This is a genomic window from Serratia sp. K1WW1 (assembly GCF_055790865.1).
In genome coordinates this window covers 57,672-115,342 of record NZ_CM147697.1, presented here as the reverse complement: position 1 = coordinate 115,342, position 57,671 = coordinate 57,672, and the positions used below count along the sequence as shown (strand labels likewise).

The window sequence follows — 57,671 nt, the reverse complement described above, 5'->3', positions numbered from 1 at the left end:
TTTGCCTACAACCCGCGCCAACGAGATGGACATCCTGCCAGTGGGTTAACCCTGGATGTCTTGACCGGTGGTGAAGACTGGATCCTACGCCCGGTTGATGCCGGGCTTATCCCCTATACCGCCCTCAAAGACGGTGCCGTTGATCTGGGCGATATCGCCCTGATGAACGACTACCTCGATCTCAAAGCAGATAACGCGGCGCGGATTGATAAATGGAGAAACGATCATGAATCCTGATCCGATGCAGGGTTTGTTAATCGGCTTTGATGAAACGACGAGCACCCGCGTGACACAAAGGCTGGAAGATATGACCCAGCAAGTCAGGCAGTTGGAAACGGTCATGAATGCTTATGATATGCATGATCTTTTCCTCAACCCTGACTTTGCTGTGGATCAGACGGGGGCAACCAGCCTGATCCAAACGGTGCAAGACATCACGGATAAAGCCGTGAAAATGGGGGCTGCGGTACAAACCATAGCCCTTGAGGTGGTAGCTTTCACGGTCAAAATAGCCAGCAATCTGGATCAACTCTATTTCGCCGCCCAACGTACCGGCGGCAAGGTAGAGGGGATTGAGGGCATCAGTTATGCCGCCTCACAGGTTGGCGCATCCGCGCCAGCCGCACAGGATTCACTGGCAAATTTCACGCGTTTTTTGCAGCACTCACCCGATGCGGAAGGCTATCTGCAACGCCTCGGGGTACAAACGCGTGATGCGCAACAGCTCCCACTCAGCCCGGAAAATGTGTTCATCAGGTTAGCCAATCGTCTGAGTCAGATGCCCGTGGACAGCGCCAATCAGCATGCTCAGGCAACCGGTATCAATGAAGATACTATGCTGGCCATGCGTAATGGTTTGGGGCAATACAGTACCAGGTACAACGAGATGGCAAAAGCCATCGGCTATAACGCCGAGCACTCCGCACACCAAGCCAACCAGTTTATGACCGCCATACGCGATTTGACCACGCAGTTCGGCATGGTGCAAAACAAAATCGGTGGCGAACTTGCCGGCGGTCTGGCTTTGGAAGTTGAGCAATTCCGGCGCGACATTATTGATAACTGGCCAACGATTGAAAAAATCGTTGATAGGGTAACCAAAGTCATACTGTGGCTAGCCCACAACATCAGGATCCTGGTAAAGCATGCCATTAATGGCATTAGCACGCTGATAGATTGGTGGGAAAAGCTGGATGACGGCACCCAAAAAATACTTACCGGTGCTGGTGCACTGCTGGTGGCCTGGCGGCTGTTGAACGTCGCGTTTATGACCACGCCTTTGGGGATGATCCTGGCACTCGCTGCTGGATTGCTGGTGCTGGTACAGGATTTCCAAGCTTGGCAAAAAGGTAGCGAAAGCCTGATTGATTGGGGAAGATGGGAACCCCAAATTAATTACGCCAAGAAGGGCCTGAAAGAGATCGGCGAGAGTTTTATCCCCGTAGCGGATAATGCCGGTGAATTGATGAAGGCGGTAGGCGATCTGGTCGTAAAACTTGGTGAGATGGCAGGGATCGACCTGAGTAAAATTTCGCTAAGATCGATTTCTGACGGGATTATTGAAAGCATCAAAACGGCAAACGCGCTGCTTGCAGCCTTACTACACTCGCTCACGTTACTGGTAAAAGGGGATTTTGAGGGAGCCTTCAAGTCGCTGAAAGATATTGCGTTCAGGGAAGATAATCCTTTTAATTTCACGTCTAGCGGAAAAATGGGTAAGTTTCTTGATAAGGAAATTTTTGACAAATTGTCCTTACCCTCTTGGCTCTCACCGGAATCACTAAAAGAAAAATTTAATTGGGTTGGGGAAAATATAACCCCTTACAATAACGGCCTGATGTATGGCGCTGCGAGGTGGAATACCGGCCCTGCTGTTAATCAAAATACGTATATCACCGTTAACGGTTCCAGCAGCCCGCAGGAAACGGCTTTTGTCATCGCCGATCGGCAGGTTGATGTCAATGCCCGGCTGACGCATCAAATGCAAAGGGAGATAAGCTAATGGATATGCTATCGGTTCTATTTTCGCAGCAAAAACGGCGCATTGGTACCATCGTGCCAAGCGTCGTCATTTCTGAACGTCACTCCGATGTGCTGGAAATCACCGAGCATCCCGTGGAACAAGGGGCGCCGATTAACGATCACGCCTTTAAACGGCCGGCTGAAATCACCATGGCACTGGGCTTTGCCGGTGGCGGATCGCTGCTGGACCTGGCAGACACCACCAGAATGTTTGATATGAACACTGGGCTATCGATGGGGACCTCCCCACGTGACATCTATCAGCAACTGCTCGAGCTGCAAAATAACCGCCTACCTTTCGATGTAACAACCGGCAAGCGGCACTATAAAAATATGCTGCTGCGCTCTCTTGATGTCACCACGGATAATCACAGCGAAAACGTGCTGATGTGCGTATTAACCCTGCGGGAAGTGATTATCTCACAAACGTACGCCATTGCGGTTGCCCACAAAGAGAATATGGCGGCAGGGGTTAGCACGTCCCCAGTACACAACACGGGGATGAAAGCACCTATTCCGGCAAATAAAGCCTTGGTTCGCGATGCCATCAATAAAAATCAGGGTGCGTTACAAAGGGGAGCCAGATGAATATACAGGAAATTCCGCTCACCCCGATCAACCAGCAATTTAGCATCTCGCTGGGTGGGCAACTAGTGAATATGCGAATTAACTGGCGTGATGACGCCGGGTGGATATTGACCTTGATAGGTAGCACCGGGGAAACGCTGGCTAATGGTATCCCCTTGGTTCCAGAAGTTGATCTGCTGGAGCAGTATGCGCACCTGGGCATTAACGGTTCCTTGTGGGTGGTTAACGACATCGCCGCAGGCGAATACCCGACAAAAACCGATCTTGGCATCACTAGCCATTTATATTTTGTGCAGGGGGAACCATGAGACAAAACTGGATACGCCACTTCGAGCTACAGTTGCTGAATAATAATGGCGTGGGCGTTAATCTGTCTGACTTCAAGGTTACCTTCAAGATTGAATGGCATGATATCAATCAGCCCCGCATCGCGACCTATATTAAGATCTATAACCTATCGTCGGATACCACCAACAATATTATCGGCCAGGAGTATTCGAAGATCCGCATTATCGCAGGCTATAGCGGCATTGCACCGGAGGTTGACGCAAGCCAGGTGGGGGTTATTCGGCCAGTGGACCCAACGCAGAGCGGGCAGCGGGACGGACAAAACTTCGGGATGATATTCAGCGGTGACATTCGTTTTGCCATTACCGGCAGGGATAACCCGACAGATACCTTCGTGCTAATCCAGGCGATCGATGGGCATAACGCCTTTATCAACTCAACCATCAGCCTAACGCTGGCCGCAGGCTACACGCTGGAGGATGAGTACAATATTCTGGTAAACAATCTCGCCCCGTTCGGCATTGTGTCCGGCTTCAGGCCCGTTTTTCCTCTGTCACGCTCGCCACGTGGCCGGGTATTCTACGGCATGACGCGGGACTACCTGGATAATATTGCCTACCAGTGCAAGGCAAGCTGGCAGTTTGTCGATGGCCGCCTGGATATGGTGCCGAAAGATCAGGCTGTCCATCCGGCCATTGTGCTTAATAGCCAAAATGGCCTGATAGGCATGCCGCAGCAGACCATGGGGACAGGAGTAAACGTGCGTTGCTTGATTAACCCGAATATCCGGCTTAACGGGTTAATTCAGCTCGATCAGGCCTCGATCTATCGCATCGAACTGCCTGAAGATGCGATCCGAGCCGCCAAGAACAAGATCGGCTCCGTCGAAACGAACGGTATTATTACCACAGAGATCCCAACCACAAACTCAGACTCAAACTCGGAAAATCGCCCCGCCAGCCTTGCCACCGATGGGGTCTATATAGTACGGTCTATCACCATAACAGGGGATACGCGCGGCCAGGCTTGGTATATGGATATGATGTGTCAGGCGCGTGGAGCGGTAGATCTACTGGATAACGCAGCAAAAAATAGGACGGCTTAAATGTTGAAGGTGGCGGCGCCTCTTGCTTTACTTTTTATTTCCTCTTCGTGCCTAGCTGATACTCAGTGTGGACCATTTTTGATCACTCCGGGGCCTGACGATGGTTGGTTTCGTGTGAATAATGCAAAACCAGAATCTCAGAAAGTTACCTTTCTGAAAGCAAAAGAAGATTATGACAACATCAAAATAGCGTGGAGCATGGCAACCACTGAGCCAGGGCTATGGATTGGTATGGAATATATAAAACGTGATGGTAAGGCAATTCTGAACACTCAGCAGGTCCGCGCCAGCATGGACGTCCCTCGGGTATTTGCAACATACGACTGCATACGAATTAAAGACTAGAAGTGTAAGGCGCGTGGCTCGACGGATTCACTAAATAACAGCGCGCGTGATAGATACGCACCGGATTGATGATGAATAAGATAATTTCCGTATTTTTATGCCTGTGGTTGCTCACCTCGCATTTTGTTTCAGCGGCAGTCACCAAGTGCGGGGACTTCACGCTTATTCCTGATAATGACGGGTGGATGCGTATCAATGGAGCCAAACCCGAAAGCCAGAAAATCACTTTCCTGAAGCAGAAAGAAGATTATAGGAATATCAAGATTGAATGGAGCATGGCAACCAATCAGCCAGGGCTATGGATTGGTATGGAATATATAAAACGTGATGGTAAGGCAATTCTGAATACTCAGCAGCTCCGCGCCAGCATGGATGCCCCAAAGATTTTTGGAACATACGACTGCGTAAGAATTAAAGATTCAGCGAGATAACCCGTTTGGTTTAACTCTCGACGCTTAAAAAATAATGCTGACCCGGCCATTGTGCCGGGTTTTTTTATGGAAATTTGTGATGACAATATCCACTGAATCAATGACCGGTCAGCTTTCTGAAACGCTCAGAGCTGCCACTAACGGGCTATCTGCCCAACTGCGCGTCTGCCTCCCCGGCATCATACAATCCTTTAATCCTCAAGACGTTACCTGCGTCGTGCAGTTGGCGATCAATGGGCAGGACGGCGATAGCTCCATTATGTTGCCGCTGATACCCGACCTACCGGTGGTTTTCCCCCGTGGCGGCGGCGTCACGCTCACTTTCCCCATTGCAGCTGGCGATGATTGCATGGTGGTGTTCTGCGATCGCCGCATCGATTTCTGGTGGCAGAACGGCGGCGTCCAAGAGGCTGTAGCCACACGCCAGCACGATCTCTCCGATGCTTTTGTGATCGTTGGCCCGCAGTCCCAGGCGCAGAAAATCAGCGATATCAGCACTACGGCGGCTCAGCTGCGCAGTGATGATGGCAAGACGGTGATCGGCATCAACCCCACCAGCGGGGCCATCTCAGGGACCGCGCCAGGGGGATTCGATCTTAACGGTTTAAAAATCCTGCCGGATGGCCGCCTGCAACTGGTAGGGGGCGTCATAGTCGATAGCCACGTACACGGTGGTGTCGAATCCGGCGGCAACAGCACCAAGGGGCCACAATGAGATACCGACGCGAAGATTCAGACGGCGATTACGTTTTTGGCAGTGGGGATAACCATTTCCTCACCAATTCTGCCGAAGCGATCGCGCAAGCGGTAAAAACCCGCTTTGAGCTGTGGCAAGGGGAATGGTTTCTCGATGACCGCGAGGGAACCCCCTACAAGCAGGAGATACTCGGCAAACATCAATCTCCCATCTATCAGCTGGCGATACGCGAGCGCATCCTCACGACGCAGGGAGTCACCGAGATCGAAACCCTCGAGATCCAATTCGATACCGGCTCACGCCGGATCGCCTTTACCGCCACCATCAACACACTCTACGGAAAAATCACCGTTAACAGCGAGGCATAATGCTAAATCTCAATACGCTTGGGCTGGCGGCCACCATTGATGCCAGCGGGATCGGTGCGCCCGATTATCAAACCATCCTCAGTACGCTGACAGGGTATTTCCGCCAGATATACGGCGAGGATGCCTATTTAGAACCAGACAGCAAAGACGGGCAGATGCTGAGTATTTTCGCCCTGGCTATGCATGACGCCAATAATTCGGCGATTGCGGTGTATAACAGCTTTAGCCCGGCAACGGCGCAGGGACGAGCGCTGGAATCCAACGTCAAGATTAACGGCATCAAGAAAAGTGCAGCATCCCGCTCTACCGTTGATGTGCGCGTTACCGGTCAGGTGGGCACCATCATCGCCAATGGTATCGTACGCGACAGTTCGGGGAATAGTTGGAGCCTGCCACCCACGGTGGTTATCGGGCTTAATGGTGAGGTAATCGCCACGGCCACCAGCCGGGTCGATGGCGCAATTATTGCCCTGCCTGGGGAAGTGAACGCTATCGGCACACCTACCCGCGGCTGGCAATCGGTCACCAACCCGGCGGCTGCCACCCCGGGCCGGGCAGTCGAAACAGACGCAGACTTGCGCATCAGGCAATCCCAGTCGGTCGCACTCCCCTCACGTACCGTGCTGGATGGTATCTTGGGCGCCATTACTTCTCTGCCTGGCGTGAAACGCGCACGGCCTTACGAGAATGATAGCAACCAGCCCGATGAACACGGCATTCCTGGGCATTCGATAGCTATCGTTGTCGATGGTGGCGATGCAAAAGCGATCGCCAGCACGATAGCCCTGAAAAAAACGCCAGGTGCCGGGACTTATGGCACCACGTCGATCGCGGTCAAAGACAAAAACGGCATGACGCAGAACGTCAACTTTTTCCGTAAAGCCGATGTGGCGGTTTATGCACAGGTCGAATTAAAACCGCTGATGGGTTACACCTCTGATATTGGCGAAGAGATTAAGGCTGCGATTGCCGATTATATTAACAATATCGATATCGGCGAACCGGTCAGAATACATCGGCTGTATCTACCAGCTAACTTGAATGGGGCTGAAAACCGTGCAACCTTTGACCTGGTGGGGTTAACCATCGGTACCTCGCCTGGGGCCTTATCGGGCGATAACGTAGATGTCGCCTTTAACGCAGCAGCTATTAGCCATAATGACAATATCATCATCAAGGTGACGATATGAGTGAGACTAAATATCAGCGTCTCATTACCTCCTATCACAAAAGCAAACCCCGGTTTTATGATCATATCAGCCTGATAACCCATCCGCTAATTAACCTCCAACGCGTGACCAATGGCCTGCTTGGAGATTTTGATCTTGATGCGGCCGTGGGTAACCAGCTTGACGTGCTGGGGCTGTGGATCGGCATCAACCGGGAGGTTGTTACACCGAGGGTGGGCAACGGTATTGAGTCAACAGAAGGCTCACTACGTTTGGATGATCAGACCTACCGCACCGTGCTACGAGCAAAAATACAGGCCAATCACTGGGACGGAACCCTGGAAACCCTTGATGCGATTTATCAAAGCATCTTTAGCGATGGGCAAGTGAAGGTTCTGGCCATTGATAACTTTGATATGACCATGACCATCTATTTCTTTGGTGGTGATATCTCTCCGGTACTGAGAGCGGTGATCAAGTCCGGCTATCTGGATGTGAAACCCGAAGGAGTAGGCGTCAAATATGTCATTGCTGACGCGCCTTTATTTGGTTTCGATTTGAACAATGAATTTACTTCCGGCTTCGATTCTGGAGCATGGGGAATATTGCTAGGGGCGTAAAATGGCTAAGAATGAAATATTGTCTTTCGGGGCAGCAGCAGGCGCAAACGTATTAACACCGAAAGATTACGAGACGCTGTCCTCGCGTTTAACGGGCTTTTCGGCGGGGATTGCGGAATCAAAACAGCTGAATACGGTATGGCGACAATCCTCGATTATCGCCAACCTGATGGCACAGTTTATTGCGGACAAAAGCGGTAAGGATGTACTGGATAACGGCGATATGGTCACGCTACGCGCTAACCTGGAAGCCGCGCTGAAAGCGTTTATTACCGCTAATATCGACAAAAACGAGTTCTTACTCAAAGCCAATAACCTGTCAGATATCGTGGATAAAGCGGTTGGCCGCGCCAATCTGGAGCTTGCCGGTATAAAAATCACGGGCAGTACCGCGGGCTCGAATGTGGGTGTCGGTACCCCCGTCGCCTCAGGTAAAGCCTCTACCGCAATAGGTGAGAGAAGCTCAGCCAGCGCAGAGAACGCAACGGCGGTAGGCAGTGGGGCCAGTGCCTCAGCAACCAACAGTACTGCGATTGGTTATGGCTCAACCACCACCAGAACCAATGAGGTCTCATTTGGGGCAGCCGATAAAAAACGCGTTCTGGCAAACGTTGCCCCAGGTACCCAAGACAGTGATGTGGTGATCCTGGGGCAGCTTGCGCAACTGATGGCAAAAATCTGCCCGCATTCCGTCGGCGATGTGATCTTCAGAGCGACAGCAACCAGCCCGCAGACGGATTACCCTGGCACCACCTGGGTGAAGTTACCTGCCGATGTCATGATCCGTACCGCGAACATGGCCGCATCCAATATTCTGCAAACCGGCGGACGAGACAGTGTGACCCTCTCTATCAATGAGATGCCAGCACATAGCCACGATCTGCAGGCATACCCATCAAATACCGCGCTCGATGGGGGTACCTCAAACCGTCGCAGTGTAGACGTTGGTAACTCACAGCTTGATAGCCAAGTGATTAAATCGGCCGGTGGCGGTCAGGCATTTTCTATTCTGAACAGCCATATCACCGTGGTCGGTTGGCGGCGTACGGCTTAAGCAGGAAACCCATAACAATCCCACTATTTTGGCATACAGCACCGCCAGCCTATCGCTGCGTCATAAACCCCCGTTGCCAGTTGCAACAGATGGAGAATTTGTAAATGTCTGAAGGTATCAAGATATCTGATTTAGAGCGCGCCAATGCGCTGACGGGCAATGAACTGCTGGTTCTTTGCCAGAAAAATAACCAGGGAGAGTGGGAGTCCAAAAATCTCGCGCTGGAAAGCGTCAGGGATATTATCCCCGCAGGTATGCCTGGCGAGCCAGGCAAACAGGGCACCACAGGGGCAAAAGGAGAACCTGGCCCCATAGGACCAAAGGGCGAACCAGGCCCTGCGGGAGAGGATGGTGAAGGTGCGATTACCGATGTTGAGCCGACAACCAATCTCAATACGTTAATCATCGGGGGGGGTTATCGGTTACCCGGTGGTGGCAGCGCCCAGGCATCGTATAACTTAAATTACCCGTTCGGTGTCGAGCCTGGTTCAGAAACCATGATGTACGTCTCATCTACCAGTGCCTTCGGGGGATCGTACATCACACAGGTTTTTTACGGTACGCAGTTTGCTTCAAACCCTGGGCCTTATGTTAGAACCAGAGCGTCTAACGGAGCATGGGCCGCCTGGAGCCGGGTTATTGATGAAGGCACGTTTAAAAAGCAAAGCGTACAGCAACTCAATATGTCGCAGAACAACCTGCAGGTACATAAACCTGTCGGTACCGTCAGTTCTGCGTGGTATTACCAAACCCCCGACGATACGACGAGCACCCCAAATCCGAAAACCACGCCAAGCAGTAATGAAGGGGTGATGTTAAACCTTACCAATCCCTTTGCGAGACCCACGCAAGGTGTCTTCAGCGGCATAGCTTTGGCGGTAGATTCAAACGGCAGGGCATTTACCAACGTTGATCGGCAGAATATTGGCACAGCCGAAGCCCCTGCCGATTTGAACTGGCGTGAACTGATATCCGTACCGATCAAAAATCTGGTGGAAATTCCGGACGCCACCGCCACAACTCAGGTTGAAACACTGAACAAGATCTTGGCAGTGATGCGGACTGCTGGAATGATAAAAAAATAGCCTTGATTGGCCGGGGAAAACCCCGGCCTGACTTTACTTCCCGGCCAGATTAGCGCCTACATCATTCCCCAGGGAACAGGAACGGGTTGATACTGCTGCGCGCAAAGCCTTCCTCTTCCATCTTGGCATCGAGGATAAGCGAAGCCAGATCGTCGGCCACCGCCTCGACCTTCGGGTCCTTCTCCTGATAGAGGATCTTCAGGTAGGTGCCGCAGTCGCCACAGCTTTCCGCTTTCACCGCGGCCTGCTCACTTTCCAGTGACCAGTAGTTGAGATCGCCGGTTTGCTCGCAGTTGCTGCATTTCACCCGCACCACGTGCCATTCGCTCTCGCACAGGTTGCAGTGCAGATAGCGCAGGCCGTTCACGGTACCAAGATGCACCACGCTGGAAACCGGGATACTGCCGCACACCGGGCAGAACTGGCGATGCTCGCCGTACTCGGCCCGGGCCTTGCCAGGGATCTGGCTGGCCATCTGCGCCCAGTACAACGACAGCGCGGCCCAAAGGAACGGGGCTTTGTCGCTGCCTACTTTGGCAAACTCGCCTTTCAGCAGGGCGCTGGCCAGCAGCTCCAACTCATGGGACGAGGATTTCTCCAGGTTATCCAACACCGCCAGCACGTGTTCCGGTGCCTGCGGGCGCAGTTCTGCGATCAGCGATGCCAGCAGCTTGTGCCAGTGTTCGCTGCGTGGATAGACGCTGATGTCCAACGGCGGTTTGCCGCTGGCGGCGCTCTGGGTCAGCGTTTCGCCGAGATCCAGCTCCAGCGGATTATCGTGGCAGGCGTTGTTCTGCGCCTGCGCAATGCTGGCAGCAAAATTGAGGTAATCACCCAGCGGATGGTCTGCGGCCAGTTGCTGCAGACGTTCGGCTCGGCGGGTATAAAGGCTCTTCAAGTTGGCGAAAAGTAACGGCGGAATAGTTTCCGCCGTTGAAGACTTTTCACGCTGTGCCCCTAACTGCTCTTTAGGAACGATGCGGATACTCATCTGGGTTTGTCTTCCTGTTGTTTCTCGCGGACCTCACGGTACCAGCGCGGGTGATGCTTCTTGGCCCAGGCAGCCGGCACCCAACCTTCCACCATCGCGGTAATGGTGCCTTTTACCCACAACGCGGCGTAAATGTGCACCATAATCACGATGATCAACCCCACCGCTGCCAACGAATGCACCACCAACGCGATGCGGATCAGCGGAATGGAGAAGGAGGGGGCAAAGTATGGCCGCCAGATAACGATACCACTGGCCAGCAACAGCACCAGACTGATAATCGCCGCCCAGAATACGCACTTCTGACCGAAATTATAACGCCCAGTGTCACCCACTTCCTCATTCATGGCGATTTTGTGGATATTTTTCGCCCAGACGATATCTTCCCGGTTGATCAGGTTGTGCTTCCAGTAGCGCAGGAACATCAGCAGGAACGCGACGAACATCAACACCCCGGTGAAGGGGTGAAGGATGCGTGCCAGCTGTGGCGTACCAAAGATATTCATCAGCCAGTTAAAGGACGGGAACAGGAATCCCAGCCCGCTGATGGCGGCAAAAATAAAGCAGAACGCCACAATCCAGTGGTTAATCCGCTCCGGCGCGCTGTAGCGCTGAATTGGCTTTTCCTTCCTCATTTGCGCGTCTCCTCATCATGATGCTCGTCCTTCGGATCCTGCTCTTCCTCTTCTTCAACGCGGTTTGGCCCCACGCCAACGTAGTGGAAGATACTGGCCGCGAAGGTGGCAGCAAACCCGATGGCAGCCAACGGTTTCCAGACCCCTTTCCAGAAGGTCACCGCCGGGCTGATGGTCGGGTTATCCGGTAAACCGTGATACAGCTGCGGTTTATCGGCGTGATGCAGTACGTACATCACGTGAGTGCCGCCCACGCCAGCCGGATCGTACAGACCGGCATTCTGGTAGCCACGGGTTTTCAGTTCATCGACACGTTCCGCCGCGACGTTTTTCATCGCTTCTTTGGTGCCGAAGTGGATCGCCCCAGTCGGACAGGTTTTCACACAGGCCGGTTCCTGGCCCACGCCAACGCGGTCGACGCACAGGGTACATTTGTACACCCGGTTGTCTTCCGCATTCATGCGTGGCACGTCGAACGGGCAACCAGCGATGCAGTAGCCGCAGCCGATGCAGTGTTCGGACTGGAAATCGACGATGCCGTTAGCGTACTGGATGATGGCCCCTTCCGATGGGCACGCCTTCAGGCAGCCCGGATCGGCACAGTGCATGCAGCCATCCTTGCGGATCAGCCACTCCAGCTTGCCGTGCTCCTCAACTTCCGAGAAGCGCATCACCGTCCACGATTTGGCGGTCAGATCGGCGGGGTTATCGTAAACCCCGACGTTGTGCCCCACTTCATCGCGAATATCGTTCCATTCAGAACAGGCTACCTGGCAGGCTTTGCAGCCGATACAGGTAGTGACATCGATCAGCTTGGCCACTTCTTCCTGGTGATCGCGCGCGCGCGGTGCCGGGGTGAAGCCATTGGTGGCGGATTTACGAATGATGTCTTGAGATTGCATTGCCATAATTCGTCTCCGTTACACCTTTTCCACGTTAACCAGGAACGCCTTGAACTCTGGCGTTTGCGTATTGGCGTCGCCGACAAACGGCGTCAGCGTGTTGGCGATAAAGCCTTTCTTCGCCACCCCTTCGTAACCCCAGTGGATCGGGATGCCGATGGTGTCCACGTCCTGGCCATTCACCTGCAGAGTCCGAATACGTTTGGTCACCACCGCCTTGGCCTTGATATAGCCACGGTTGGAGCTGACTTTGACCGTATCGCCCTGCTTGATGCCTTTCTTCTCGGCCAGCTTCTCGCCAATTTCGATGAACTGCTCTGGCTGAGTGATGGCGTTGATCAACGCATGTTTGGTCCAGTAGTGGAAATGTTCGGTCAGACGATAGGTAGTACCGACATATGGGAACTTGTCGGATTTTCCCATCGCGGCCAGATCGTCTTTGAACACGCGCGCCGCCGGGTTGGACACCACGTTCGGGTGCAACGGGTTGGTGCCGAGCGGTGTTTCAAACGGCTCGTAGTGTTCAGGGAACGGCCCTTCCGCCATTTTATCGATGGCAAACAGGCGGCCCATGCCTTCCGGCTGCATGATAAACGGCCCGACGTCGCTGCCCGGTGCAGCGGCGCTGTAGTCCGGGATATCAACCCCGCCCCACTTGGCACCATCCCACTCCAGCAACTGGCGTTTGGCATCCCACGGTTTACCCGCTGGATCCGCAGACGCACGGTTATACAGGATGCGGCGGTTCAACGGCCATGCCCAGGCCCAGCCCAGCGTGTTGCCAAGGCCAGAAGGATCGGCGTTATCACGGCGCGCCATCTGGTTACCCGCGGGCGTCCAACTGCCTGCGAAGATCCAGCAGCCACTTGCCGTGGTGCCGTCATCACGCAGGTGCGCGAAGGTACTGAGCAGTTCGCCTTTCTTCGCCAACACTTTACCGTCTGGATCGAGAACATCCGCCAGCGCCCGGCCGTTGCTCTCCATCGCCACTTCTTCTGGCTTCGGATTTTCCGGAGTCAGGTAATCCCAGGACATGTTCAGCAACTGCTCAGGGACCGCACCGCCGTCACGGGTGTACATTTCGCGCAGGCGCATCAGCAGCCCCGCCAGAATTTCACCGTCGTTCAGCGCTTCCCCTGGGGCATCGGCCCCTTTCCAGTGCCATTGCAGCCAGCGGCCAGAGTTAACGATCGAGCCGTTCTCTTCGGCAAAGCAGGTGGACGGCAAGCGGAACACTTCAGTCTGGATTTTCGATGGGTCAACGTCGTTAAACTCATCGTGGTTCTGCCAGAAGTTGGAAGTTTCGGTGTTCAGCGGATCGATGGTCACCAGGAACTTCAGTTTGGCCAGTGAGGCCACCACTTTGTTCTTGTTCGGGAACGACGCAACCGGGTTAAAGCCCTGGCAGATATAGCCATTCACTTTCCCCTGCGACATCATCTCGAAATACTGCAGCACGTCGTAGCCTTTGTCCCACTTCGGCAACCAGTCAAAGCCCCAGCTGTTATCTTTCTGCGCTTTGTCGCCGTAGAAGCTCTTCATCATGCTGACGAAGAATTTCGGGTAGTTGCTCCAGTAGTTGACCTGGCCCGGTAGCAGCGCCTTCGGCGTGTTGGCTTTCAGGTAGGTCTCCAGATCGGCCTGCTTTTCGGAAGGCAGCGTCATGTAGCCCGGCAGGCTTTGTGACAGCAGACCCAAATCGGTCAGACCCTGAATATTGGAGTGACCACGCAGGGCGTTCACGCCACCACCTGCCATGCCCATATTGCCAAGCAGCAGTTGGATCATCGCCATAGTGCGGATGTTCTGCGCACCGACCGAGTGCTGTGTCCAGCCCAGGGCGTAGAGGAACGAGGCCGTCTTGTCGTTGGCGCTGGTTTCAGCGATATATTCGCACACCTTGATGAAGTCTTCGGTTGGCGTGCCGCAGATGTTGGTTACCACCTCTGGCGTATAACGGCTGATGTGTTTTTTCAGCAGGTTCCACACGCAGTTCGGATCCTGCAGCGTAGTATCACGCTTGGCGAAGCCGTTCTCGTCGAGCTGGTAGTTCCAGGTGGTTTTATCGTATTTGCGATTTTCCGCGTCGTAGCCGCTGAACAGGCCATCATCAAAGGCGAAGTCTTCCCGCACCAGCAGGCTGGCGTTGGTGTAGGCGTCCACGTATTCGCGGTTAATCTTGTTATTGGTGATCAGGTACAGCAAGACGCCCGACAGGAAAGCAATGTCGGTACCTGAACGGATAGGCGTGTAGAAATCCGCCACGGATGCAGTACGGGTAAAGCGCGGATCGATGACGATCAGCTTGGCTTTATTATGAATTTTGGCTTCCATCGCCCAGCGGAATCCCACTGGATGCGCTTCTGCCGCATTACCACCCATGACAATAATTAAGTCGGCGTTCTTGATATCAACCCAGTGGTTGGTCATCGCACCGCGACCAAATGTTGGAGCAAGACTTGCTACCGTTGGTCCGTGTCAGACACGCGCCTGGTTATCTACGGCAAGCATGCCGAGAGCGCGACTAAATTTTTGGGTCAGCATACCGGTTTCGTTGCTGGAGGCCGAAGCACACAGCATCCCGGTGGAGAGCCAACGGTTTACCGTTACGCCAGCGGCGTTGGTGGCTTCGAAGTTGGCATCGCGGTCTTCTTTCATCAGTTTGGCGATACGGGTGAAGGCGTCGTCCCAGCTGATGCGTTGCCACTTGTCTGAGCCTGGAGCGCGATATTCAGGGTATTGAAGACGACTTTCGCTGTGGATGAAATCCACCAGACCTGCACCTTTCGGGCAAAGTGCACCACGGTTTACCGGGTGGTCTGGATCCCCTTCGATATGGAAGATGCTCTCTTTGGCGTTTTTGGCGCCATCACCAAGGCTGTACATCAACAGCCCACAGCCGACGGAACAATACGTGCAGGTATTACGGGTTTCACGGGCGCGCAGCAACTTGTACTGCCGGGTTTCCGCCAATGCCACCGCCGGGCTAAAGCCCAGTGCAGCTACCGTGGTTCCTGCCATACCGCCAGCGCAGATCTTAAAGAACTGCCTTCTGCTGACCTGCATGGGGGGTCTCCTTTCTCTCTCGTGTTGTCACATTGTTTCAAATGACGCTTTCCCCCTCAAAGCGGGAAGCGCTAAAATCACTATTCTTATGTGGGTATTGGCCAAATAGGCCGCAACGGCGCCGCAATAATACCATAGCAGGCGTAGGGTTGTTACAAACAGGTGCCAGGAAAGTGAACAAAATTAACCAAGAGCAGCCCACAAATGTGAACGCGCTCACGGGCCTGATCCAGGCTCCGGTGTACCAGCGCGGGCAACTGACCACCACAGAGCAAGATTGGCTCGCCGAAGAGGTGCCGGTCGCGCTGGTGTATAACGGCATTTCTCACGTGGTGATGATGTGTACGCCAAAGGATCTGGAGGCGTTCGCCCTCGGTTTTTCCCTCTCGGAAGGGATTATCGACTCGCCACGGGATATCTTCAGTATAGAGGTTAATCCCAGCTGCAACGGCATGGAGGTGCAAATCGAGCTTTCCAGCCGCCGCTTTGCCGGGCTGAAGGAGCGCCGCCGGGCGATGGCGGGCCGCACAGGCTGCGGCGTTTGTGGCATTGAACAGTTGGCGGATATCTTCCGGCCGGTCACACCGCTGCCCTTTACCCAAACCTTCTCATTGGCCAATCTCGATCGCGCCCTTGACCAGCTACGTCAGGTGCAGAACGTCGGCCAGTTGACGGGTTGTACCCACGCCGCAGGTTGGATCTCACCGCAGGGTGAACTACTGGGCGGCTGCGAAGACGTTGGCCGCCATGTGGCATTGGACAAAATGATCGGCATACGCGCCAAACAGGGCTGGCAGCAAGGGGCGATCCTGGTTTCCAGCCGGGCCAGCTACGAGATGGTGCAAAAATCCGCCATGTGCGGCGCCGAGATCCTGTTTGTGGTGTCAGCGGCCACCTCGCTGGCGGTGGAAATCGCCGAGCGCAGCAACCTGACATTGGTGGGTTTTAGCAAGCCAGGCCGGGCAACGGTGTTTACTCATCCGCAGCGTATTACCGATTAACCCTAAACCACACAGTTTGTAGGGCATTGATAATCATTTTCAATATCATTTAATTAATTATAATGCATCATACTGCTTACGCGGTGCTCACATTTTGCGCCGCCCTACACTACTGGAGATGATGATCATGAGTTATTCACTGCCATCCCTGCCTTACGCATACGACGCACTAGAACCGCATTTCGACAAGCAGACGATGGAAATCCATCACACCAAACACCACCAGACCTATGTCAACAACGCCAACACCGTGCTGGAAGCTTACCCTGAGCTGGCTTCGCTGAGCGTAGAAGAGCTGATCCAGGATCTGGATAAAGTCCCTGCAGACAAGCGTACCTTTATGCGCAACAACGCAGGCGGCCACGCTAACCACAGCCTGTTCTGGAAAGGCCTGAAAACCGGCACCACGCTGGGTGGCGATCTGAAAGCTGCTATCGAGCGCGATTTCGGCAGCGTAGAGAAATTCCAGGAAGAGTTCGAGAAAGCCGCCGCCACCCGTTTCGGTTCTGGCTGGGCTTGGCTGGTGCTGAAAGGCGACAAGCTGGCCGTGGTGTCTACCGCTAACCAGGACAGCCCGCTGATGGGCGAAGCTGTCTCCGGCGCTTCAGGCTTGCCAATCGTTGGCCTGGACGTGTGGGAACACGCTTACTACCTGAAATTCCAGAACCGTCGCCCTGACTACATCAAGGCCTTCTGGAACGTGGTGAACTGGGACGAAGCGGCCAAACGCTTCGCCGAAGCCAAGAAATAATTTGGCTTATCTCCGATGATGCCCGCTGATGCCCGCTGATGCGGGCATTTTTTTGCCCATTTCCCGCTAAAGTTTAACCGCTTCTTGCCGATGCTTTGTTCAATTGTCTAACGCCTAAAGAGGGATAAATCATGGCGGCATTGAAAGCTTTGGCAGGAAAGATCGTTCATCTCACCGTGGGTAAAAAGCTCGGACTCGGATTCTCTCTGATGTTAATACTGGCGATCGTTATCGCTGGCACCGGGATAACCTACCTCAATCTTATCGAATCACGCAGCGACCGCATCGATTTCAGCTATCAGTTAACGGGCGAAATCAGTCAGGCTAAATACACCCGTGCCATGTTTAGCCAAAATTACAATACCGACTACCTTGAACGTAACCGCAAACATATCGAGAACGCGTTGCAGCTGGCCAGCCACGCGCAAAACCTGAATTGGGATGTGCAAAGCCGCAAGGATCTGGAGCTCTTGGTGGTGTTGCTGGGTAACTATGAGCAACAACAGAAAATGTTTGCCAAAGCCGTGGTGGATAAAGACGCGGTACGAGCCAGCTGGAATATGTCCGAAGTTCAGGACAGCCTGAGCCAGGTTGAACGTCAGTTGGGGGCTACCGATCTGCAACTGGCGTTTATCCAGTTGAACCAGAAGCTGACCCAGATCCGCTACTATGCCCGTGGCCTGGTGCTGCAACCCAATCGCGACTCCGAAATCCCATTACTCAGCGCTATCGACGACGCCCGCAGCGCCGCCAACACGCTCAGCCAACGCCTGAACGAGTCACAGCGCCCGTTGCTCCAACCTCTGTTGACCGTGCTTGACGAGTATAAAGGCCATATCGCGGCCTACCTGCCCGCCGTTGAGAATGAGATCAAGATCAGTAAACAGCTCGGCGGCTACGCTGACGAGATCGGTACACTGGTTAACAATTTCATGAAGGATGAGTTGACGCAGACCCATAACAATATCAATACCGCACAGTGGCAGATGGGGATCACCACGGCGATCGCCATTCTTGCCGGCCTGCTGATATCATGGCGTATCACACTGCAGATCACTCGCCCACTCCACAGCACCCTGGAACTGGCAGAACGCATTGCCAAGGGTGATCTACGCCAGGCACAAACCAGCACTCGCCGTGATGAACTGGGCCAGTTGCTTAACGCCGTCGCCGCCATGAGCCAGAACCTGCGCGATATGATTGAGAAAATCCAGATGGGGGTCAGCCAGGTCTCCACCGCCGCCGGGGAAATCGCTGCAGGCAATACCGATCTCTCTTCACGTACCGAACAGCAGGCCGCCGCGGTGGAAGAAACCGCCGCCAGCATGGAACAGCTCACCGCCACGGTGAAGCAGAATGCCGACAACGCCCATCACGCCAACCAGCTGGCGACCGATGCCTCACAAACCGCACAGCAGGGCGGCAAACTGGTTAACAACGTCGTCAGCACCATGCGGGATATTTCCAACAGTTCGCAGCGGATCGCCGAAATTACCACCCTGATCAACGGCATTGCCTTCCAGACCAACATCCTGGCCCTGAACGCCGCCGTAGAGGCCGCCCGGGCGGGTGAGCAAGGGCGTGGTTTCTCGGTTGTCGCCAGCGAAGTCCGTAATCTGGCCCAGCGCAGCGCCCAAGCGGCGAAAGAAATCGAAGGGTTGATTACCGAGTCGGTCAACCGGGTACAGAGCGGTACCGCACTGGTGGAAGACACCGGCAACACCATGGAGCAAATCGTCCGTTCGGTCACCCACGTGCGCGATATCATGGCTGAAATAGCCGCCGCCTCCGATGAACAGACCAGAGGCATCGCACAGATTGGTCAGGCCATCGTGGAAATGGATCACACCACGCAGCAAAACGCCGCGCTGGTGGAAGAGTCTGCCGCCGCTGCCGATTCGCTGGAAGAGCAGGCTGAGATGCTGCTGCAAAGCGTCTCGGTATTCCGTTTGGCGGACAAGGCTGCACCAGTGGAAACCAAAACCACTCAGCTCAAATCACCATCAATGGTTAAACCGAGCACCAGCGCCGAGGACAACTGGACGACCTTCTAATCCCTCTGCCCGCCCGGTGATTTCCGGGCGGGTTATTCTGTTCCTCCCCCTCGACTCAGGCTATGCTAGACGGCATTAACGAGCGTGAATGGAGGCTTGCATGCACCACCCAGACGTCTATCTCGGTTCGATTCAACCTTATGAAGGTGGCCGCCCCAGCGCTATCGCCAAACGCCTGGTGGAGGGTACGCTGAAGCTTACCCCCTTGGGTCTGGCAGGCGACGAGCAGGCAGAAAAAAGCTACCACGGCGGGCCTGACCGCGCCCTTTGCCACTACCCGCGCGAGCATTACGACCACTGGCGTGAACAGTTCCCCGCTCAGGCAGAACAGTTCTGCGCACCCGCCTTTGGTGAGAATATTTCGACCCTCGGCCTGACCGAGCATAACGTGTTTATGGGGGATATTTTCCGCTGGGGAGAAGCGCTGATCCAGGTAACCCAACCGCGCTCTCCGTGTTTCAAACTCAATTACCATTTCGCTATCGACGATATTTCGGTGCTGATGCAGCAAACCGGCCGCTGCGGCTGGCTGTACCGCGTGGTGTCGGCCGGATCGGTCAGTGGCGACCAACCGCTGGAACTGGTAACCCGCAATAGCGACGTTTCCGTCGCACAAGCGATCGGCATCGCCTGGCACATGCCGTTCGATGAAGAGCAATACCGTCGTTTACTGTCGGTCGCGGGGCTGTCGGCCAGCTGGAGCAAAACCATGCTGACGCGCATCACCAGCGGCAAAATCGAAGACCTCAACCGCCGTCTGCTTGGCCGTTAACCGGCGCCAGACAGAAGACATCCATCGAGCTGGATTAGGGAGTTGCGTTATGGCTACATCACCTCATTCCATTCATCACGCGGCTGCGGCTGGCTATCAGGCCAATGCGGATCGCTACGTTTTAGGTCGCCCGGATTATCCGGCGGAGATCGCCGATTGGCTGCGTGAGGTACTCGAGCTACAGCCCGGTAAGACCGTCATCGATCTGGGTGCAGGCACCGGCAAGTTCACTCCGCGCCTGCTGGAGACCGGTGCCAACGTCATCGCCGTTGAACCGGTGGCGCAGATGCTGGAAAAGCTGGCGGCGGCATTCCCTCAGGTGAAAACGCTGGCAGGTACCGCCGAATCACTCCCGCTGCCGGATGAGTCGGTGGATGCCGTGGTGTGTGCGCAATCCTTTCACTGGTTTGCCACACGTCAGGCGCTGGCGGAAATTCAGCGCGTGCTGAAACCCGGCGGCAAGCTTGGCCTGGTGTGGAATATGCGCGATGCGCGGGTTGGCTGGGTACGCAAACTCAATCAGATAGTCGATCGCCACGAAGGGGATGCGCCGCGTTTTTATACTGGTGAATGGCGCAGGCTGTTCCCTTACCCGGGTTTTGCCCAGCTACAGGAGCAGGTGTTTATGCTGGGGCATAGCGGAGCGCCGGAAGATGTGATTTATAACCGTGTGCGATCTACCAGCTTTATCGCCGCGTTGCCACAACAGCAGCAGGAACAGGTGATCGAACAGATCCGCCAACTGGTGGCAGAGGAAGAGGAGCTGCGGGGGAAAGAAACGCTAACGGTGCCTTACCAGACCTGCGCGTTCTTTACCACCAAGGCATGAGCATGCCCCTCACCCTAACCCTCTCCCACAGGGAGAGGGGACCGATCGAGTTAGGCTGAAAGTATCGCGACTCTTCATCAGCACCAGCTGATTCACCTTGGTTGAGGGGGCGATCACGGTTGCTGAGATCACCACCCTTCTCTCAACAGAGCAGGGACCGATCGAGTGCGTTTTAAACTGTAGTGACTCACCTTGGCTCAGGGACGATCAAATTTGCTGAGGCTATCTTCTTTCTCCCAAAAGAGCAGGGGCTATCAGCTCCCTCTCCCTGTGGGAGAGGGTTGGGGTGAGGGGTAATCAGAACGGTTTTTTGGCGTAACCGGTAACCACTTTCAGGCCCATCTCGCGGCCAAGTGCGGTCATTGGGTGCACCACGATCAGCCCACGGGCGCTTTTCTTCAGCGTGCCCATATCCGCCTGCTCTTTCTTGGTGATCTCACGGCTGAACGGCAGTTGGCTCAACTTTTGCGCTTCCGCACTCAGTTTTTCCACGCGCACGTTTTTCAGGCGCTCGATCTCGGTCTTCAGCTTCTCTTTTTCTTTGAGATGTTGCGCAATCAGGTCGGTGTTACCCTGCTGGATCACCACGGTGTCTTTGTGGTTCAGTGCGTCCAGCAAATCGCTCAGGCGCTTAATCTCGGCTTTTTCTTTCTCTTTCATCGTCTCTGGCCTGTTTTGTTCTATGGCGTAAAAAATATTTCGCTAGTGTAGCAAAATGCACGGCAGGTTACTCCTCACCTTGCGCAATTCCCGCAGGCAGGCCACTCATCTCGCAGGCTTTTGCCCCCACCCGCGCCAGCGCCTGGGTATAACGGGCGTTAAATGGATAGCAGCAGGAAAGCCGCAGCCCGTTATGATAACGCCCACTAGGAGAATATAGCGTACCGGGCGTCAGGCAGATCTGCTCATCCAGCAACTGATGGAACAGCGCCACCGTGTCCACCCCTGCTGGGAACTCCACCCAGAACACAAACCCACCGGCAGGCTGAGTAGCTCTTGTCCCGCGCGGGAAATGGCGGGCAATCAGCGCCCTGGCCTCTTCCACCTGCGCCGCATAGCGTTTGCGCAAATTGCGCAGATGATGATCGTACCCCCCCGCCTCCAGGAACATGGCCAGCGTCTCTGACAGCAAATGCGACTCCGACATCGAAGATACCGCCTTCAGCTTGCGCAGCGCCTCACTAAAACGCCCGCCGACCACCCAGCCGATGCGGAAGTCCGGTGCCAGCGTTTTAGTGAAGCTGGAGCAAAACAGCACCCAGCCGTCGCTATCGAACGCCTTCACCGCTGGACTGAGCGCGCTGCCAAATTGCAGCTCGGCATACAGCCCATCTTCGATCAGTGGCACTTGATGATCGTTCATCAAGCGTGCCAGCCGTTTTTTCGACGCCAGCGGCATAGTGCAACCCAGTGGATTCTGTATCGTCGGCATGGCGATGACCGCATTTAGCCGTTTCTCCTGCAGCAGCAATTCCAGCGCATCCAGCGACAGGCCATGCTGCGGGTCGGTGGGGATTTCCAACGCTTTCAGCCCCAGGCTGGCAAGCAGCGGTAACAGGTAAAAATAGGTCGGCGACTCCAACCCCACGCAGTCGCCCGGCTTGGTGGTCACCCTGAGCGCCAGCTGCAAGGCTTCCATACAACCATGCGTCAACGTGATGTCACTCGGCTCCAGCAACATGCCCAACGTCATCGAACGCCGGGCGATCTGCTGGCGCAACCGCAGGCTGCCCGGCGGCAAGGCGTATTGGCCAATCAGATTAGGCTGGCGGCGTAACTGTGATGACAACATCCGCCCTAGCTTGCCACCGGGATAAAAATCCACGGTTTGCGGACAGGCGAGCGACAAATTGGTGAAGGCCGGGTTCTGTTGGGCGGCGAAAACCGTATCGATCAGGGCCAGCACATCATCCGCCGGTTGTTCTACCCGATTACTGGGTGCCGACGCCGTTTTCAACGCAGGCAAGGTCGCCCGCACGTAAAACCCAGACTGTGGCCGCGCCTCTATCAGACCCCGGTCTTCCAACTGGCGATAGGCTGCCACCACGGTATTGATGCTGACGCTGTGGCTCTGCGCGCAACGGCGCACCGAAGGCAGGCGGCTACCGGGCGGTAAAGTGCCACGGTGGATAGCGGCCGCCAATGTCTCCGCCAGTTGCAGGTAGCGGGTTTCGGGGATCTCATCAAGCAGGGTCACAATTTCTCTCCAGGCAATGGGTACAGTTTAAAATTAGCGAAACTGTAACCATGACAATAGCTGATTTCTGGTTCTGTCACCATCGCCACACAGCCCTTATGCTGGTGATCACTCCCAATCATGTATGGAAAACTTATGCTGGACTCTGCTTTTATCAGTTACGTGACCGTGATGTCGATTACTCCTGGCCCCAATAACCTGCTGCTGGCCTCGTCCGGCGTCAATTTCGGCCTGCGGCGTACCCTGCCGATGGTGTTTGGTATCAGCCTGGGCTGCGCAACACAGTTAGCCCTCACCACGCTATTACTGGCGCTGATCCTGAACTGGGCCGATGCCATCCGCTTTCCGCTGGCGGTGATGGGTTGTGCGTACCTGCTGTGGCTATCGTGGAAACTGTATAAGGCGGCATCACCGGATGCTAAACAGCAGGCGCGGCCAATGCACTTTATCGGCGGAGCCTTGTTCCAGGCGGTGAATCCGAAAGCCTGGCTGATGGCCATCAACGTGGCGATCCTGTTCACACCTCATGAGGGGGCGACGCTGCATCAGACGCTGTTAACCATCGCAGGCTTCACCGCGGTGAATATCCCCTGCATCTTGATTTGGGCGTTGATGGGCGATCGGCTGCGCCACGCTCTGCGTGTGACCTGGAAACTGCGGTTATTTAACGGCGTGATGGCGGGCTTAATGGCAGCAACCGCGTTATGGCTGCTGTTTGACGAGTGGCGGACGCTGATGGCTTAAGGCTTTTGAGCACCGAGCGGGGAGAGCCGGGAGGGTTGCTTGGCGCCGATTTCCGCCAACAGCTCGGTAATCGACAGCACCATGGTGGAACGCACCATCTGCTGGTAACGCTGGTGTTGCATGGCGATCAGCGATTCATCCGCCTCGCCGGGCTGTAGAAAAGTGGGGACCGGCGGCAAAGCGCTGACGCAATGGAGCTCGCCGAAGGGGCCGAGTATCTCATCATCAATAAAGCGATATTCCGAACCGTCGTGGTTCAGCTCTTCACGCATCGCCATCAGCAGTTCGGCATCTTCGTATTCGTGGCGGGAAATCACCCCCAGCCCGTACATCAGCTTCAGACGAACCGAAAGTTCACCAAGCGGCCCGGCACCGGACAACAGAGGTTCGACGGCATATTTCACCGCATAGTCATCTTTACGAAAAACCTGCACCACCAGGACGTTAAGCGCTTCTGCCAGCAGCTCGACCGCTGCGATCAGAAAACTGCGCACCGTCTTGCCAGCGTTCAGCTTTTCCAGAACCTTGTTTTCGAATGCCTGTGTCTCGATCATCTTCGCTTTTCGAATCGCGTGGGCGGTGTGGTCACTCAGGCGCTCCCCGTTAACCGCAGGGAGTGAGCCAGAATGGGGAGCAAAGACGCCTTGCCCCCTCACCCTACCCCTTATCCGTGGGGAAAGGGAATGGGGTTGCTTACACTGGTTTGATATCACAGCGTTTACTGCAAGGCGTTATACACAGCAACCGCCTCTTCCACAACCTTGCTGTCGGCCGGTAAACCGGAAATTTGCGCCAGCGCGGCTTTTGGACCCAATTTTGTCAGCAAGTCTACCAGTTCTTGTGCCTGTGGGTCCTGCTCGCTGCGGTAGCTCATGGCGGCGGCAATTCCCTTGATCAGGTTGGCGTGCGGCAAGCCGTATTCCAACGTGCCCATCAGCGGCTTGATCAGGCGATCGCCCGCGCTCAGTTTGCGCAGCGGCTGACGACCCACGCGCTCTACGTCATCGTGCAGGTACGGGTTTTCGAAGCGGGACAGGATTTTGTTGATATAGGCGGCATGCTTGTCGGCGTCAAAACCGTAGCGCTTGATCAGCACCGCACCGCTCTCTGCCATCGCCCCTTTGACCACCTGACGGATGACCGGATCGAGGATCGCATCACGAATGGTCAACAGCTTGGCGCGCTGGCCCAGGTAAGCGGTGATCGCATGGCCGGTATTGAGGGTAAACAGCTTACGCTCAACAAACGCCATCAGGTTGTCGGTCAGTTCCATGCCGGCGATGGCTGGCGGTTGCCCCTTGAATTGGGTCTGATCGACGATCCATTCGCTGAAGGTTTCCACCGTCACTTCCAGCGGATCGTTGCTGCCCGCCTCGGCTGGCGGCACGATACGGTCTACGGCAGAATCGACAAAGCCGATATGCTGCTCAACCCAGGCTTGCTCATCCTGTGGCAGTGCGTCGAACACATGTTGCTTAAGTTGGCTGGTACCACGCACCATGTTTTCACAGGCGATGATATTCAGCGGTTGAGTATTGCCTTGCTGATGGCGCAGGATCAGGCCTTTGGCGATAGTCCCGGCAATTCTGGCGAGGATCTGCGGACCAACGGCGGTCGTGACGATATCAGCCTGGGCAATCAGGGCCACCGCCTCTTCGCTACCGCTGTTAACGGCACTGACGTTATTCACCTCTTCAACGCGCGCCTGCTCACCCACCACATGTACCTGGTAGCTTTTGCGTTGGTTCAACGCGTCCAGCACCGTCTGGTTAACGTCAGCAAAAGTCAGTTCGGCGTGCGCGTCGGCAAGCAGTTTGCCAATAAAGCCACGGCCAATATTGCCGGCTCCGAAGTGTAATGCTTTCATATTCCACCCTTTCTTAATGTAGAAAGGTGCAGCAAGCTGCACCCTTTAAAATAATTCTGTTATCAGGCCTTTTTACCGCCCAGCAAATCCAATACTTCCTGGACGCTGGTGGTATGCGCCAGCCGCTCGATGACGGTTTCATCATCCAACGCATTGGTCAGGCTGGTGATCACCTGGATATGCTCGTTGTTACGTGCTGCGATACCGATAACCAGGCGCGCCACCTCATCCTCTTCGTCACCGAAACGTACGCCCTGTGGATACTGGCAGAACACCACGCCGGTGCGCAGCACACGGTCTTTGGCTTCGATGGTGCCATGCGGCACGGCAATGGATTCGCCCAGATAGGTAGAGGTCAACTTTTCACGTTCCAACATGGCCGGAACATATTCTGGCTCGACGTAGCCGCCCTTCACCAGTTGCTCACCGGCAAAACGAATCGCCTGCTCTTTATCAATGGCCTGCAAGCCGAGGAACACGTTGCTTTCACCCAGTTTGAACAGGTTCTGTTCGCTAGCTTCAAAGCTGTCATCCAGGGTAGAGATAACCTTCTGCTCGGTTTCGCTGGTCTTGTTAGCGGCCACCAGGCGGGCGGTCAAATCACTGTACAGATGGCTGTCCAGGAAGTTGGTCAGCGAGATGTGCTGGGCCTGCGGCGCATGGCGCATCGCACGCTCGGTCAGATCGCGGTGAGTGATCACCAGATCCACATCTTCCGGCAGGCTGTTGATCGCGCTATTGGTTACGGAGATATTCTTCAGCCCCGCGTCCGCCACTTTCTTGCGTAGCACCCCAGCCCCCATGGCGCTGGAACCCATACCCGCATCGCAAGCCACGATGATTTTACGCACGGTGCTCAGATCGCCGTCTACCGCTGCGTTTACCGCGGCACCGCCTTTAGACTGGGCTTTCATGTCCTGGATACGGCGGGTCGCCTCTTCCAGATCGTCTTCCTCTTTCACTTTTGAGGTTTTCAGCAGGAAAGATGAGACCACGAAGGAGACCAGGAACGCCGCAAATACCGCCGCCAGGTTGGCGAAGTAGGCGCCTTTTGGCGTCATCGCCAGCACCGCCAGGATAGAACCAGGGGAAGCAGGAGATACCAGGCCGCCGTTCAGCAGGGTCAGGGTGAATACGCCGGTCATACCGCCCAGAATAACCGCCAGGATCAGACGTGGATTCATCAGCACGTAGGGGAAGTAGATTTCGTGGATACCACCCAGGAAGTGGATGATCGCCGCACCGCCAGCAGACTGCTTGGCACTGCCACGGCCGAAGAACATATAGGCCATCAGCACGCCCAAACCTGGGCCTGGGTTGGCTTCGATCAGGAAGAAGATTGATTTACCGGTTTCCGTCGCCTGCTGGATACCCAGCGGTGAGAAGATGCCGTGGTTGATGGCGTTGTTCAGGAACAGGATTTTCGCCGGTTCAACGAAGATCGAGGTCAATGGCAGCAGGTTGTTGACCACCATGATATGCACGCCAGCCGCCAGCACTTTGGACAGTGCTTCGACCAATGGCCCGATACCCATAAAGGCCAGGATTGCCAACAGCATACCGATGATGCCAGCGGAGAAGTTGTTGACCAACATCTCGAAGCCGCTCTTGATCTTGCCGTCAACCCAACGGTCAAAATGCTTGATCGCCCAGCCACCCAGCGGCCCAACAATCATGGAGCCGAGGAACATCGGCATATCTGCACCGACGATCACGCCCATGGTGGTGATGGCACCGACTACGCCGCCACGCTCGCCGCCCACCAGTTTACCGCCGGTATAACCGATCAGCAGTGGCAGCAGGTAGGTGATCATTGGCCCAACCAGCTTGGCTAACGTCTCGTTTGGCAGCCAGCCGGTAGGAATGAATAGCGCAGTGATGATACCCCAGGCGATGAATGCGCCAATGTTGGGCATCACCATGTTACTCAGGAAACGGCCAAAGTTTTGCACTTTAACCTTGATGTCTGGTGAAAACATAAACACACCCCTATTGTTACGCGCTGACAATAAGAGCGCGCGATAATTGTTGTAACGTTCTAGCCCTGTTGATGCTGTTTGCGAAACGGACTCTACCACGCTCCTTTTACTACGCGAACCTCACGGAATTTTTGTGATCACCATCACTAACATTGCCCCTATACCCCAGTGTATTTAGTGATACACATCACACTTATCCGGTGTAAAAAAAATACAACGAGAAGATATACCGGCTAAAAGCACCTAAAACGTGACTTTAATCACACTTTAAACCTTGATGTTTGTTTTTGAAATGTGACAAGAATCACAATTTATTTTACATCCGACCACCGGGCCGTGGCCTGAACTGACATCTTCCCTGTGAGCATCCACACCGTCGGGAAATAACCATGGCGTGGATGAAAGAAAACTACATTAAGAAATGTGATGAATAACTGAAGTGTAGTACAGAAAATACGTGGGGGAAGGAGGGCCAAGGAGTTGGAAAAAAGCGGAATAATGTATGTGGTACCAAATGCTGGCCCACATACATTGTTTAGAACGAAGGTTACTGCATTACTGCCAGCACGGTTTTCTGTGCGTTCAGCAAGTCCTGCTGCTTGGCCACCAGATTGGACATCATGGTGTTGTACTGCGTCGCCTGCTGCTGGGTGCGGAACTGTACGCCACCGTTGTTGAAGCTGACCTGATTGCCCTGGGCCTGCAGGAAATCCCCTACCTGTACCAGGTCTTGGACAAAACCGGCGGTGGTTGGGATCGCTGGCATCAGCGCATTGGCCGGTGCGGTAACAATCTTGTCATACGCCTGGTTATACACCGCTTTCAGATCATCCGGCTGTTTCAACGCCGCATGAGCGGTATCCGCCTGCGCCTTGGCAGTCTGGATCTGCTGGCCCAGCAGGTTTAACGCACCGATCGACTGTTGCAGGCTATCGCGCTTGCTCATGTAGTCCTGCGCGGTACGGATCTGATTAACCTGCTCCAGCGCCGGGGTCAGGCTGGCGTCCACCGACTTGGTCAACTGCTGGGAAAAGCCCACCAGAATGGCGTAATCGCTGGTATAAGCACCGAATTTCTGTTTCTGATCTTCGCTCAACGTCGGGATATGTACGCCACTGCGCATGACCGTATTCTGTAAGTAATCAACGAATGCCTTGCGCTGCTCCGGCTCTTTATCGCCGCAGGCGGTCAGTTGCATAACCACCAACAATGCCAACACCGGTGCCAGCCAACGCGCGAAACTTCTGCTCTGGATCCCTACAGCCATGTGACATAACTCCTGTTATAAACGTGTCTTTTATCGGATTCCATGCCGTCTGCCGCCCTCCGTGCGTCTACAAGAATAGATCAACTGCCAGCGATACGAAATGTGATTGTGCGAGGCTCGCAGAATAACTCACCGTTGCGCGGCCGCCATCAGAGAAGAAAAAGCGCCCGCAGGCGCTTTTTCTTGGGCTTTACACCATTATTGCAGTACGGAGATATCCGCGACCTGCAGGAACAGTTCACGCAGCTTGCTCAGCAACGTCAGGCGGTTCACCCGCACCGCTTCATCTTCTGCCATCACCATCACGCTGTCGAAGAACGCATCTACGGTTTCACGCAGTGCGGCCAGTTCAACCAGCGCTTCCTGGTAGCGGCCTTCGGCGAAGAACGGTTGCAGCTTATCGCGCAGCACCACCAAGTGGGTTGCCAACTTCAGCTCGGCCGGTTCTTTCAATACCGATGCGTGGACCTGGTCCAGCAGCGTATCGCTGGATTTGGCCAGGATATTGGAAACGCGCTTGTTGGCAGCCGCCAATGCCGCGGCTGCGTCCAGCGTACGGAAATGCGTCACCGCTTTTACCCGCGCATCGAAGTCTGCTGGCTTGGTTGGGCGACGAGCCAACACGGCCTGGATGGTATCCACCGCGTGACCTTCTTCCTGATACCAGGCGCGGAAACGGCCCAGCATAAAGTCGACAACCTCATCTACGACCTTGGCGTTGGTCAGCTTGTCGCCATACAGACGTACAGCCTCTTCGGTCAGGATCTGCAGATCCAGCGGCAGGTTTTTCTCAACGATAATACGCAGCACGCCCAGCGCAGCACGGCGCAGTGCGAACGGGTCTTTATCGCCTTTTGGATGTTGCCCGATGCCGAAGATCCCGGCCAGGGTGTCCATCTTGTCGGCAATCGCCAACGAGCAGGCCACCAACGATTGCGGCAGCTCATCACCGGCAAAGCGTGGTTGGTACTGTTCGTTCAACGCTACCGCCACGTCTTCGGCTTCACCGTCGTGGCGCGCATAGTGCATGCCCATGACGCCTTGGGTGTCGGTGAATTCGAACACCATGTTGGTCATCAGATCGCACTTCGACAGCAGCCCCGCACGCGTAGCGTGGTTGACGTCGGCCCCGATCTGGCTGGCGATCCAGCCCGCCATGGCCTGAATACGGTCGGTCTTGGCACGCAGGGTGCCCAGTTGCTGTTGGAACAGCACGGTTTCCAGACGCGGCAGGTTGTCTTCCAGGCGTTGCTTACGGTCGGTATTGAAGAAGAATTCGGCATCCGCAAGACGTGGGCGCACGACCTTCTCATTACCGGAGATGATTTGCTGCGGATCTTTCGATTCAATATTGGCGACGAAGATAAAGTTCGGCAGCAGTTTGCCCGCGGCGTCATACACCGGGAAATACTTCTGATCGCCCTTCATGGTGTACACCAACGCTTCCGCTGGCACCGCCAGGAATTTCTCTTCGAACTTGGCGGTCAGCACCACTGGCCATTCGACCAACGAGGTGACCTCTTCCAGCAGGCTCTCGCTCAGATCGGCTTTACCGCCAATCTGCTGTGCAGCCAACTCGGCATCACGCTTGATCAAGGATTTACGGGTTTGATAATCCGCCACCACTTTGCCGCGCTCCAACAGGATCTGCGGGTATTGATCGGCATTATCGATGGTGAATTCGGCTTCACCCATAAAGCGGTGGCCGCGAATAGTGCGGGCAGAGTCGATACCCAGCACGGTGCCTGGGATCAGTTCTGCACCCAGCAACATGGTCACGGTATGCACAGGGCGGACGAACTGGGTTTCTTTATCGCCCCAGCGCATCAGTTTCGGGATTGGCAGCTTGGACAGCGCAGTGCTCACCATACCGGCCAGCAGTTGCTGGGCAGATTGGCCTGGCACATGGGCGCGATACAGCAGCCATTCGCCTTTATCGGTCACCAGGCGTTCGGCCTGATCGACGGTAATACCGCAGCCACGCGCCCAACCTTCGGCCGCTTTGCTCGGGTGGCCGCTGGCATCGAACGCCTGGGCAATGGCTGGGCCGCGTTTTTCAACTTCACGATCGGCCTGCGCAGCACTCAGATCCGCCACTTTCAACGCCAGGCGGCGCGGAGCGGCAAACCACTTCACTTCGCCATGTTCCAGGCCAGCGTTGTCCAGTTCAGCAGTAAAGTTGGCGGCAAAGGCTTCTGCCAGTGAGCGAAGAGCCTTCGGCGGCAGCTCTTCCGTGCCGATTTCCACCAGGAAAGTCTGTTGTGTCATAGCTGCCTCTACTTCTTGTTACACATTGGGAAGCCCAACGCTTCGCGGGAAGCGTAGTAGGCCTCGGCAACGGCTTTGGTCAGCGTGCGAATACGCAGAATATAGCGCTGACGCTCGGTTACCGAGATCGCCTTGCGTGCATCCAACAGGTTGAAGGTATGAGCAGCCTTGAGGATACGTTCATAAGCCGGCAGTGGCAGCGGTTTCTCCAATGCCAGCAGCGTTTGTGCTTCCTTCTCATACTGCTCGAAGCAGGAGAACAGGAAATCAACATCGGCGTATTCGAAGTTATAGGTGGACTGCTCCACTTCGTTCTGATGGAACACGTCGCCGTAGGTGGTAACGCCCAATGGACCGTTGCTCCACACCAGATCGTAGACGCTGTCCACGCCCTGGATGTACATCGCCAGGCGTTCCAGACCGTAGGTGATCTCACCGGTGACCGGTTTGCACTCCATACCGCCAACCTGCTGGAAATAGGTAAACTGCGTGACTTCCATGCCGTTTAACCACACTTCCCAACCCAGACCCCAGGCACCGAGCGTCGGGTTTTCCCAGTTGTCTTCCACAAAGCGGATATCGTGGATGGTCGGATCCAGACCCAGTTCCTTCAAGGAACCCAGGTAGAGTTCCTGAATGTTTTCTGGCGATGGCTTAATCACCACCTGGAATTGGTAGTAGTGCTGCAGGCGGTTCGGGTTTTCCCCGTAACGGCCGTCGGTTGGGCGACGAGACGGTTGCACATAGGCGGTGGCCATTGGCTCCGGGCCCAGTGCACGCAGGCAGGTCATCGGGTGGGATGTCCCCGCGCCAACTTCCATGTCCAGCGGTTGCACGATGGTGCAGCCCTGGCGCGCCCAATAGTCCTGTAGTGTCAGGATCAGACCCTGAAAGGTCTTGGTATCAAACTTTTGCATGTTGATTTCGCACGCGATACAAGTGGATTTAACAGAATGGGTCAGTATACCCGTTGACCGTAAGATATACAGCCAGAATCCCGCAGCAAGTGTCAATCTTCGTGAAAAAAGCACGCTTCGCGGCCAGTTAGGAAGGGATTGGGTCGATAGCTGTTGCCTGAACGGAGTTTAGCCAGGCGATAAGCCTCAATTTAGGGTCGGCACAAGCAGTGGTGTTTAATACCGCTACCCCCCCCGCCGATGATCATCGACACGTTCAAGCCGGAAGGCAACGTTGAGCTCCTGGCCACTCTCATTCCCGCTCGGAAAGCACCGGCCTGATGAGCTTCAGTTCGACACCAAGCCTGATGGCATGTTTGGCATTGGTAACGCCTAATTTTTTGACCACGTTGCCGATATGATATTTTACGGTAGTGAGCTTGATCCCCAAAATCAGCGCGATTTCCTGATAGGACTTTCCCATGCTTGCCCAGTAAATCACCTCATTTTCACGCTTGGAGAACAGCTCTTTTTGGTTGATTTGGTCATCATCACTGGTGTTATTCAGCTCGTGATAGAGTGCGGTCAATTTATCATGTACGGTGATCAACAGCATTTGCAGTTTATGTTGGTTCTCTTTGATAATCTCTTCTATATTTTCGTCACAGGAGTCATCCATAAAAAGAGACAGCACCACCAGATTATTGTTATGATCGTGCAACACAAACGTATAGCCATTGATGATGTTATAATTCTTGGCCATATCAAAAATATTGGGGTGTTTTAACCCAGAGTCGTTCTTAATATTTTCATCCCAGACGAAAGGGGTCACTCGCCGGGATGTCGTAATCAATACCGGATCGATAAACTGGTAGTTATTTGCGGTGTAAAACTCAAACCATTCTGTTTTGTTGGAAATGATGGCAAAATCGGCAGGGTTTATTTTGCTCATGATCGCATAAGCGTACTTTATGCTGTTATACTCTTGTAAGTTCGCTTCCAAATAACTCTTTATGACTGAGTTAATAAATTCATTATTAAAGAATAAACTCGACACGCAAAGTCTCCTTTTTGAAATTCTCATTACAAATTTCAGAGCACAGCATTGAAGTAATATTTTATCATAAAAAAAACAGAAAACTAATAGTGAGTAAAAAAAATCCGTGAGCTTTTTAATCAATAACACCGTGATGATTTTAATGCTTGATCTATTTAATGAAATAACCGTGTTTTTTTAACTGCGCTCCCCCAGCCTGATTTTTTCACTGCGTTAATAACGGATTTACGACAGTCTGCGTGATAGAATTTTAGTTGCTAAAGTGTTTTAATTGGGTGTTTTTTTGCCAAAATGTTAACATTCGGAAAAAAAACAGCGCGTCATATCTGATAATAACTGACTTTCTGATTGTTGATACCGGGTTAAAGCTAAAAAACGAATGATAGGGGCTGAGATTGATACGTTTTTTATATATTTCAGGCACGCAAAAGCGCTCCCACTCGTTGGTTGGCGAGCGAGAGAACAATTGACAGACAACCTGTTATTTATAATAATGACAACAAAATTTCCCTGGTGTTGGCCGAATTGGCTCCTGATCCTTTAAACGGGATCAGTTTTTTTTATTTAAATCTTTTGCTCTTATGCCGTAACGATAAAGTCTTTTAGGGGCAAATGATAGTTATACTAAAGTACAGTCAGACACTGTACTTTTTCGGTGAAGGACTCGGGCAAGGCAATGGCGAACAGGGCTGACAGGCCCGTATATCAGGTGCTGTCCTGTAATAATGGTAAGTGTTGCTCCCCCTATTCTTCCCGGCACCAAGCCCTCTGGCACCGGGCAATCAGGATTAAAGCCCCCCTTCAAAAACGCGCGCTGACCCCCACATTGTACATAAATTGCTCACCACTGCTCAAGCCGCTGGTTTGCGAAACAGTCGCAAACGCCGCCACCCGATCGCTCAACGGCATATTCGCCCCCAAGGTAATATCCATCCAGTTTTTATCCTGGCTGGCGCTGTCGCGGGTGAATGAGGTCTGGGTCGATTTCAATCCACCGCCTGCCCGGTAAACGCCATCACCGAACTGATGCTGATAGCTCACCTCCGCGTAGGGATTAACTACCCCAAGTTGGCTATCCAATCGCCATCCTACAGCGCCGATCTGCGAATGATAGGTCTGATCGTTGAAACGCATGGCCGTACTATTGTCGCCATTCTCGCTATAACCGGAGACGTTGCTGTAATCCCAGGCAAACTGAGCCATCGGCCCGGTAGTGAGGGACGAAGCGATTGGGAAGTCATACCCCGCAGTAACGCGCGCGCCCCACTGCTTACCATCGGTATCGCCGGTTTCTGTGCGGGTTAGCGAACCCAGCTGCATACTGCGGTTAATGTCGTCGTAATTCACGCTGGCATAGTGCAAATCGGCATTGACCCATCCCTGCTCAAACAACGTCACTGAGCTGAAGGCCGACAGCAGCACGCCACGCGCCTTATAATCGTAACGGCTGGAAGGTTGCTGATTGTCGTTGGAACCCGAGATCAGCGCACCTATCAGCCACTCATCCGTCAGTTGGTAATCCACGCCCAACGTTAGGTTATGCGTGGTGGCGTCGCCATCCCCGGCAACCGTATTGGCTGAATAATCATAACGTTGCCCAGCATAGCCGCCGAATACGCCCAACGACCCCTGCGGATTGCTGCTGGTGCGTAGCTGCTGAAAACGGCTGTCCAGGGTGGCACGGCTATCACGCGCGAAAGCGGCGGTTGCCTGGTTGAGTGCCACCGCCTGCGCCGGGCCATCCAACACCGCCTGAATATAATCGGCGATCAGTTGGTGAGCCTGCGGGCTGGGGTGGAAATGATCGGCAAACAGATAAGCCTGCTCGCTGTTAAAGCCTGGCATGGCTGAACTGCATACCGCCGAAGAAACTCCCGCTGGGCAGGCCATACCAGCGGTGTTGGTAAAACCAAACTGGCCCGGATTGGCGATCGCCTCACTGAACAGTTTGTTGACATCAACGCGCACGATATTACCGCCGCCCTGAGCCAACAGGCGATCTTCGCTCTGGTTATAAAAATCGGTAAGCTGGGCCGCCTGGGCACTGAAACTGTCAAAAGCCGCGCTCAGTTGGGCAGCGATGGCCTGCTGCTCCAGAGGATTGCTGCTGGCCTGCTGTGCAGCGGCACCTAAAGCCTGATGGATCGCCTGCTGGCGTGAAGCGTTATCCGGCGTGGCGAGAGTATTAAGCTTGCCGTACGCCGCCAGTATGGCTGCCCCCTGCACCGGCCCCAGCGCCTGCTGGATAATCAGCTCCATCAACTGCGGGGTTGAGCCGATATTGGGTACCGTTGGCACTATCACCGTCCCGGCACCGGCGTTCAATAAAGCGTGCACCTGCGTCGCCGCAGCCAAGGCGCTGGTATAGGCCACCTCCGGTGCGGTTGCCACATTCATCGCCGCTGCGGCCAGATCGTTGCCGCCAATCCAGTGAATATACAAACCGTCGCCGTCGGCCCTGCCGTTAACCCGCGCAAGGTAGCTTTGTAGCTGATCCTCGGTGTTGTCCGCCGGGTTCAGCGCCGGTACGGCCACGCCACCACCGGCAGCATAGTTGTAGCCACCGTTATCGGACGCCACCAGCGCGGCACCGATGCGCTGGCCCAGTATTTCGTCATACAGCCGATGTTGGTGACTGTCATAAGTGAAGCGGCCGTTATTGCCGGTATCACTCAGACTGTCGCCAAACACGTAAAGTTGATCGTAAGCCTGTGCCGTAGCACTGAGGCAAAAAGCTAAAGCCACGGCAAGCACCGTTGGGGTGTGCTTGACCTTTCTTTTCAGAGGCATAAATAGACTCCTAGTCATAAATAGAGGAAATCCTGTTCTTATCGTTGGCAGTTATCGCCATAGCCGTGTAGTAAATATTGCGGGGATTCACATAACGTCAAGTTAACTGACGATAAATCGTGCAAAGGGTTGCCAAGCGGGTGGCTTACGGCGATGATTACCTGTAAATAATTACAGCATAAGGAATCCTCGTATGGCTAACGAACGTTGCGGTTGGGTTACCGCCGATCCGCTATATCTTGAGTATCATGACCAGGAATGGGGCGTACCCACCACCGACGCACGCGAGCTGTTCGAAATGCTGTGCCTGGAAGGCCAGCAGGCCGGTCTTTCCTGGATCACCGTGCTGAAAAAACGTGAAAACTACCGCCGTGCCTTCCACAATTTCGATCCGCAGCGCATCGCAGCCATGACTGAGCAAGACGTGGCAACGCTGATGCAAGACAGCGGCCTCATCCGCCATCGCGGCAAGATTGAGGCGATTATCAACAATGCCAAGGCCTATCTGGCGATGGAAGCCGCCGGAGAGGATTTTGTCTCCTTTATCTGGCAGTTCGTCACCGGCAAGCCGCTGATCAATCACTGGCAGGCGCTTGGCGAAGTCCCCGCCAAAACCGAACAGTCCGATGCTCTGTCCAAGGCGTTGAAAAAACGCGGTTTTAAATTTATCGGCTCAACCACCTGCTATGCCTTTATGCAGGCCAGCGGCCTGGTGAACGATCATCTTTCCGGTTGCTTCTGCCACCCAAAGCAGCGCCAGGCATGATCCGCACCGCCGTCCCGGCCGATATCGAGCCGCTGATGACGCTGTGGCTGGCAAGTACCACCCAGGCCCATCCGTTTATCGCGGCCGATTATTGGCAGCAAACCGCCCAGTTGGTGCGTGAAAGCTATCTGCCGCGCGCCAAAACCTGGGTTTATCTGCACCACCAGCAGATCGCCGGTTTTATCAGCGTGCTGGACGAACGCTTCGTGGGGGCGCTGTTTGTTGATGAGCGCTTCCACGGCCAAGGCGTCGGAGCCGCGCTGATGGAGCACGTGCAGCAACAGCACGGCTGGCTGAGCCTGGAGGTTTACGAGCAGAATCTGCGGGCCTGCGCCTTTTACCGCAAGCTTGGGTTCAGTGAAGTACAACGCCAGTTCAACCAGGAGACCCAGGCCCATACGCTGATCATGAACTGGGCCGCCACCGAACTGCGCTACCCCTGAAGAAGCGGCGGGGGGGCTTTGTCATCCCTGCCCGCTTCTGGTACTTTGGCAGCCAACCTTGTCAACGAGATCCAGCATGTTTACCCATATCGCCTTATCCAAGCTCAACGGTCTTGAATTGATGGTGTACAACTACGTCATCAAAAATAAGGACAAGGTCATGTATATGACCATTCGCGAGCTGGCGGACGGTGCCAAGGTCTCCACCACCACGGTATTGCGCTTTTGTAAGAAAATGAATTTCAGCGGCTATTCGGAATTCCGCATTCGCTTTAAACTCTATCTGGAACAGGAAGACAAGCTGCTGCTAACCTCCGGCGTCAGTGAAATTGTCAGCTTCTTCAAGAGTATTAACAATGAAGAGTTTGAACAGTTAATTACGGATGCGGCAGCACACATTGCCAACGCGGAACGGATCATCTTTGTTGGAGCAGGAACATCCGGCACATTAGGTAAGTACGGCGCTCGTTTTTTCTCTAACGTCGGTAAATTCAGTAATTATATCGATGACCCTTATTATCCCATCAGCAGCGATATGTATAAAAACGCGGTAGCCATTATTTTATCGGTTTCTGGAGAAACGCCGGAAATTCTTAAATTGGCCAGCCAATTTAGCCTGCATAACTGTAAGATCGTCAGCATTACCAATAGCGAAACCTCTTCACTGGCGCGCATGGCGGACTTTAACCTCTCTTACCACATGCCGCAAATCCGCATTGCCAGCGAATATGATATCACTACCCAGGTGCCAGTGATGTATATGTTGGAGGCGATAGGGAAAAAGCTGGCTAAAAGCCTCGGCCATTAATGTTATTAGCTAAAGCACGTTAAATAACACCCTGTTTTTTGCATGTGACAAATCACTATCTTGCCATTTTGTTATATCGTGACATTCTCTTGCCGTTTGCTACTATCCATTTAGAAATCACCTTCGACCTACAATAAAGCCCGATATTTCTGTACCCCACAGATGGAGTTACGTTGATGGCAATTAATTATGCTGACTCGGCAAAAGAAATCGTGCGCCTGATTGGCGGCGATAATAATGTGATTAATGTCACACATTGCGCCACCCGTTTGCGATTTATTTTAAAAGACGGTAGCCAGGCCGATAAAGACACGCTGAAACGCGTCAAAGGCGTTATTACCGTCATCGAGTCCAGTGGCCAATTGCAGGTGGTGATCGGCAACCACGTCGGCGATGCCTATAGGGAAGTGCTCAAGCTGGTCAATATGGATGAGAACGTGGCGGTCAGCGCGCCGAACGTCGGCATCGTCAGCCGCCTGATGGACATTATCTCCAGCATCTTCGCCCCCTTCCTGTATCCGCTGGCAGCCTGCGGGGTGTTGCAGGGGCTCATCTCGCTGTTTGCTGCCTTGGGCTGGATGGATCCGGCAAGCGGCACCTATCGTATCCTGAACTTCGTTTCCTGGACCGGCTTCACCTTCCTGCCGGTGATGGTGGCCTTCACCGCCGCGAAAAAATTCAACGTCAACCCGTTCACCGCAGTGATCGCGGCCTGTGCGCTGGTCTCTCCAGACTATATGAACATGCTCACCGCCAATAAAATCCTGTTGGTGAACTCTGCCGATCCGGCCATGCAGGCTTTGATGCAGGAAGCCGTCAATAACCCACAGATTGCCAGGGTGCTGGCCGAGGTGGCCGGTATCCCGATTAACGCCGATCCCCTCACCTTCCTGGGCATGCCGGTGCAATATCTCAGCTACACCGCCTCGGTGATCCCGATCATCCTGATGGTCTGGATCATGTCTTATGTGCAGCGTTTCTTTGAACGCATCCTGCCGCTGGTGATCCGCAACCTGTTCACGCCGATGTTCTGTATCGCGATCATGGTGCCGCTGACGCTGCTGGCCTTTGGCCCGATCGGCAACATGATTGGCGGTGCCATCGGTGGCGTCTATAACACGCTGTATCACCTCAGCCCTTCCATTGCCGGAGCGGTGGTAGGCGCACTGTGGATGCCGTTGGTCACGCTGGGCGTACACTGGGGGATCACGCCGGTCACCGTGGGGAACTATGCCACGCTGGGTTATGACACCTTTACCGGCCTGCAAGCCTCGCCGGTGTTTGCCATGGCAGGTGCCGTGCTGGGCGTCTATTTGAAATCCAAAGACCCGGAGATGAAGCGCGTTTCGCTGTCTGCGGGCATGACCGCCCTGTTTGGCATCACGGAGCCCGCCATCTACGGCGTAGCGTTGCGTCTGAAACGCCCAATGATTTGCGGCTGTGTTGCCGGTGCGGTCGGCGGTTCCATTGCCGGAGCCTTCAACGCGGTGTCGTGGAGCTATTGCCTGCCGGGGATTGCCGTGCTGCCGGTGTTCTTTAAAGAAGGCCATATGCCGCAGTTCCTTGGCTTCCTGTTGTCCATCTGCGTGGCATTTGTGCTTGGTGCGGTTCTGACCTATATCGTCGGCTTCAAAGAAGAACAGCCTGCGCCAACGGCACCGCTCAACAAGCCTGAAATGGCCTAAATTCATCTACCAAGAGAAGCAAAGTTATGAAAAAACAGTTACCGGATGATTTCCTGTGGGGCGGCGCAGTAGCGGCGCATCAGGTTGAAGGCGGCTGGGATCAGGGCGGTAAAGGCCCAAGCATCGTTGATGTGCTGTCCAGCGGTGCCCACGGCGTCGATCGCGTGATCACCGACGGCATTGAACCAGGCTACCTCTATGCTAACCACGAGGCGGTGGACTTCTATCACCGTTATCAAGGCGATATCGCGCTGTTTGCCGAAATGGGCTTCAAGTGCTTCCGCACCTCGATTGCCTGGTCGCGCATCTTCCCGCTGGGGGATGAGCTGGAGCCGAACGAAGAAGGATTACAGTTCTACGACAACCTGTTTGACGAGTTGCTGAAATATGGTATTGAGCCGGTGATCACCCTTTCCCACTTTGAGATGCCATGGCATCTGGTGAAAGCGTATGGCGGCTGGAAAAACCGCAAGGTAGTCGATTTCTTTGTGCGCTTTAGCGAAGTGGTCATCTCCCGTTACCAGCACAAAGTGAAGTACTGGATGACCTTCAACGAGATCAACAACCAGCGCAACTGGAAGACTCCGCTGTTCGGCTACTGCTGTTCAGGGGTGATTTTCACCCAGGAACCGAACCCGGAAGAGTGCATGTACCAAGTGCTGCACCATCAGTTTGTCGCCAGCGCGCAGGTGGTCAAACTGGGGCATGCCATCAACCCGGCACTGCAGATTGGCTGCATGATCGCCATGGTGCCGCTGTATCCGTTCTCCTGCAATCCGGACGACGTGATGTATGCCCAAGAGGCGATGCGTGAACGCTTCCTGTTTGGCGATGTGCATATGCGCGGCTATTATCCGTCCTACATTCTGCATGAATGGGAGCGCAAGGGTTACCACATCCAGATGCAGCCGGAAGATGAGCAGATCCTGCGTGAAGGCTGTGCAGACTATATCGGCCTGAGCTACTACATGAGTAACGCGGTGCAGGCGGACTCCATCGGCGCGGGCACGGCCCTGGCCGGTTTTGAAGGCAGCGTGCCGAACCCTTATGTGAAAGCGTCCGACTGGGGTTGGCAGATCGACCCGGTTGGGCTGCGCTATACGCTCAACATCCTCTATGAGCGCTACCAGAAGCCGCTGTTTATCGTCGAGAACGGCTTCGGTGCGCTGGATAAGCCCGAGGCCGATGGCCAGATCCACGACGATTACCGCATCGCCTATCTGCGTTCGCACATCGAGCAGATGAAAAAAGCGGTGATCGACGACGGCGTTGAGCTGATGGGCTTCACCCCCTGGGGCTGTATCGACTGCGTATCCTTCACCACCGGGCAATACAGTAAGCGCTACGGTTTTATCTACGTGGATAAACACGACAACGGCAGCGGCAGCTTTGCCCGCTCGAAGAAACAGAGCTTCGACTGGTATCGCCGCGTGATCGCCAGCAATGGCGAAACGTTAGCCTAACCGCATCTCATCGGGGCGACACTCTTCGCCCCTTTGTCCGAAAGATCAATCATTCCTGCATTAATTCAGTTTGTTCTGGTTCCCAAGCGGCGATTTGGCGGCTACCTTCCTGCCTGGCTTACAGGTTTATAATTTGTCACGATTTTTATCGGAACTGCAGGCCAAAAGGCACGTCATAGTTGCGCAGCCCGTTTCGGGCTGGCGGCTGAATGCCGACGATTTAGCGCCTCCAGTTTGGAGTAGCGCACGCAGATATCCCTGCTTTTAAAGGAACTAACAATGAAAAAACGCATTGCGATAATTGCGGGTTTGGTAGCCGTTGCCATGACGCTATCGGCTTGTACCACCAACCCTTACACCGGGGAGTCAGAAGCCGGCAAGTCCGGTATTGGCGCTGGCGTTGGCGCAGCCCTGGGTGCCGGTATCGGCATGATCTCTTCATCGAAAAAAGACCGGGGTAAAGGCGCGCTGATCGGCGCCGCAGCCGGGGCCGCATTGGGCGGTGGGGCCGGATACTACATGGACGTGCAGGAAGCCAAACTGCGCGACAAAATGAAAGGCACCGGCGTTAGCGTTACCCGTCAGGGCGATAATATCGTGCTGAATATGCCAAACAACGTGACCTTCGATACCGACAGCAGCACGCTGAAACCGGCGGGCGCCAACACCCTGACCGGCGTGGCGATGGTGCTGAAAGAGTATGAAAAAACCGCCGTCAACGTGGTGGGCTACACCGACAGCACCGGGGCCCGTGCGCATAATATGACGCTGTCCCAGCAACGTGCAGACGGTGTGGCCAGCGCGCTAATCACCCAAGGGGTCGCCGCCAACCGCATCCGCTCAACCGGTGCCGGCCCGGATAATCCGATCGCCTCCAACAGCACCACCGCAGGCAAGGCGCAAAACCGCCGCGTTGAGATCACCCTCAGCCCGCTGTAAGCACACAGTGCGGGGCCTTTGCCCCGCCAGTTCGCATTTCCTGCCCTCACCTCTCCCGCCGGTTCCTCTGCCTGTGTTACTCTCGCCCGGCATCCCAACACCTTCTGTAGAGTGAAATATGTCCCTGAAAGCGATTGCCAAAGCATTGGATCTCTCCGTTACCACCGTGAGTCGCGCCCTGAATGGCTACGGCGACGTGGCCCAAGATACGCGCCAGCGGGTAGAGGCTGAGGCAGAGCGTTTGGGTTATCGCCCCAATACCCTGGCGCGCCGTTTGAAAATGGGTAAGATCGACGCCGTTGGGCTGGTTTTCCCCTTCAATAACTACACGTTAAGTAACTCTACCTTGATGGAGATGATCGGTTGTATCAGCAATGAGTTGGTACGCCACGAGATCGATCTGCTGCTGGTGGCAGATGATGCGCCCCATCATGCCTTTACTCGTCTGATTGCCAGCAAACGTGTTGATGCGTTGATTGTTGCCCATACGCTAGACAACGATCCGCGTCTGCATGAATTACAGCGGCTTAACTTCCCGTTTCTGGCGCTCGGCCGCAGCCAGCTGGTGAAAGATTACGCCTGGTTTGATTTTGATAATCGCGCTGGCAGCCTGATGGCCGTGGACTATCTGGTGGCGCTCGGCCACCGGAAAATTGCCTATCTGGGCGAAAATAACCAGCAGTCATTTATCAGCCAGCGCCGCCAAGGTTATCTGGATGGATTGGCCAACCATCAACTGCAACAACGTGACGATTATCTGTGCAGTATCACGCCAAGCCGTCGCGCGGGTTATCTGACCACCCAAGCGTTATTGGCGTTAGCCGATCCACCGACGGCAATCATTACCGACTGCAACGGTCACGGCGAGGGGGCAGCAATGGCGCTTCGTGATGCCGATAAACTCGGCCCCGGTGGAGTTTCTCTGGTGGTGTATGACGGATTACCAGCGGAAAGCCTGCTCGATCTTCCGGTAGCCTCCATCGTCCAAGCCACCCGCGCGGAAGTCGGCCAACAAATCGCACAAATGACTCTTGGCCTGATCCGTGGTGAACCACTGCAACAATTACAGGTACTGTGGCAACCGGTGCTAAAACCCAACCCTGACGAGCTCCCCCTTACCTCCTGATCGTTTAAAACAACGACGTTTTTTGCCCGACCAGATCACAGATCCGAAACGTTTAGGTTTTAATCCGAAACGTTTCGGATCAATGATGAGGCCACTGAGTTGAGCCAAAGATCGTAAAGGAGTCAAAACATGGAACCCACCATTGTGCGGTTAACCAGCCCCATGACCGACGTCATTGTTCGTTGCCAGCCGTTTGCCGAAATTCTCTATTGGGGCCCTCATTTAAGCGGGTTTATGCCGGAAGATGTCCTGACGCTGAGCCGGGCGGTGCCCAACGGCAGGCTGGATGTCGATACGCCACTGACGCTGGCGGCAGAATCTGGACGCGGTCTGTTTGGCTCGCCGGGAGTGGAAGGCCACCGTGACGGCTACGATTGGTCACCCGTATTCACCACCAGCGAAATCACGCATCAGGACAATCAGTTACTGATCCTGGCAGAAGACCCACAGGCTGGGCTGCAACTGCGCAGCGAACTGCAATTGGACAGCGCCAGCGGCGTGCTAAAGATGCGCCATACGTTGATCAATCATCATGCTGCTCGTTACTGGGTTAACCGCTTGGCGTTAACACTGCCCTTGCCAGAGCGTGCTGGCGAAGTGATGGCGTTTCATGGCCGCTGGATCCGCGAGTTCCAACCTCACCGCGTCACCCTGGAGCATGGTGGGTACCTGCAGGAAAACCGCCGAGGGCGCAGCTCTCATGAATACTTCCCCGGCATGATGGTAGGTAGCCGCGGCTTCAGCGAGCAACAAGGGGAGGTCTGGGGTATCCATCTCGGCTGGAGCGGCAACCATCGCCTGCGCGCCGATGTAAAAACCGATGGGCGCCGCCTGTTGCAGGCAGAAGCCCTGTATCTGCCAGGCGAGCAGGAGCTGGAAGGCGGAGCCAGTCTAAGCACGCCTTGGCTGTATGCTGCCAGCTCTCGCACGGGTCTGAATGCGCTCAGCCAGCAGTTTCACCGTTATGTCCGCCAGAATATCCTGCGCTTCCCCGACCACAGACCACGCCCCGTGCATCTCAATACCTGGGAGGGCATCTATTTCGACCACCAGCCCGAGTACATCATGCAAATGGCCACCAAATCGGCCGAACTTGGCGTAGAACGCTTTATCATTGATGATGGCTGGTTCCGTGGGCGCAACCACGATCGCGCCGCACTTGGCGACTGGTATCTGGACGAGAAAAAATACCCGAACGGGCTGGCACCGGTGATCGAGCATGTTAAACGGCTAGGTATGGAATTCGGTATCTGGGTGGAGCCAGAGATGATCAATCCAGATTCCGATCTGTTCCGGGCTCACCCCGACTGGGTGTTAGGTTTACCGGGTTATCAGCAACCTACCGGGCGTTTTCAGTACGTGCTCGATCTGTGCAACCCACAGGTCTTCGAATACCTGCTGGAGCGCATGAACTGGCTACTGAGCAATCATGATATCGACTACATCAAGTGGGACATGAACCGCGAGATCGTGCAACCCGCTCACCTTGGCCGCGCCTCTCTGACAGCCCAGACCGAGCAATTCTACCGCCTGTTGGATAGCTTGAGGGAACGCTTCCCGCTGGTGGAATTCGAATCCTGCGCCTCCGGTGGGGGCCGTATCGATTTTGAGGTTCTGCAACGCTGCCACCGCTTCTGGGCCTCCGACAACAACGACGCGCTGGAACGCCAAACCATTCAGCGCGGCATGAGCTATTTCTTCCCCCCGGAAGTGATGGGTTCACACATCGGCAACCAACGGTGTCACGCCACCGAACGTCAGCACAGCATCGGCTTTCGCGGCCTGACGGCGTTGTTCGGTCACATGGGTATCGAACTCGATCCGGTCAAAGAAGGTGACGCTGAACAGCTTGGTTTCATCCGCTATGTGGCGTTGCACAAATCTCTCCGGCCACTGCTACATAGCGGCGATGTTATCCGTATCGATCATCACGACCCAAGCACCCAGATTAATGGCGTAGTTGCCCCAGGACAGGAGCGAGCTGTCATTCTGGTCAGCCAGTTGGCGATGCCGGATCACCAGTTGCCGGGTAATTTGCGCATTCCAGGGTTGAGGCCGGATGCACGTTACCGGATCACCCTGCTGGATACCCCACCGCTCATTCACCAGCAGCAGGGCGGCCATACCATGCGCCAGTTGCCCGCCTGGATGAAACAGCCCTGCGACGTTAGCGGGGAATGGCTGGCACAGGTCGGCCTGGCGTTACCGGTACTGGATCCGGAAAGCGCCATGCTGATCGGCCTGGAGCAGCTCTGAGTTATCCCCTAGATTTGCAGGTGCAGCGCTCACCATGGCGGGCCGCTGCACGCCCAAAGCTCGTCGTGGAAGGACAATCACCATGAACGCCACCGTCTGTACCTATAAAAATAACCGTAACTTCTGGATATTTGGCGCTTTCTTTTTCCTCTACTTTTTCATCATGGCCACCTGCTTTCCGTTTCTGCCGATCTGGCTGTCCGAAGTCATCGGGCTGAATAAAACCGAAACTGGCCTGGTATTTTCCTGTCTGTCTCTGTTTGCCATTCTCTTCCAACCCATTTTCGGCATTATTTCCGATAAGCTCGGGCTGAAAAAACATCTGCTTTGGGTGATTACCCTGTTGCTGTTTTTCTTTGCCCCCTTCTTCCTCTACGTCTTTGCACCGTTGTTGAAAATGAACGTCTTGCTCGGAGCCATGGTGGGCGGGGCCTATATCGGATTTGCTTTTTCAGGGGGCGCGGGAGCCGTTGAGGCTTATATCGAACGAGTCAGCCGCAAGAGTGCCTTCGAATACGGCAAGGCACGGATGTTTGGCTGTTTCGGCTGGGGGATCTGTGCGTCGACCGCCGGAGTGTTATTCAATATCAATCCGGATATCGTCTTCTGGATGGGTTCTGGAGCCGCAGTGCTACTGATGCTACTCCTGATACTGGCCAACCCGCGCGAAAATCCTAATGCCATGGTCATGGGCAAACTGGGTGCCAATCAGAGCCAGTTCAATCTGAGGATGGTGGTAGCGCTGTTCAGGATGCCGAAGATGTGGATGTTCATCCTGTATGTGGTCGGCGTTGCCTGCGTCTATGACGTGTTCGATCAACAGTTTGCCAACTTCTTCAAAACCTTCTTCAGCTCGCCCCAGCGCGGTACCGAAGTCTTCGGTTATGCGACCACCGCCGGAGAATTGGCCAATGCGCTGATCATGTTCTGCTCGCCGTGGATTATTAACCGCATCGGGGCGAAAAATACGCTGCTGCTGGCCGGTACCATCATGTCCATACGCATTATTGGCTCCGCCTTTGCCACAACGGCACTGGAAGTCATCATGCTGAAAATGCTGCACGCGCTGGAAGTGCCTTTCCTGCTGGTCGGCTCCTTCAAGTACATCACCGCCAACTTTGATACCCGCCTTTCCGCCACGATCTATCTGATTGGTTTCCAGTTTGCCAAACAGGGGGCCGCCATCTTCCTCTCTGCCTTTGCAGGTAGCCTGTATGACCGTATGGGGTTCGCCGACACTTACCTGATCCTCGGCTGCCTTGCCTTGGGTGTCACGCTGATTTCTATCTTCACCCTCAGCAGCCCCGATAAGAAAATCCAGCCGCAGGCCAAAGCGCAGGAGGCCACCTCCTGACACGGGTCATTCCCGGCTTTAGGCTTGGTGTGTTAGTCTCCTTGGCATTGAACCGCAGGGGAGATTGGCTGTGAGCAGTGATAAAGCAACGCGTGCCTCAGGGCGCGCCACCATCAGTGATGTGGCAAAACACGCCCAAACCGGCAAAACCAGCGTGTCGCGCTATCTCAATGGTGAACAGCACCTGCTCTCCGACGCCCTCAAGCAACGTATCGACATCGCGATCCAGCAGCTCGACTATCGCCCAAGCCAGATGGCACGCAGCCTGAAGGGCGGACAAACGCGGCTGATCGGCCTGATCATCGCCGATATCACCAATCCCTATTCCGTCGACGTGATGCGCGGTATCGAAGCTGCCTGCCGTCAACATGGCTTTACCCTGCTGGTCTGTAACACCAATAACGAGATCAATCAGGAACAGCACTATCTACAGTTGCTGAGCAGCTACCGGGTGGAAGGGATTGTGGTGAACGCCGTCGGGATGCGCGAAGACGCGCTCTCCATGCTGCAACAGTCGATGCTGCCGATGGTGCTGATCGACCGTAAAATCCCCGATTTCGCCTGCGACGTGGTGGGCCTGAATAACCACGAGGCCACCGCCACCGCGACGGAGCATCTGTTAGAACAGGGGTTTGAGGCGATCCTGTTCCTCAGTGAGCCGATTGGCACCGTGAATACCCGGCTCGAGCGTCTGCACGCCTTTCGCCAGACCATGGCCAACCACCCTGATTTATCCGCCGAGCAGGCTGAAACTCCGCTCAACGACGCCGAAAAGCTGGCAACGGTATTACAGACCTTCAACACCCGCCATCGCGGCATGCGCAAAGCGGTGATCTCGGCCAACGGTGCCTTAACGCTGCAAGTTGCGCGCGCTATGCGCCATCTGGGGATGCAGTGGGGCAACGACATTGGCCTGCTGGGGTTTGACGAACTGGATTGGGCCGAGCTGGCCGGGGTGGGGATCACCACCCTGAAACAGCCCACCTACCAGATAGGGCATGCCGCGTTGAAGCTGCTGGTGCAGCGTATCCAGGGCCTCGATGCTCCCGTTAGCGAGCGGCTATTCTCCGGTGAGCTGATCGTTCGTGGCTCCACCCAACATTGACCCCTCACCCTAACCCTCTCCCACAGGGAGAGGGGACCGATCGAGTGCGTTGATTGCTTTGCGTAATACCTTACCTTTCTTGGTTTCGTGCCTACTTTCCAAAGCTTCACGGGCTAACTATGTACTCTGGACAGTTCCCACAGAGGCCCCCTGAAAGTACGGTGACTCATCATGTGCATATGTTGACTCTCCCTGGATAAATGGAAGCTCAAGCCTTGCCGAAATTATCTTCGCTCTTCCATCAGAGCAGGGGCTATCAGCTCCCTCTCCCTGTGGGAGAGGGTTGGGGTGAGGGGCCATTTTTTAACCAACTCCGTGATTGCGATCATAATTCTGCATGCTGCTGCTTTCCAATGGAACCGGTTCCATTTACCGTGACAACAACAGTCGCGGTGGTGATAGGTCACCTCAGGAGCCAAAAGATGAAACAACAGATTATTGTAGTAACCAGCGCCTACGGCAACGACAAGGTACAGCAGCTAGGGGGGCAGGCGGCGTTATTACCCCTGATCGCACAAGCAGGTGCAGACGGCGTGGAAATCCGCCGTGAACTGCTTTCCCCGCAGGAACTGGACGCTTTACCCACTCTGGCAAAAGCCCTGCAGCAACACCCACTGGCCGCCGTGTATTCCGCTCCTGAGTCACTGTTTACACCACAGCACACCCTGAACCCGAATCTGCCCGCCTTTTTGGCGGAGGCGAAGATCCTGCAAGCCAGCCGGCTCAAACTCGCTTTAGGCCACTACCGGCCAGGCTTTGACTTTACCGAGTTAAAAATCGCGCTGGGGCAATCCGCAGTCCAACTGGTGGTCGAGAACGATCAAACGCCAGACTGCGGTATCCTGTCGTTGATGAACGCCTTTTTCCATGCGGTGGAAGAGAGCCAGTTGCCGATCGGGATGACGTTCGACATGGCCAACTGGCATTGGGTGGGGCAAGACGCCCTGGCCGCCGCCAATCTGCTGGCCGCACACGTCGGCTATATTCATGTTAAAGCCGCCACCCTTGGTCCACGCGGCTGGCGCGCCATCGCCCTGGATGACACCGACGGTAGCTGGCGTGAAGTGCTGGCCCGCTTGCCGCAGGACGTGCCACGCGGCATCGAGTTCCCGCTACAGGGCAGCGATCTGGAGGCGGTCACCCGCCATTACGTGGATATGTTACGCGGGGAGCAGGCATGATGAGCACGCAAAATTCTTTAGATGTCGTCACGCTGGGTGAAGCCATGGCGATGTTTGTCGCAGCGCAAACTGGCGATCTGGCCGAGGTTGAAAGCTTTACCAAACGCATCGCCGGTGCCGAGCTGAACGTGGCGATCGGGTTGGCCCGCCTGGGTCTGAACGTCGGCTGGGTCAGCCGGATAGGTAACGACTCGTTTGGCCGCTTTACCCTGCAACAGCTGGCGAAGGAAGGGGTTAATGCCCAGCGGGTCACCGTTGATGGCCGCTACCCAACCGGTTTTCAGCTGAAATCTAAAAATACCGATGGAACCGATCCCAATGTGGAGTATTTCCGCAAAGGCTCCGCCGCCAGCCACCTGTCTACCACCGACTTCGATCGTGACTACTTCGCCGGGGCGCGCCACCTGCACCTGAGCGGGGTGGCCGCCGCCCTGTCTGCCGAGTCGCTGGAGCTGTGCCATTTCGCCGCTGCCGAGATGCGCGCCCTGGGCAAAACCATCTCCTTCGACCCCAACCTGCGCCCGGTGCTGTGGTCTAGCCGGGAACTGATGATCGAACAGCTCAACAAGCTGGCCTGCGCGGCCGACTGGGTGCTGCCAGGGTTAAAAGAGGGCCAGATCCTGACCGGGCAATCTACCGCCGAAGGCATCGCCGATTTCTATCTGGAGCGCGGCGCACAGGCCGTGATCATCAAAACCGGGCCAGAGGGTGCCTGGTTTAAAACCGCCGCCGGCGACCAGGCTGCGGTACCCGCGGTCAAAGTCACCAACGTGGTTGATACCGTCGGTGCCGGAGACGGCTTCGCGGTAGGGACGCTGAGCGCCCTGCTGGAAGGCAAAACGCTGATCCAGGCGGTACAACGCGGCAACAAGATCGGTTCGCTGGCCATCCAGGCCATCGGCGACAGCGAAGGGCTGCCAACCCGCGCCGCACTGGCGGAATAATTGAATATTAACAACATAATCTGTTAACTGACTTCTCCACACGGCGTATTCCTCTAGCCCTACAACTAGATCCGCCGGGAGAGTGCCTATATACCCAATGACTTTCATGCTGCAGCTAGGCGGCAAGTTCGTGCATCCCCAGGCGCTTACTTTAGTAAGTAACTGGGGTAAGCGAATGCAGCCAACAACGCTGCAGCTTGAAAGGTGAAGGGTATAAGACTCCACTGAAGGGTTCTGCACATGACTAAAGCAACTATTGCGGCCAAACGCTGGTGGTACATCATGCCCATAGTGTTTATCACCTACAGCCTGGCCTATCTGGACCGCGCCAACTTTAGCTTTGCCTCTGCCGCCGGGATTAATGACGATCTTGGCATCACCAAAGGAATGTCATCCCTGCTGGGTGCCCTGTTTTTCCTCGGCTATTTCTTCTTCCAAATTCCCGGTGCCATCTACGCCGAACGCCGCAGCGTCAAGAAGCTGATTTTCTGGTGCTTGATCCTGTGGGGCGGCTGCGCCTCGCTGACCGGCATGGTCAGCAATATCCCGATGCTGGCAGCGATCCGCTTTATCCTCGGCGTGGTGGAGGCGGCGGTGATGCCCGCGATGCTGATTTACATCAGCAACTGGTTTACCAAGTCTGAACGCTCCCGCGCCAACACCTTCCTGATCCTCGGCAATCCGGTCACGGTGTTGTGGATGTCGGTGGTTTCCGGCTACCTGATCCACGCCTTTGGCTGGCGTGAAATGTTTATCTTCGAAGGCATCCCCGCAATCATTTGGGCATTCTGCTGGTGGGTGCTGGTCAAAGACAAGCCGTCACAGGTCGGCTGGCTGAGCGATCAGGAAAAGCTGGCGTTGCAACAGCAACTGGCCGAGGAGCAGAAAGGCATCAAGGCAGTACGCAACTACGGCGAAGCCTTCCGCTCGCGCAACGTGATCCTGCTGTGCATGCAATATTTTGCCTGGAGCATCGGCGTGTATGGCTTTGTGCTGTGGCTGCCTTCAATCCTGCGCAGCGGTATGCAGATGGGGATGGTTGAAGCGGGCTGGCTGTCATCGGTACCTTATCTGGCCGCCACCATTGCGATGATCGTGGTTTCCTGGGCATCGGACAAGATGCAGAACCGCAAGCTGTTTGTCTGGCCGCTGTTGTTGATTGGCGCGCTGGCCTTCTTCGCCTCCTACGCCATTGGCCCGAACCACTTCTGGATCTCCTATGGTCTGCTGGTAGTCGCCGGTGCGGCCATGTATGCGCCTTACGGTCCGTTTTTCGCCATCATTCCGGAGATGCTGCCAAGAAACGTCGCCGGGGGTGCCATGGCGCTGATTAACAGCATGGGCGCGCTGGGCTCCTTCTTCGGCTCCTGGTTTGTCGGCTACCTCAACGGGGCGACCGGCAGCCCGGCGGCCTCCTATATGTTTATGGCTATCGCGCTGCTGGCCTCGGTGGGGCTGACGCTGATCGTCAAGCCTGCACGTAATGAAGCTCAGCCACAGGTGGCCTGATCTTGTGAGTGAGGGGCTCAGCCCTTCACTCTCCTGCAATATGTTATGTTGAACGTCTCGTTCGCCAGATGGAGTTATTTGATGAAGCCTGCAATCGTGTTGTACAAAAGTATTCCTGCCGACCTGCGTGCCAAGCTGGACCAGCACTTTACCGTTCATGCCTTCGACGGTCTGCAACTGGACAACGCCGCCTTCGATCAGGCACTACAACAGGCCGAAGGCATCCTCGGTTCCGGCGGCAAGATTGACGAAGCCTTTTTGCAACGCGCCCCCAAACTGCGTGCGGCGTCCACCGTCTCCGTCGGTTACGACAACTTTGACGTTGCAGCGCTCAACGCCCACCGGGTGCTGTTGATGCATACCCCAACCGTGCTGACCGAAACCGTGGCCGATACCATCATGAGCCTGGTGTTGGCCACCGCACGCCGGGTGGTCGAGGTGGCCGAGCGGGTCAAGGCAGGGGAATGGCAGGGCAGCATCGGGCCTGACTGGTACGGCGTTGACGTGCATCATAAAACCATCGGCATCCTCGGCATGGGCCGCATCGGCCTGGCGCTGGCACAGCGTGCGCACTTTGGCTTTGGCATGCCGGTATTGTACAACGCGCGGCGTACGCATGAAGAAGCAGAGCAACGCTTCAATGCCCGCCGTTGCGATCTTGATACGCTGCTGGCCGAGTCGGACTTCCTGTGCATTACGCTGCCGCTTACCGAGCAAACCTTCCATCTGATTGGCCGCAACCAGTTGACGAAGATGAAGCAGAGCGGGATCCTGATCAATGCGGGGCGTGGCCCGGTGGTGGATGAGCAAGCGCTGATTGAAGCCTTACGGGACGGCACCATTCACGCCGCGGGGTTGGATGTGTTCGAGCAAGAGCCGGTCGCGGTCGATTCGCCGCTGCTGAAAATGGCCAACGTGGTCGCTTTGCCGCATATCGGTTCCGCCACCCATGAGACTCGCTACGGCATGGCCGAGTGCGCAGTGGATAACCTGATTGCCGCCTTGACCGGCACGGTCACAGAAAACTGCGTTAACCCGCAGCTGCTGAACAAGTAACCCTTATGAGATGCCAGCGTTTACCAACTGGCATCTCATCAAAAGAACCTGTAAGCGTTTCACTATTACGCAGGTGCTTACGATGTTCGGCGATTTCCAGCAGTGATAATGGACTTTCGTCACTTACTACCCCATTAATCACAGCCTGACGGACAAACTCATCACTCACTTTCTGGTGTTCTAGCGGGTCGTTGAAAACCATAATAACCTCAGTTACCAGCGTTTCTCCGGCGGTCGCCTTCGTGTATGAAATACTCTAAGAATATGTATTTCCTTATTTTTAATCCGATAAGGGATCAAGTAAGGGAAAGTTTGCATGACAATTTCTCGGGTACCCATTACTCGACCAGGTCTTCCTAAAGCAGGTTGCGTAACCAGCAAGTTCACCGAGCGCACCACCTCTTTAGCAAATTCTGTCGCTACTTGCGGATCCTCTTGGTAAAGCCATTCATATTCATCATCAAAATTTGTTGCAGCTTTCCTTAGCCATTTAATTTTCATTGCTAATAGTCACCCCCATTTTCTTAAAACGGGCCGCCATTTCATCATCAGATGCAAAGTCACCATTATCGGCTTCAACGATGGCCTGTTGAATTTCAGCAACCTGCCATGCCTCGCGGCTTAAAAAATCTTGTATCGCCTGAGTCGCCAAAAATGATTTCGTTCTGCCGGTCGCTTCTGCTAAGGCTTCAAGCTGCTCACTGAGATCGTCGGATAGCCGAACAGACATCACGCTCATAAGTTTACCTCACACTACAATGTATACATGACAATATAGATTAAAAAACCAACAGCGCATAGTCAAACCTCTCCCCCTTCCCCCTCCGCCCCCCAAATTCTTACCCTGGGATGAGGCGATTTTTTCTGCATAAAGCACACTGGGCTACCCTACGATAAAAACGCTTCCTGCCACGAGTAAGGAGAGCCATGAAACGCCTGACCCTTCCCCTGCTGATGCTGCTGTCACCCGCAGCGCTGGCCAACTGGACGCTGCAAAGCTTCCCGGCCTTCAGCGAACCCACCAGCGGTTTATTTACCAGCCAGGCAACCCTGGCCAAAGGCCAACTACCGTTGCGGCTGTATCAGAACCAACAGTGCTGGCAGCCCAGCGACGCGGTTAAGCTGAACCAGACGTTGTCGCTGCAGCCCTGTAGCGATAGCGAGCCGGTCAGTTGGCGATTATTTCGCGATGGTGATTATCAGGTGCGGATAGATACCCGCAGCGGTACGCCTACCTTGCAGCTCAGCCTGAAGGCCGAACCGGAAAAAACCGTCGCCGCCGTGGCTCGCACCTGCCAACGCTGGGATGGCCAGCCGATCACCATCGCGGTGAAGGACACCTTTGCCGAAGGCGAAACGGTGCGTGATTTTTACTCCGGCCAGACCGCCACGGTGGTTCAGGGCCAGGTCACCCTGCAACCGGCGGCCAACAGCGGGGGGCTGCTATTGCTGGAATCAGCCAATACGCCGCCACAGGCGGCTTTCGACTGGCACAATGCCACGGTCTATTTTGTGCTGACCGATCGCTTTGAAAACGGTAACCCGGCCAACGATCACAGCTATGGACGCCACGGCGATGGCATGCAGGAGATCGGCACCTTCCACGGCGGCGACCTCGCCGGGTTGACGAAAAAGCTGGATTATCTGCAACAACTGGGGGTCAACGCCCTGTGGATCAGTTCCCCGTTGGAGCAGATCCACGGCTGGGTAGGCGGCGGTACCAAAGGGGATTTCCCACATTATGCCTACCACGGTTACTACCACCAGGACTGGACCAAGCTCGATGCCAATATGGGCAACGAGCAGGATCTGCGTAATCTGGTGGAGCAAGCACATCAACGTGGGATCCGCATCCTGTTTGACGTGGTGGTCAATCACGTCGGCTATGCCACGCTGGCCGATATGCAGCAGTTTCAGTTCGGCTCGCTGTACCTGAAAGGTGATGAAGCCGCAAAAACCCTCGGCAAAAACTGGGGCGATTGGCAACCTGGGCCTGGCCAGAGCTGGCACAGCTTTAACGACTACATCAACTTCAGCGATAAAGCAGGCTGGAGCCAATGGTGGGGGAAAAACTGGATCCGCACCGATATCGGCGATTACGACTCACCGGGCTTTGACGACCTGACCATGTCACTGGCTTTCCTTCCGGACATCAAAAATGAAGCGCCCGGAGCCAGCGGCCTACCGCTGTTCTTCCGCCATAAACCTGATACCGCCGCACGCGAAATCCCAGGAGCCACTACCCGCGATTATCTGACGGTCTGGCTCAGCCAATGGGTGCGTGACTATGGCATTGACGGTTTCCGCGTTGATACCGCCAAACACGTCGATAAACCCACGCTGGACCTGCTAAAGCAACGAGCCACCGAGGCACTGGCAGAGTGGAAAGCGGCTAACCCCAAGCAGGCGCTGGATAACGCACCGTTCTGGATGACCGGTGAAGCCTGGGGCCACGGGGTGATGAAAAGCGACTATTACCAGCACGGCTTCGATGCGATGATCAACTTCGATTTTCAGGATCAGGCCTCGCAGGCGCTGGGCTGCTTCTCCAATATCGATGCCACCTATCAGCAGATGGCGGACAAGCTGCAGGGCTTCAACGTGCTGAGCTATATTTCCTCGCACGACACTCGCCTGTTTTTCGCCAGCGATGCCAAAGGTTCGTTGCCTTTGCAGCAGCGAGCGGCAGACCTGCTGTTATTGGCTCCGGGCGCGGTACAGATTTATTACGGTGATGAGAGTGGCCGGCCGTTTGGCCCTACCGGCTCCGATCCTTTACAAGGCACACGCTCGGATATGAACTGGGGTGAACTGCAAGGAGCCAAAGCGCCGTTGTTGGCACATTGGCAGCGGCTAGGCCAGTTCCGCGAGCGCCACCCGGCAATCGGTGCCGGTACTCAGCAATCCCAGCAAACGCCTCATTATTATGGCTTTAGTCGCCAGCATGGGGGCGATAAGGTGATGGTGGTGTGGGCTGGCGATCGGTCACAATAATTCAGCGCGTTATGCTGTAAAAAGCCCGCCGAGCAACATCTATGCCCGGCGGGTATGATATCAGCCGCATTGCACCCGCTTTTATCTGGCGGTATGGTGGGCGTCTACCCGCTTACAACCATATTGCAGCAGCTATGAATTTTTCACTTTTCGGCGACAAATTTACCCGTTACGCGGGCATCACCCGCTTGATGGACGATCTGAATGAAGGCCTGCGCACGCCAGGTGCCATCATGCTTGGCGGCGGTAACCCGGCGCAGATCCCAGAGATGGCCAGCTACTTCAAACAGCTGTGTCAGGAGATGCTCGATCAGGGCAAGCTGACCGAGGCACTGTGCAACTACGACGGCCCGCAAGGCAAAGATGCCCTGCTGAAAGCGCTGGCTACCATGCTGCAAGAAGAGCTTGGCTGGCAGATCGAGCCACAGAATATTGCACTGACAAATGGCAGCCAGAGCGCGTTTTTCTACTTGTTTAACCTGTTTGCTGGCCGCTATGCCGACGGCACCCGCCGCCGCGTGCTGTTCCCGCTGGCGCCAGAATATATTGGCTATGCCGATTCCGGACTGGATGAAGGGCTGTTTGTCTCTGCCAAGCCCAATATCGAACTGCTGCCAGATGGCCAGTTCAAGTATCACGTCGATTTTGAGCATCTGAACATCGGTGACGACATCGGCATGATCTGCGTATCGCGCCCTACCAACCCGACCGGCAACGTGATCACCGACGAAGAGCTGATGAAGCTCGATCTGTTGGCACAGCAGCGTGATATCCCACTGGTGATCGATAACGCTTACGGCGTGCCGTTCCCTGGCATTATCTTCAGCGAAGCCACGCCGCTGTGGAACCCGAACATCATCCTGTGCATGAGCCTGTCCAAGCTGGGCCTGCCTGGCTCACGCTGTGGCATCGTGATTGCCGACGAGAAGGTCATCAGCGCGCTGACCAATATGAACGGCATTATCAGCCTTTCCCCGGGCAGCATTGGCCCGGCGCTGGCCACGGAGATGATTGAGCGTGGCGATCTGCTGCGTTTATCCAACGAGGTGATCCGCCCGTTCTACAAGCAGCGGGTCGAGCAGACCATCGGCATTATTCGCCGTTACCTGTCGCCGGAGCGCTGCCTGATCCATAAACCGGAAGGGGCAATCTTCCTCTGGCTGTGGTTCAAGGATCTGCCCATCACCACCGAGCTGCTGTATCAACGGCTGAAAAAGCGTGGCGTATTGATGGTGCCTGGCCACTACTTCTTCCCGGGGTTGGAGCATGAATGGCCGCATACGCACCAATGTATGCGCATGAACTATGTGCCTAATCCGGAAGATATTGAGCGTGGCGTGATGATCCTGGCCGAAGAGGTTGAGCGCGCGCACCAGGAAGCATAACCGGTTGAGATTTTGTCAGCAGTATCTTGGGGCTCCGCAAGCGGAGCCCCTTTTGCAGCCTACATCGCCCAGAACAGCACCGCCAGCAGCTGCGGTGACATGATGCGCAGGAACATTGCCAACGGGTAGACCGTGGCATATGAGAGCGCTGCGGCACCGCTGGTGGGGTGCAGGCCGTTGGCAAAGGCCAGCGCCGGTGGATCGGTCATTGAGCCAGCCAGCATACCGGAGAGCGTCAGGTAGTTCATCTTACCCACCACCCTCGCCAGAATACCCACGCTGATCAGCGGGATCGAGGTGATTAACGCACCGTAACCGACCCACGCCAGCCCATCGCCATGCAGCAGGGTATCAATAAAATTGCCACCAGACTTCAGGCCAACCACGGCCAGGAACAGTACGATACCCAGTTCGCGCAGCGCCAGGTTGGCACTGGGCGGCATAAACCAGTACAGCTTGCCGATGCTGCCGATACGCCCCAGGATCAGAGCCACCACCAGCGGGCCACCGGCCAACCCCAACCGCAATGCCGCCGGGAAACCGGGGATAAACAGCGGGATAGATCCCAACAGCACCCCAAGGCCAATACCAATAAAGACCGGCAGCATCTGCACCTGTTGCAGCTTCTGCTGGGCGTTACCCACAATCGCCGCCACCGCCTCGATAGATTCTGGCCGCCCCACCAGGTTGAGGATATCCCCAAACTGCAGCGTAACATTGCTGCCCGCCACCAGCTCGACCCCGGCACGGTTGAGGCGCGAGACCACCACTTCATATTTTTGCTTCAGCTCCAGATCGCGGATTTTTTTACCCAACACC

54 protein-coding genes (2 of these 54 cut by a window edge) are annotated in these 57,671 nt (G+C 55.2%); 36 read left to right on the top strand and 18 right to left on the bottom strand.

Annotation, left to right across the window (positions count from 1 at the left end; all coding sequences use genetic code 11):
• From ACX9GU_RS00545 to ACX9GU_RS00480, 14 genes are all read left to right on the top strand, one after another.
• Positions 1 to 49 carry the final stretch of a phage tail assembly chaperone gene (locus tag ACX9GU_RS00545; protein WP_094982506.1) on the top strand. 359 nt of this gene lie to the left of the window's left edge, so only the last 49 of its 408 coding nucleotides appear in the window; its start codon lies off the left edge, out of view; it ends in the stop codon at positions 47 to 49.
• Between the two features lie 11 nt (positions 50 to 60).
• Positions 61 to 237 carry a DUF6889 family protein gene (locus tag ACX9GU_RS00540; protein WP_161713246.1) on the top strand — a complete coding sequence of 59 codons (177 nt, stop codon included), beginning with the start codon at positions 61 to 63 and terminating at the stop codon, positions 235 to 237.
• The gene (locus ACX9GU_RS00535) at positions 227 to 2,002 is read left to right on the top strand and encodes a hypothetical protein (protein WP_473193511.1); all 1,776 of its coding nucleotides are present in this window, start codon (positions 227 to 229) and stop codon (positions 2,000 to 2,002) included. The genes ACX9GU_RS00540 and ACX9GU_RS00535 overlap by 11 nt, the downstream gene beginning before the upstream one ends.
• A complete protein-coding gene (locus ACX9GU_RS00530) occupies positions 2,002 to 2,610 on the top strand; it encodes a phage baseplate protein (RefSeq protein ID WP_223500586.1) in 609 nt (202 codons plus the stop codon). The genes ACX9GU_RS00535 and ACX9GU_RS00530 overlap by 1 nt, the downstream gene beginning before the upstream one ends.
• Positions 2,607 to 2,918 carry a phage baseplate plug family protein gene (locus ACX9GU_RS00525; RefSeq protein ID WP_161713249.1) on the top strand — a complete coding sequence of 104 codons (312 nt, stop codon included), beginning with the start codon at positions 2,607 to 2,609 and terminating at the stop codon, positions 2,916 to 2,918. The genes ACX9GU_RS00530 and ACX9GU_RS00525 overlap by 4 nt, the downstream gene beginning before the upstream one ends.
• Complete coding sequence (locus tag ACX9GU_RS00520) at positions 2,915 to 4,003, top strand: hypothetical protein (protein ID WP_473193510.1); 1,089 nt, start codon at positions 2,915 to 2,917, stop codon at positions 4,001 to 4,003. The genes ACX9GU_RS00525 and ACX9GU_RS00520 overlap by 4 nt, the downstream gene beginning before the upstream one ends.
• Positions 4,004 to 4,348, top strand: coding sequence for a hypothetical protein (locus ACX9GU_RS00515; RefSeq protein ID WP_473193509.1), 345 nt, complete (start codon positions 4,004 to 4,006; stop codon positions 4,346 to 4,348).
• A 68-nt stretch (positions 4,349 to 4,416) separates the two neighbouring features.
• Positions 4,417 to 4,779 carry a hypothetical protein gene (locus tag ACX9GU_RS00510; protein WP_473193508.1) on the top strand — a complete coding sequence of 121 codons (363 nt, stop codon included), beginning with the start codon at positions 4,417 to 4,419 and terminating at the stop codon, positions 4,777 to 4,779.
• A 100-nt stretch (positions 4,780 to 4,879) separates the two neighbouring features.
• Positions 4,880 to 5,494 (top strand): Gp138 family membrane-puncturing spike protein, encoded by a 615-nt coding sequence (locus ACX9GU_RS00505; RefSeq protein WP_473195246.1) that lies wholly within the window; start codon positions 4,880 to 4,882, stop codon positions 5,492 to 5,494.
• A complete protein-coding gene (locus ACX9GU_RS00500; protein WP_094982496.1) occupies positions 5,491 to 5,844 on the top strand; it encodes a contractile injection system sheath initiator in 354 nt (117 codons plus the stop codon). The genes ACX9GU_RS00505 and ACX9GU_RS00500 overlap by 4 nt, the downstream gene beginning before the upstream one ends.
• The gene (locus ACX9GU_RS00495; RefSeq protein ID WP_172413976.1) at positions 5,841 to 7,034 is read left to right on the top strand and encodes a baseplate J/gp47 family protein; all 1,194 of its coding nucleotides are present in this window, start codon (positions 5,841 to 5,843) and stop codon (positions 7,032 to 7,034) included. The genes ACX9GU_RS00500 and ACX9GU_RS00495 overlap by 4 nt, the downstream gene beginning before the upstream one ends.
• Complete coding sequence (locus ACX9GU_RS00490) at positions 7,031 to 7,633, top strand: baseplate wedge 1 family protein (protein WP_094982494.1); 603 nt, start codon at positions 7,031 to 7,033, stop codon at positions 7,631 to 7,633. Before ACX9GU_RS00495 ends, ACX9GU_RS00490 begins: the two co-directional genes overlap by 4 nt.
• Position 7,634: 1 nt before the next feature.
• The gene (locus ACX9GU_RS00485; protein WP_473193507.1) at positions 7,635 to 8,687 is read left to right on the top strand and encodes a hypothetical protein; all 1,053 of its coding nucleotides are present in this window, start codon (positions 7,635 to 7,637) and stop codon (positions 8,685 to 8,687) included.
• 104 nt (positions 8,688 to 8,791) lie between these two features.
• Positions 8,792 to 9,772 carry a hypothetical protein gene (locus tag ACX9GU_RS00480; RefSeq protein WP_473193506.1) on the top strand — a complete coding sequence of 327 codons (981 nt, stop codon included), beginning with the start codon at positions 8,792 to 8,794 and terminating at the stop codon, positions 9,770 to 9,772.
• A gap of 61 nt (positions 9,773 to 9,833) precedes the next feature.
• Here the strand turns inward: ACX9GU_RS00480 and fdhE are convergent, their stop codons facing one another.
• From fdhE to fdnG, 4 genes are read right to left on the bottom strand one after another with little or no spacing between them, the layout of a single operon-like run.
• Positions 9,834 to 10,763 (bottom strand): formate dehydrogenase accessory protein FdhE, encoded by a 930-nt coding sequence (gene fdhE, locus ACX9GU_RS00475; protein WP_094982492.1) that lies wholly within the window; start codon positions 10,761 to 10,763, stop codon positions 9,834 to 9,836.
• Complete coding sequence (gene fdoI, locus ACX9GU_RS00470) at positions 10,760 to 11,398, bottom strand: formate dehydrogenase cytochrome b556 subunit (RefSeq protein WP_021181336.1); 639 nt, start codon at positions 11,396 to 11,398, stop codon at positions 10,760 to 10,762. The genes fdhE and fdoI overlap by 4 nt, the downstream gene beginning before the upstream one ends.
• Complete coding sequence (fdxH, locus tag ACX9GU_RS00465) at positions 11,395 to 12,306, bottom strand: formate dehydrogenase subunit beta (RefSeq protein ID WP_021807291.1); 912 nt, start codon at positions 12,304 to 12,306, stop codon at positions 11,395 to 11,397. Before fdxH ends, fdoI begins: the two co-directional genes overlap by 4 nt.
• 12 nt (positions 12,307 to 12,318) lie before the next feature.
• The gene (gene fdnG / locus ACX9GU_RS00460) at positions 12,319 to 15,366 is read right to left on the bottom strand and encodes a formate dehydrogenase-N subunit alpha (RefSeq protein WP_473193505.1); all 3,048 of its coding nucleotides are present in this window, start codon (positions 15,364 to 15,366) and stop codon (positions 12,319 to 12,321) included.
• Positions 15,367 to 15,539: 173 nt separating this feature from the next.
• On the opposite strand from fdnG, the gene fdhD reads away from it, so the two are divergent.
• The 5 genes from fdhD (at position 15,540) to ACX9GU_RS00435 (ending at position 20,773) form a co-directional block, all read left to right on the top strand.
• Positions 15,540 to 16,367 carry a formate dehydrogenase accessory sulfurtransferase FdhD gene (gene fdhD, locus ACX9GU_RS00455; RefSeq protein WP_473193504.1) on the top strand — a complete coding sequence of 276 codons (828 nt, stop codon included), beginning with the start codon at positions 15,540 to 15,542 and terminating at the stop codon, positions 16,365 to 16,367.
• A gap of 127 nt (positions 16,368 to 16,494) precedes the next feature.
• Positions 16,495 to 17,118 carry a superoxide dismutase [Mn] gene (gene sodA / locus ACX9GU_RS00450; RefSeq protein WP_024483271.1) on the top strand — a complete coding sequence of 208 codons (624 nt, stop codon included), beginning with the start codon at positions 16,495 to 16,497 and terminating at the stop codon, positions 17,116 to 17,118.
• A gap of 131 nt (positions 17,119 to 17,249) precedes the next feature.
• Positions 17,250 to 19,172: a methyl-accepting chemotaxis protein gene (locus tag ACX9GU_RS00445; RefSeq protein ID WP_473193503.1), complete on the top strand. Its 1,923-nt coding sequence runs from the start codon at positions 17,250 to 17,252 to the stop codon at positions 19,170 to 19,172.
• A 100-nt stretch (positions 19,173 to 19,272) separates the two neighbouring features.
• Complete coding sequence (gene yiiM, locus ACX9GU_RS00440; protein ID WP_202810589.1) at positions 19,273 to 19,944, top strand: 6-hydroxyaminopurine reductase; 672 nt, start codon at positions 19,273 to 19,275, stop codon at positions 19,942 to 19,944.
• A 49-nt stretch (positions 19,945 to 19,993) separates the two neighbouring features.
• The gene (locus ACX9GU_RS00435) at positions 19,994 to 20,773 is read left to right on the top strand and encodes a class I SAM-dependent methyltransferase (protein ID WP_473193502.1); all 780 of its coding nucleotides are present in this window, start codon (positions 19,994 to 19,996) and stop codon (positions 20,771 to 20,773) included.
• A 297-nt stretch (positions 20,774 to 21,070) separates the two neighbouring features.
• Here the strand turns inward: ACX9GU_RS00435 and ACX9GU_RS00430 are convergent, their stop codons facing one another.
• Positions 21,071 to 21,433, bottom strand: a complete 363-nt coding sequence (locus ACX9GU_RS00430; RefSeq protein WP_473193501.1) for a YibL family ribosome-associated protein — start codon at positions 21,431 to 21,433, stop codon at positions 21,071 to 21,073.
• Between the two features lie 67 nt (positions 21,434 to 21,500).
• Positions 21,501 to 22,970 (bottom strand): aminotransferase-like domain-containing protein, encoded by a 1,470-nt coding sequence (locus ACX9GU_RS00425; RefSeq protein ID WP_071682697.1) that lies wholly within the window; start codon positions 22,968 to 22,970, stop codon positions 21,501 to 21,503.
• A 135-nt stretch (positions 22,971 to 23,105) separates the two neighbouring features.
• On the opposite strand from ACX9GU_RS00425, the gene ACX9GU_RS00420 reads away from it, so the two are divergent.
• Entirely contained in the window at positions 23,106 to 23,714 is a 609-nt protein-coding gene (locus ACX9GU_RS00420; protein ID WP_473193500.1) for a LysE family translocator, read from the top strand.
• On the opposite strand, the gene ACX9GU_RS00415 is transcribed toward ACX9GU_RS00420, so the two are convergent.
• The 8 genes from ACX9GU_RS00415 to ACX9GU_RS00380 all read right to left on the bottom strand — a co-directional run bounded on the left by ACX9GU_RS00415 (position 23,711) and on the right by ACX9GU_RS00380 (position 35,838).
• Positions 23,711 to 24,268 carry an MltR family transcriptional regulator gene (locus ACX9GU_RS00415; protein WP_024483278.1) on the bottom strand — a complete coding sequence of 186 codons (558 nt, stop codon included), beginning with the start codon at positions 24,266 to 24,268 and terminating at the stop codon, positions 23,711 to 23,713. The two genes, ACX9GU_RS00420 and ACX9GU_RS00415, sit on opposite strands and share 4 nt — an antisense overlap.
• Positions 24,269 to 24,432: 164 nt before the next feature.
• Entirely contained in the window at positions 24,433 to 25,581 is a 1,149-nt protein-coding gene (locus ACX9GU_RS00410; RefSeq protein ID WP_473193499.1) for a mannitol-1-phosphate 5-dehydrogenase, read from the bottom strand.
• Positions 25,582 to 25,643: 62 nt separating this feature from the next.
• Positions 25,644 to 27,560: a PTS mannitol transporter subunit IICBA gene (locus tag ACX9GU_RS00405; protein WP_473193498.1), complete on the bottom strand. Its 1,917-nt coding sequence runs from the start codon at positions 27,558 to 27,560 to the stop codon at positions 25,644 to 25,646.
• 547 nt (positions 27,561 to 28,107) lie between these two features.
• Positions 28,108 to 28,827, bottom strand: coding sequence for a DUF3053 domain-containing protein (locus ACX9GU_RS00400; protein ID WP_094982484.1), 720 nt, complete (start codon positions 28,825 to 28,827; stop codon positions 28,108 to 28,110).
• A 198-nt stretch (positions 28,828 to 29,025) separates the two neighbouring features.
• The gene (glyS, locus tag ACX9GU_RS00395) at positions 29,026 to 31,095 is read right to left on the bottom strand and encodes a glycine--tRNA ligase subunit beta (RefSeq protein ID WP_473193497.1); all 2,070 of its coding nucleotides are present in this window, start codon (positions 31,093 to 31,095) and stop codon (positions 29,026 to 29,028) included.
• 8 nt (positions 31,096 to 31,103) lie between these two features.
• Positions 31,104 to 32,012 (bottom strand): glycine--tRNA ligase subunit alpha, encoded by a 909-nt coding sequence (glyQ, locus tag ACX9GU_RS00390; protein ID WP_024483285.1) that lies wholly within the window; start codon positions 32,010 to 32,012, stop codon positions 31,104 to 31,106.
• A 292-nt stretch (positions 32,013 to 32,304) separates the two neighbouring features.
• Positions 32,305 to 33,048 (bottom strand): helix-turn-helix transcriptional regulator, encoded by a 744-nt coding sequence (locus ACX9GU_RS00385; protein WP_473193496.1) that lies wholly within the window; start codon positions 33,046 to 33,048, stop codon positions 32,305 to 32,307.
• Between the two features lie 801 nt (positions 33,049 to 33,849).
• Entirely contained in the window at positions 33,850 to 35,838 is a 1,989-nt protein-coding gene (locus ACX9GU_RS00380; RefSeq protein ID WP_473193495.1) for an autotransporter outer membrane beta-barrel domain-containing protein, read from the bottom strand.
• A 193-nt stretch (positions 35,839 to 36,031) separates the two neighbouring features.
• On the opposite strand from ACX9GU_RS00380, the gene ACX9GU_RS00375 reads away from it, so the two are divergent.
• From ACX9GU_RS00375 to ghrB, 14 genes are all read left to right on the top strand, one after another.
• Entirely contained in the window at positions 36,032 to 36,604 is a 573-nt protein-coding gene (locus tag ACX9GU_RS00375) for a DNA-3-methyladenine glycosylase I (RefSeq protein WP_473193494.1), read from the top strand.
• The gene (locus ACX9GU_RS00370; protein ID WP_473193493.1) at positions 36,601 to 37,047 is read left to right on the top strand and encodes an N-acetyltransferase; all 447 of its coding nucleotides are present in this window, start codon (positions 36,601 to 36,603) and stop codon (positions 37,045 to 37,047) included. Before ACX9GU_RS00375 ends, ACX9GU_RS00370 begins: the two co-directional genes overlap by 4 nt.
• A gap of 76 nt (positions 37,048 to 37,123) precedes the next feature.
• On the top strand, positions 37,124 to 37,855 hold the full coding sequence (locus ACX9GU_RS00365; RefSeq protein WP_059199249.1) for a MurR/RpiR family transcriptional regulator: 732 nt from the start codon (positions 37,124 to 37,126) through the stop codon (positions 37,853 to 37,855).
• A 176-nt stretch (positions 37,856 to 38,031) separates the two neighbouring features.
• Entirely contained in the window at positions 38,032 to 39,540 is a 1,509-nt protein-coding gene (locus tag ACX9GU_RS00360) for a PTS transporter subunit EIIC (protein ID WP_021181357.1), read from the top strand.
• A gap of 26 nt (positions 39,541 to 39,566) precedes the next feature.
• Positions 39,567 to 41,003 carry a 6-phospho-beta-glucosidase gene (locus ACX9GU_RS00355; protein WP_473193492.1) on the top strand — a complete coding sequence of 479 codons (1,437 nt, stop codon included), beginning with the start codon at positions 39,567 to 39,569 and terminating at the stop codon, positions 41,001 to 41,003.
• Between the two features lie 279 nt (positions 41,004 to 41,282).
• Entirely contained in the window at positions 41,283 to 41,942 is a 660-nt protein-coding gene (locus tag ACX9GU_RS00350) for an OmpA family lipoprotein (RefSeq protein ID WP_166733753.1), read from the top strand.
• 118 nt (positions 41,943 to 42,060) lie between these two features.
• Positions 42,061 to 43,068 carry a LacI family DNA-binding transcriptional regulator gene (locus tag ACX9GU_RS00345; protein WP_021181360.1) on the top strand — a complete coding sequence of 336 codons (1,008 nt, stop codon included), beginning with the start codon at positions 42,061 to 42,063 and terminating at the stop codon, positions 43,066 to 43,068.
• A 129-nt stretch (positions 43,069 to 43,197) separates the two neighbouring features.
• Positions 43,198 to 45,324, top strand: a complete 2,127-nt coding sequence (locus tag ACX9GU_RS00340; protein WP_473193491.1) for an alpha-galactosidase — start codon at positions 43,198 to 43,200, stop codon at positions 45,322 to 45,324.
• Between the two features lie 82 nt (positions 45,325 to 45,406).
• Positions 45,407 to 46,678 (top strand): oligosaccharide MFS transporter, encoded by a 1,272-nt coding sequence (locus ACX9GU_RS00335; protein WP_473193490.1) that lies wholly within the window; start codon positions 45,407 to 45,409, stop codon positions 46,676 to 46,678.
• 70 nt (positions 46,679 to 46,748) lie between these two features.
• Complete coding sequence (locus ACX9GU_RS00330; protein WP_473193489.1) at positions 46,749 to 47,783, top strand: LacI family DNA-binding transcriptional regulator; 1,035 nt, start codon at positions 46,749 to 46,751, stop codon at positions 47,781 to 47,783.
• A 422-nt stretch (positions 47,784 to 48,205) separates the two neighbouring features.
• Positions 48,206 to 48,964 (top strand): sugar phosphate isomerase/epimerase family protein, encoded by a 759-nt coding sequence (locus ACX9GU_RS00325; protein ID WP_473193488.1) that lies wholly within the window; start codon positions 48,206 to 48,208, stop codon positions 48,962 to 48,964.
• Positions 48,961 to 49,908: a sugar kinase gene (locus tag ACX9GU_RS00320; protein ID WP_473193487.1), complete on the top strand. Its 948-nt coding sequence runs from the start codon at positions 48,961 to 48,963 to the stop codon at positions 49,906 to 49,908. The genes ACX9GU_RS00325 and ACX9GU_RS00320 overlap by 4 nt, the downstream gene beginning before the upstream one ends.
• Positions 49,909 to 50,148: 240 nt before the next feature.
• Positions 50,149 to 51,417 carry an MFS transporter gene (locus ACX9GU_RS00315; protein ID WP_473193486.1) on the top strand — a complete coding sequence of 423 codons (1,269 nt, stop codon included), beginning with the start codon at positions 50,149 to 50,151 and terminating at the stop codon, positions 51,415 to 51,417.
• 81 nt (positions 51,418 to 51,498) lie between these two features.
• The gene (ghrB, locus tag ACX9GU_RS00310) at positions 51,499 to 52,473 is read left to right on the top strand and encodes a glyoxylate/hydroxypyruvate reductase GhrB (RefSeq protein ID WP_473193485.1); all 975 of its coding nucleotides are present in this window, start codon (positions 51,499 to 51,501) and stop codon (positions 52,471 to 52,473) included.
• Here the strand turns inward: ghrB and ACX9GU_RS00305 are convergent.
• From ACX9GU_RS00305 to ACX9GU_RS00295, 3 genes are read right to left on the bottom strand one after another with little or no spacing between them, the layout of a single operon-like run.
• Positions 52,448 to 52,675 carry a hypothetical protein gene (locus ACX9GU_RS00305; protein ID WP_211136409.1) on the bottom strand — a complete coding sequence of 76 codons (228 nt, stop codon included), beginning with the start codon at positions 52,673 to 52,675 and terminating at the stop codon, positions 52,448 to 52,450. The two genes, ghrB and ACX9GU_RS00305, sit on opposite strands and share 26 nt — an antisense overlap.
• Positions 52,676 to 52,686: 11 nt before the next feature.
• Complete coding sequence (locus ACX9GU_RS00300; protein WP_071784396.1) at positions 52,687 to 52,974, bottom strand: type II toxin-antitoxin system RelE/ParE family toxin; 288 nt, start codon at positions 52,972 to 52,974, stop codon at positions 52,687 to 52,689.
• Positions 52,964 to 53,212: a CopG family ribbon-helix-helix protein gene (locus ACX9GU_RS00295; protein ID WP_024527348.1), complete on the bottom strand. Its 249-nt coding sequence runs from the start codon at positions 53,210 to 53,212 to the stop codon at positions 52,964 to 52,966. Before ACX9GU_RS00295 ends, ACX9GU_RS00300 begins: the two co-directional genes overlap by 11 nt.
• Before the next feature lie 188 nt (positions 53,213 to 53,400).
• Between ACX9GU_RS00295 and ACX9GU_RS00290 the strand changes: the two genes are divergently transcribed.
• Both ACX9GU_RS00290 and ACX9GU_RS00285 read left to right on the top strand, forming a co-directional pair.
• A complete protein-coding gene (locus tag ACX9GU_RS00290; protein WP_473193484.1) occupies positions 53,401 to 55,467 on the top strand; it encodes an alpha-amylase in 2,067 nt (688 codons plus the stop codon).
• A 134-nt stretch (positions 55,468 to 55,601) separates the two neighbouring features.
• Positions 55,602 to 56,852: a valine--pyruvate transaminase gene (locus tag ACX9GU_RS00285; protein ID WP_121609056.1), complete on the top strand. Its 1,251-nt coding sequence runs from the start codon at positions 55,602 to 55,604 to the stop codon at positions 56,850 to 56,852.
• A 59-nt stretch (positions 56,853 to 56,911) separates the two neighbouring features.
• Here ACX9GU_RS00285 and ACX9GU_RS00280 read toward each other — a convergent pair whose 3' ends face one another.
• On the bottom strand, positions 56,912 to 57,671 hold the 3' portion of the coding sequence (locus tag ACX9GU_RS00280) for a putative transporter (RefSeq protein ID WP_473193483.1). The gene runs 899 nt beyond the window's last position; only the last 760 of its 1,659 coding nucleotides appear in the window; its start codon lies beyond the right edge, outside the window; its stop codon occupies positions 56,912 to 56,914.

Coding starts and splice junctions, on each gene's coding strand:
- ACX9GU_RS00410 (WP_473193499.1), bottom strand. CDS start 25,581: ATGAAAGCATTACACTTCGGAGCCGGCAATATTGGCCGTGGCTTTATT.
- ACX9GU_RS00375 (WP_473193494.1), top strand. CDS start 36,032: ATGGCTAACGAACGTTGCGGTTGGGTTACCGCCGATCCGCTATATCTT.
- ACX9GU_RS00335 (WP_473193490.1), top strand. CDS start 45,407: ATGAACGCCACCGTCTGTACCTATAAAAATAACCGTAACTTCTGGATA.
- ACX9GU_RS00400 (WP_094982484.1), bottom strand. CDS start 28,827: ATGGCTGTAGGGATCCAGAGCAGAAGTTTCGCGCGTTGGCTGGCACCG.
- ACX9GU_RS00380 (WP_473193495.1), bottom strand. CDS start 35,838: ATGCCTCTGAAAAGAAAGGTCAAGCACACCCCAACGGTGCTTGCCGTG.
- ACX9GU_RS00320 (WP_473193487.1), top strand. CDS start 48,961: ATGATGAGCACGCAAAATTCTTTAGATGTCGTCACGCTGGGTGAAGCC.
- ACX9GU_RS00295 (WP_024527348.1), bottom strand. CDS start 53,212: ATGAGCGTGATGTCTGTTCGGCTATCCGACGATCTCAGTGAGCAGCTT.
- ACX9GU_RS00480 (WP_473193506.1), top strand. CDS start 8,792: ATGTCTGAAGGTATCAAGATATCTGATTTAGAGCGCGCCAATGCGCTG.
- ACX9GU_RS00365 (WP_059199249.1), top strand. CDS start 37,124: ATGTTTACCCATATCGCCTTATCCAAGCTCAACGGTCTTGAATTGATG.
- ACX9GU_RS00430 (WP_473193501.1), bottom strand. CDS start 21,433: ATGAAAGAGAAAGAAAAAGCCGAGATTAAGCGCCTGAGCGATTTGCTG.
- ACX9GU_RS00485 (WP_473193507.1), top strand. CDS start 7,635: ATGGCTAAGAATGAAATATTGTCTTTCGGGGCAGCAGCAGGCGCAAAC.
- ACX9GU_RS00510 (WP_473193508.1), top strand. CDS start 4,417: ATGATGAATAAGATAATTTCCGTATTTTTATGCCTGTGGTTGCTCACC.
- ghrB (WP_473193485.1), top strand. CDS start 51,499: ATGAAGCCTGCAATCGTGTTGTACAAAAGTATTCCTGCCGACCTGCGT.
- ACX9GU_RS00300 (WP_071784396.1), bottom strand. CDS start 52,974: ATGAAAATTAAATGGCTAAGGAAAGCTGCAACAAATTTTGATGATGAA.
- fdxH (WP_021807291.1), bottom strand. CDS start 12,306: ATGGCAATGCAATCTCAAGACATCATTCGTAAATCCGCCACCAATGGC.
- ACX9GU_RS00355 (WP_473193492.1), top strand. CDS start 39,567: ATGAAAAAACAGTTACCGGATGATTTCCTGTGGGGCGGCGCAGTAGCG.
- glyQ (WP_024483285.1), bottom strand. CDS start 32,012: ATGCAAAAGTTTGATACCAAGACCTTTCAGGGTCTGATCCTGACACTA.
- ACX9GU_RS00370 (WP_473193493.1), top strand. CDS start 36,601: ATGATCCGCACCGCCGTCCCGGCCGATATCGAGCCGCTGATGACGCTG.
- glyS (WP_473193497.1), bottom strand. CDS start 31,095: ATGACACAACAGACTTTCCTGGTGGAAATCGGCACGGAAGAGCTGCCG.
- ACX9GU_RS00490 (WP_094982494.1), top strand. CDS start 7,031: ATGAGTGAGACTAAATATCAGCGTCTCATTACCTCCTATCACAAAAGC.
- ACX9GU_RS00435 (WP_473193502.1), top strand. CDS start 19,994: ATGGCTACATCACCTCATTCCATTCATCACGCGGCTGCGGCTGGCTAT.
- fdoI (WP_021181336.1), bottom strand. CDS start 11,398: ATGAGGAAGGAAAAGCCAATTCAGCGCTACAGCGCGCCGGAGCGGATT.
- ACX9GU_RS00520 (WP_473193510.1), top strand. CDS start 2,915: ATGAGACAAAACTGGATACGCCACTTCGAGCTACAGTTGCTGAATAAT.
- ACX9GU_RS00535 (WP_473193511.1), top strand. CDS start 227: ATGAATCCTGATCCGATGCAGGGTTTGTTAATCGGCTTTGATGAAACG.
- ACX9GU_RS00415 (WP_024483278.1), bottom strand. CDS start 24,268: ATGATCGAGACACAGGCATTCGAAAACAAGGTTCTGGAAAAGCTGAAC.
- ACX9GU_RS00405 (WP_473193498.1), bottom strand. CDS start 27,560: ATGTTTTCACCAGACATCAAGGTTAAAGTGCAAAACTTTGGCCGTTTC.
- ACX9GU_RS00285 (WP_121609056.1), top strand. CDS start 55,602: ATGAATTTTTCACTTTTCGGCGACAAATTTACCCGTTACGCGGGCATC.
- ACX9GU_RS00290 (WP_473193484.1), top strand. CDS start 53,401: ATGAAACGCCTGACCCTTCCCCTGCTGATGCTGCTGTCACCCGCAGCG.
- ACX9GU_RS00420 (WP_473193500.1), top strand. CDS start 23,106: ATGCTGGACTCTGCTTTTATCAGTTACGTGACCGTGATGTCGATTACT.
- ACX9GU_RS00530 (WP_223500586.1), top strand. CDS start 2,002: ATGGATATGCTATCGGTTCTATTTTCGCAGCAAAAACGGCGCATTGGT.
- ACX9GU_RS00515 (WP_473193509.1), top strand. CDS start 4,004: ATGTTGAAGGTGGCGGCGCCTCTTGCTTTACTTTTTATTTCCTCTTCG.
- ACX9GU_RS00445 (WP_473193503.1), top strand. CDS start 17,250: ATGGCGGCATTGAAAGCTTTGGCAGGAAAGATCGTTCATCTCACCGTG.
- ACX9GU_RS00325 (WP_473193488.1), top strand. CDS start 48,206: ATGAAACAACAGATTATTGTAGTAACCAGCGCCTACGGCAACGACAAG.
- ACX9GU_RS00315 (WP_473193486.1), top strand. CDS start 50,149: ATGACTAAAGCAACTATTGCGGCCAAACGCTGGTGGTACATCATGCCC.
- ACX9GU_RS00505 (WP_473195246.1), top strand. CDS start 4,880: ATGACCGGTCAGCTTTCTGAAACGCTCAGAGCTGCCACTAACGGGCTA.
- ACX9GU_RS00525 (WP_161713249.1), top strand. CDS start 2,607: ATGAATATACAGGAAATTCCGCTCACCCCGATCAACCAGCAATTTAGC.
- ACX9GU_RS00360 (WP_021181357.1), top strand. CDS start 38,032: ATGGCAATTAATTATGCTGACTCGGCAAAAGAAATCGTGCGCCTGATT.
- fdhE (WP_094982492.1), bottom strand. CDS start 10,763: ATGAGTATCCGCATCGTTCCTAAAGAGCAGTTAGGGGCACAGCGTGAA.
- yiiM (WP_202810589.1), top strand. CDS start 19,273: ATGCACCACCCAGACGTCTATCTCGGTTCGATTCAACCTTATGAAGGT.
- ACX9GU_RS00340 (WP_473193491.1), top strand. CDS start 43,198: ATGGAACCCACCATTGTGCGGTTAACCAGCCCCATGACCGACGTCATT.
- ACX9GU_RS00350 (WP_166733753.1), top strand. CDS start 41,283: ATGAAAAAACGCATTGCGATAATTGCGGGTTTGGTAGCCGTTGCCATG.
- ACX9GU_RS00500 (WP_094982496.1), top strand. CDS start 5,491: ATGAGATACCGACGCGAAGATTCAGACGGCGATTACGTTTTTGGCAGT.
- sodA (WP_024483271.1), top strand. CDS start 16,495: ATGAGTTATTCACTGCCATCCCTGCCTTACGCATACGACGCACTAGAA.
- ACX9GU_RS00345 (WP_021181360.1), top strand. CDS start 42,061: ATGTCCCTGAAAGCGATTGCCAAAGCATTGGATCTCTCCGTTACCACC.
- ACX9GU_RS00305 (WP_211136409.1), bottom strand. CDS start 52,675: ATGGTTTTCAACGACCCGCTAGAACACCAGAAAGTGAGTGATGAGTTT.